Origin of the sequence: Enterococcus hirae ATCC 9790, assembly GCF_000271405.2 — a bacterium.
Taxonomy (GTDB): domain Bacteria; phylum Bacillota; class Bacilli; order Lactobacillales; family Enterococcaceae; genus Enterococcus_B; species Enterococcus_B hirae.
On sequence record NC_018081.1, the window covers coordinates 1,127,501 to 1,185,171 of the forward strand.

The following is a 57,671-nucleotide window of genomic DNA, read 5'->3' on the forward strand; positions in this document are numbered from 1 at the left end:
TAGTTTAGTGGTAAAACCACAGCCTTCCAAGCTGTTGTCGCGAGTTCGATTCTCGTCACCCGCTTTTAGTTTTTTTATGGGCCTATAGCTCAGCTGGTTAGAGCGCACGCCTGATAAGCGTGAGGTCGATGGTTCGAGTCCATTTAGGCCCATTAGTACAAAACTTTATTGGTTTTGGGGAAGTACTCAAGTGGCTGAAGAGGCGCCCCTGCTAAGGGTGTAGGTCGGGAAACCGGCGCGAGGGTTCAAATCCCTCCTTCTCCGTTTCAATATTTTACCTGGCCCGTTGGTCAAGCGGTTAAGACACCGCCCTTTCACGGCGGTAACACGGGTTCGAATCCCGTACGGGTCATGATTATAGTTTTATATTGGAGGATTACCCAAGTCCGGCTGAAGGGAACGGTCTTGAAAACCGTCAGGCGGGTAAAACCGTGCAAGGGTTCGAATCCCTTATCCTCCTTACTTTGTGAGTTACTATAAAGTAGTTGATTCGCAAATTATATTATCGCGGGATGGAGCAGTCTGGTAGCTCGTCGGGCTCATAACCCGAAGGTCGTAGGTTCAAATCCTGCTCCCGCAATTGACTTTGATTTTTCAAAGTCACCAAATAAGAAACTAAATATGGTCTGGTAGTTCAGCTGGTTAGAATGCCTGCCTGTCACGCAGGAGGTCGCGGGTTCGAGTCCCGTCCAGACCGTTTGGCTCGGTAGCTCAGTTGGTAGAGCAATGGATTGAAGCTCCATGTGTCGGCAGTTCGATTCTGTCCCGCGCCATAATGCGGGTGTAGTTTAGTGGTAAAACCACAGCCTTCCAAGCTGTTGTCGCGAGTTCGATTCTCGTCACCCGCTTTTAGTTTTTTTATGGGCCTATAGCTCAGCTGGTTAGAGCGCACGCCTGATAAGCGTGAGGTCGATGGTTCGAGTCCATTTAGGCCCATTAGTTTCACCTGGCCCGTTGGTCAAGCGGTTAAGACACCGCCCTTTCACGGCGGTAACACGGGTTCGAATCCCGTACGGGTCATTAAAGATACTTTAGAAAGTATCTTTTTTTATTTGTAAGAATGATTTCAAAAGACTTAAGATAGTTATCGTAGGCGATGATTGTTTTAGGTCTTTTTATTTGATTCTATAGGTGATCAGAAATAGAATGAAAAAAATTTGATTCTGCTGCAAAGGATTTGTTGTACACTTATGCTCCTAAACTTTGAACCTTTTTTATTGCTATTCTTTAAACATGTAGCATAGTGAAGCGAAATGATTACCTGGGATAAAGGAAATAACTAGCATAATCAGTGAACTATTCAAATTTTTAAGTAATTACGTTAAAAAAACAAGCGTAAATTTCAAATATCTGCTATACTTGGTTCGTTGCAAGTTCCCGAGAGGATCCGTCATCGGCGGAGATGCCTTGTAACCGAATTTAACTAGGGGGAATCACTATGGGAGAAAGACATTTATTTACCTCAGAATCTGTTTCTGAAGGACATCCAGATAAAGTTGCTGATCAAATCAGTGATGCGATCTTGGATGCAATTTTAGCAAAGGATCCAAATGCACGTGTGGCTTGTGAAACATCTGTTACCACTGGTCTTGTATTGGTATTTGGAGAAATCTCAACCACTGCCTACGTGGATATTCAAAAAGTGGTACGTCAAACGATCAAAGAGATTGGCTACACACGAGCAAAATTTGGCTTTGATGGAGATACAGTAGCTGTATTAGCTGCAATTGATGAACAATCACCAGATATCGCTCAAGGTGTTGATGAAGCACTTGAGATTCGTGACGAAGCGAAGAGAGATGTATTGGATGAGATCGGTGCTGGAGACCAAGGATTGATGTTTGGTTTTGCAGTCGATGAAACACCTGAATTAATGCCTTTACCAATTGCATTAAGCCATCGTCTAGTTCGTCGTTTAGCTGATTTACGTAAATCCAATGAATTAACTTATCTACGTCCAGATGCAAAATCACAAGTAACAGTTGAATATGATGACAATGGTCAGCCAGAACGAGTGGATACCATCGTTATTTCAACACAACATGATGATGCAGTGGACAATGAAACAATTCGTCATGACGTCATTGAAAAAGTAATAAAAGAAGTTATTCCAGCTGAATTACTTGATGACAACACAAAATACTACATCAATCCTACTGGTCGCTTTGTTATTGGGGGACCTCAAGGAGATGCTGGGTTGACGGGAAGAAAAATCATCGTTGACACATATGGCGGCTATGCTCGCCATGGTGGTGGAGCATTTTCTGGGAAAGATGCTACTAAGGTTGACCGTTCAGCAAGTTATGCCGCTCGTTACATTGCGAAAAACATTGTAGCAGCTGGTTTGGCAAGAAAAGCTGAAGTTCAGTTAGCCTATGCGATCGGTGTTGCACAACCTGTATCTATTTCAATCAATACTTTTGGTACGTCAACTGTTCCAGAAGAAGACTTGATTGTCGCTGTGAGAGAAAACTTTGATCTACGACCTGCAGGTATTATTGAAATGCTTGATTTACGTCGTCCAATTTATCGTCAAACAGCAGCTTATGGTCATTTCGGTCGTACGGATATCGAATTGCCATGGGAAAAAACAGATAAAGTTGATGCAATTAAAGCAAGCTTAGCAAAATAGCTTTTTGATGGCTGGAATGGTTCTCTTTATGGGATCATTCCAGTTTTTTTTATCCAAACGACTGAAGAGAAATCCATGGTCGTTTTTGATTCGTGTTTTTGATAAATGATAAAGCCTATTTTTTTTGGCTAAAATTTATTTGGCAACAATAAAAAAAGGAGGAATAAGATGAAAAGAGAAACAAACGTCAAATTAGTAACGATCAGTGTGTTTATTGCAACTTTCATGACAGCAATTGAAGGAACGATCGTGACCACTGCGATGCCTACGATCGTCGGCTCTCTTCACGGTATGGAGATCATGAATTGGGTATTTTCGATTTATTTACTAACGAATGCGATGCTGACACCGATCTATGGCAAACTTGCAGATAAAGTGGGGAGAAAACCTATTTTTATCTTTGGAACGCTATTATTTATTATTGGTTCTTTATTTTGTGGACTTTCTCAAACCATGATGGGGTTGATTGCTGCTCGTGCTGTTCAAGGAATGGGCGCTGGAGCAATGATGCCAGTGGCGTTAACGATCATTGGCGATTTATATACGATTGAAAAAAGAGCAAAAGTTTTAGGTTTGAACAGTTCGGCTTGGGGAATTGCTAGTGTTTTTGGACCATTAGCTGGAGGTTTTATTGTAGAAACGATCAGTTGGCATTGGATCTTTTTTATTAATGTACCGATCGGGCTTTTATTGATGGTTTTGATCTGGCTTTATTTGAACGAACCACAGAGAGAACATGAGTCAAAACCGATGGATCTATTCGGGAGCTTTAGTTTGATGGCGATGTTGGTTGCTTTACTTCTTGGATTTCAATTGTTAGGGGATCAAGGATTTACTCCAGTAGTGATCGGGCTTTTGATCGGAAGTCTTCTTCTATTATTTTTATTTATTGCAGCAGAAAGAAGAGCCAAAGACCCTGTGATCATGTTGCATCTTTTTGCTAATCCACTATTTGTGGTCGTGAATCTAGCAGCAGCTTTAGCCAGTGGGTTCTTAATGGGCATCGATGTGTATATCCCGATGTGGATGCAAGGGGTATTGGGGCTAAATGCTGCAGTAGGGGGATTAGTCTTAGCACCGCTTTCTCTCGTTTGGATGGTCGGTTCTTTCTTAGCAAGTAAGTGGATGACTCAAATGGCAACGAATTGGGTATTGCGAATTGGTCTATTGATTGCCTCTCTAGGCGGTGCCTGGCTCTGGTTAATGCCATTTGAAAGTAATTTTTTATGGTTCTTTGCTATTTCAACGGTCATTGGTGTAGGACTAGGAATCACCATGACTACCTCAACTGTTAGTGCCCAAAATAGTGTGTCTCGAGATCAACTAGGGGTAGCTACCTCGTTCAATACATTGGTGCGGACGATTGGACAAACTGTGATGGTGGCAGTCTTTGGCTTATTGATCAATGGAGTAACACAACGGGAGCTGAATGCGACTAATTTGACGAATGATGCAGATATCATGAATAAGCTAGTCAACCCACAAACAGCTAAAAACATTGCGTCAGAGTTGATCACGCCTTTACGGAAGATTTTATATGAAGGATTGCATCAAGTCTATTTTGTGGGGCTATTACTAGTAGTGATCGCTTTTGCATTGACATTTGTCGTTCGTGAAAAAAGTGATAGAATAAGAGAGTATTAGTACAAGAAAGTAGTACTAAATGTTACTTTGTGAGGTCGTTTGACCAATTATTTCACAACGATAACCGGTGTTAGAATAGTTGTTTTATCAAAATTTGTCATTATTGGTCAGGTCAAAAACACTATTTTTCACACCTTAGAGAGGATGTTTCAACGTGGCATTTATTCAAGCAAATATTTATTCGAATGTTTTAGAGATGGAAGTAAACCTGAATGTAATCCTTCCACAAACAACAAATAAAGTGATCGGTACGAGTTCACAACAAGCGACAACAGATGTTCCTGTCTTATACCTTCTGCACGGAATGGGAGGAAATCATAGTGTCTGGGAGCGTCGGACGTCGATTGAAAGATATGTCGCAGACCATGGATTAGCGGTCATTATGCCTTCTACTGATCTAGGTTGGTATACCGACACGGCCTATGATATGAAATACTGGACGTTTATTTCAGAAGAGCTTCCCGAAATCTGTCATGAACTGTTTCCACAATTAACGACAAAAAGAGAAAAGACTTATGCTGCTGGATTATCAATGGGTGGCTATGGTGCTTTGAAACTTGGGCTGGCAAAACCAGAAAATTTTGCTGCAATCATTTCTTTATCAGGAGCCATTTCAGTAGGCAATCGGATGGATGATTTATTGATGATTCGAAAGGCAAAATTCTGGGAGGGCGTATTTGGACCGTTAGATCAGATCAAAGGTTCAGTTAATGATCCTCAGTATTTATTAGAAGAATTAGTAAAGAGTGACAAAACAGCACCTCGTATCTACTTGGCATGTGGGGAATCAGATTTTCTTTATCAAGCAAATCAAGAAATGACTGATTCATTGAAAGCAAATGGGATTGGCGTAACCTTCGAACATGGTCCTGGCGAACATAACTGGGTATTTTGGGACCAGTGGATTCAACGTGCTTTGGAATGGTTATTTGAAGAAAAATAGGTGAAGAATCCTTGATCTTTCTTAGCTTTTGAGACTATTTTTCAGGACGATCGCTAGGGCTAGGACATTGTCTTGGCCTTAGCTTTTTTATAGGACGAATCACAAGGTAATAATTTGAAAGAGGTGTTTTTTTGGAAGAGATAAAGCATTGTAAAGAATCGATAGTCATTCAAACACATCGGATTTTTCCGTTCGATCTTAATCCTTTTGGGTTTTTATTTGGTGGGAAATTGATGACGATGATTGATGATGCTGCGTCGATCTCTGTGACAAGACATTGTCGCAGAGGTGCAGTTACCGCTTCTTTAGACAGCTTGAATTTTTTGAAGCCATTGCATGAAAACCATTCTGTGTGTGTAGAATCTTATGTAAGTGGTACTCATCATAAATCGATGGAAGTATTCGTTAAAATTATTGGGGAAAATCTGACAACTGGGGAGCGTTACTTAGCCGCAACTTGTTTTACAACATTTGTCGCTGTTCCGTCTCATATGAATGAAGAAACGGAATTTACAGTACCTAAAGTCATACCTGACACGGCAGAAGAAAAACTAGTGTGCGCAGGATACGAAAAACGTCGCAAACAGCGCTTACAAGAACGAGAAGACTACCGAGCTTTTGCTGCTCAATTATCAACAGACCTTCCTTGGTTAAAAAATGAAGGAATAGATGATTAGACCGCTTTATCTAGGATAAGTGAAATGGCTAAACTAGTAGCTAAACTGGCTATTACTTGTGGAATAGGAAGTTTTATTCACGTAGTCAACTCAAACAGTAAACAAAAAAATCATGAAGGCAAGTTCGCGAACTTGCCTTCATGTCTTTTTTTGTTTACGATTCTTTTTGTACAGCCAACCCTTGAAGATAGATCGTCACGCTATCAAGAAAGAGTTGTTTTTCATTTTCTTGGTTCTGGTGAGCGGTGATACTAGCCTTTAGTCCAACTAGTGCATTTTCTTCGACATAACTTTTCATAGAAAGAATAGCATCTTTGAGTAAGTGATTACCGGTCATGATTTTGTGCCGAAGATTCTGTTCATGCTGTTGATCCATCAGTTGACCAATCAACAAGTTATGAAGAGCAAACACTGCTTGACGACTACGGTCAATCGAAAAGCCCGCTTGGATAAGAATCTGGATCATCATTTCTAAGTGTTCCAAACGACTCGCATAAGAAGGAACGGTATTGATTTCTAGCTCTGCACCACAAGGAAAGTGGGTGTAAAGGTCATAGTAGTTTTCCATGAATTGAACAAGACGTTCCTGCCAAGGTAAACGAGGCTCGGGAATGATTAGTTCATTTTCCATGAATTCAGCCATTTTTTGGAGCAAGTCTTGCTTATTTTTGAAATACCAGTAAAGCGCAGGGGCTTTTACTTGAACTTTTTGAGCAAGGTTTCGCATAGATAGTTTTGATAGTTCTTGCGTTTCTGCCAGAATCGCAAAAGCAGATTTGATAATCATTTCTTGGGAAAGCTTTGGTTCCAAATTTAATCAACCTCTTGTATTGCAATATTTTTTTAAACATGGTAAATTGTTAGTCGGCCTTATTTTACAGTGTTAAATAAGACCTGTCAATTTTAATAAAAAGGGGTGTAACAACCAATGGGCTTAATTTTAAGACATGCAAAAAAATACAAAGTTGCTGTATTTATTTCATTGTTTTCTGTAGCGATTATGGTAAGTGCCGCATTATGGCAACCGAAGCTTTTACAACAAGTATTAGAAGCTATTATTACAGAAGATAACGACAAGATGAAAACGATCGGTGTATACTTGATCAGTTTAGCTTTATTAGGACTGGCAGCTGGAGTTTCAAATACGATTTTTTCAGCGAAAGTGGCACAAGGGATTAGTGCTGATATTCGGGAAGAAGCATTTCGTAAAATCCAGACTTTTTCATTTGGAAATATCGAAAAATTCTCTGCTGGAAATCTGGTAGTTCGACTAACAAATGATATTACACAAATTCAAAACCTAGTCATGATTTCTTTACAATCGCTCTTTAGAATTCCATTTCTGTTTATCGGGGCTTTTGTTTTGGCAATGATGACGATGCCGCAATTATGGTGGATCATTGTCGCATTGATCGTAGCAGTTTTCTTGATTACAGCTTTATCATTTACCAGAATGGGTAAACATTTTATGATCATCCAAAAACTGATTGATAAAGTCAATAGTATTGCCAAAGAAAATCTTATGGGGATCCGTGTAGTCAAATCTTTTGTCCAAGAAGACAATCAATTGAAAGAGTTTAGTAAAGTCAGCGAAGATCTAACGAAACACAACATCATTGTGGGAACCTTGTTTTCTGTGATGATTCCATCCTTTATGTTGGCTGCTAATTTAGCAGTAGTTGGCGCAATCTTTTTTGTTAGTGATTTAGCAAAAGATGATCCAACCTTAATCGGTGGTTTGGCTTCTTTCATGAACTATTTGATGCAGATCATGATGGCAATCATTATTGGTGGAATGATGATGATGATGACATCAAGAGCTGCAGTTTCATTGAAACGGATCAAAGATATTTTAGACACAGAACCAGATTTAACATACCAAGATGTGCCAGAACAGGATTTAACTGGATCAGTCACTTTTGATCATGTTTCTTTCCGTTATCCTGGCGATGATGCAGACACATTGAAAGACATCAGTTTTTCGATCCAACCAGGGGAAATGGTGGGGATTGTTGGTGCAACAGGAGCTGGTAAATCGACACTCGCTCAGTTGATTCCACGATTGTTTGACCCAACAGAAGGAAAAGTGGAAGTAGGCGGCGTAGATTTAAGACAAGTCAATGAAAAAAGCTTACGTCACACTGTATCCTTTGTTTTACAAAAAGCGATCCTTTTCTCTGGAACGATTGCGCAAAACTTGCGTCAAGGGAAAAAAGATGCTTCTGAAAAAGATATGGAACATGCTTCTGCGATTGCTCAAGCACAAGAATTTATCGAAAAATTAGCGGATCGCTATGAGGCTCCTGTGGAAGAACGTAGTAGTAACTTTTCAGGTGGACAGAAACAGCGGTTGTCTATTACCCGAGGTGTCATTGGTGATCCTAAGATTTTGATCTTAGATGATAGTACCAGTGCATTAGATGCGCGTTCTGAAAAGTTGGTTCGTGAAGCATTAGCAAAAGAATTAAAAGGCACTACTACGATTGTGATCGCTCAAAAAATCGCTTCTGTTGTCAAAGCAGACCGGATTCTTGTGTTAGATGAAGGCAGATTAGTGGGTGAAGGAACACACGAAGAACTAGTAGCAACCAATCGGGTGTACCAAGAAATTTTCGAAACACAAAAAGGAACGGAGGAGTAGCCATGACTGATTTAATAAAAGCCAGTAAGTTTTTCTATCACTATTTAAAACGGTATAAGGTCTCCTTTTTCTTTATTTTTGTTACAGTTATCATTGCCACTTATCTTCAAGTGAAGGCACCACAATATATCGGAGAAGCCTTTCAAGAACTAGCCAACTATGTTGGGGCTTTGATGCAAGGAGTCGATGATAAGAGTCGCTTCGTTTCCATTATTTGGAAACTATTAATGTTTTATGTTTTAGCGAGTGCCGCAAACTTCATTTACAGTATCTTATTTACGCAAGTAGTGGGTAAATCGACGAATCGGATGCGTATTGGTTTATTCAATAAACTAGAAAAATTGACGATCCGCTTCTTTGATTCTCATCAAGATGGGGAAATTCTTAGTCGATTTACGAGTGATTTAGATAATATCCAAAATAGTTTGAACCAAGCTTTGCTCCAAGTAATCACCAATATCGTTTTACTTTTTGGGATATTGATTATGATGTTCCGCCAAAATGTTGAGTTAGCTTGGGCAACAATTGCTTCTACACCAGTGGCAGTTTTGATTGCTGTTTTGATTATCCAAAAGGCAAGAAAATACGTTGATTTACAACAAGACGAAGTTGGGAAATTGAACGGCTATATGGATGAAAAAATCAGTGGTCAACGTGTCATCATCACCAATGGATTACAGGAAGAGACAATTGATGGTTTCTTGGAACACAATGAGACTGTTCGTAAAGCAACGTTTAAAGGACAAGCTTATTCAGGATTGCTTTTCCCAATGATGCAAGGGATGTCTTTAGTGAATACCGCAATCGTCATTTTCTTTGGTGGATGGTTAGCACTGAATGGGGATCTGGAACGCTCGGCTGCTTTAGGATTGGTAGTCACATTCGTTCAGTATTCCCAACAATATTATCAACCATTGATGCAAATTTCATCTGGTTATAGCATGATCCAATTAGCGATCACAGGAGCACGTAGACTGAATGAGATGTTTGCTGAAAAAGATGAAGTGAAACCAGCGAATGGTCAATCCTTTGATGGGATCGATAAAGGCTTATCTTTGGAACACGTTGATTTTGGTTATAACCCTGATAAATTAGTGTTAAATGATGTATCCATTGATGTAAATAAAGGTGAAATGGTTGCGTTAGTTGGACCGACTGGCTCAGGTAAAACAACGATCATGAATCTATTGAATCGTTTTTATGATGTGAATAGTGGTGCAGTAACGATTGATGGGACAGACATCCGTGAGTATGATTTAGATGCTTTACGAAAACATGTAGGAATCGTTTTACAAGAATCCGTCCTATTCTCGGGTACTATTCGCGACAATATTGTCTTTGGGAAACCTGATGCGACAGATGAAGAAGTGATCAATGCCGCTAAGCAGGCGAATATTCATGACTTTATCATGAATCTAGAAAAAGGGTATGAAACAGAAGTATCTGAAGAAAACAACTTGTTCAGTACCGGTCAGAAACAATTGATCAGTATTGCCAGAACGATCATTACGAATCCTTCATTGTTGATTTTAGATGAAGCAACAAGTAACGTGGACACAGTAACAGAAGCTAAAATCCAAAAAGCCATGGACGAAGCAATCAAAGGACGTACCAGCTTTGTGATTGCCCACCGGTTAAAAACGATTTTAAATGCAGATCGTATTGTTGTTTTACGTGATGGAAAAGTAATCGAAGAAGGAAATCATCATCAGTTGTTGGCAGAAGATGGCTTCTATGCTGAACTTTATCATAATCAGTTTGTCTTTGAATAATCTGTTTTTGATGAACAAATAAGCTAACTAATAGACTACTTAGAAGAGGGAATGGCTCTTTTCTAAGTAGTCTTTTTTGCATATAGAGATCTCTTTGACTTTGGCTATTGTGAGATAAGAAACGTTATTTTTCAGACTTGTCTGAAAAAGTTGAAGTAAGCTGTTTCAAGAAACCTGTTATATTTCATGTTAAATAAGGCGCTCCTTAAAAACTATAAAAAGGCAGGTAATGGGTATGAAGGTAAAAATAAGGCAGGTGTGCTTACAATTGATGATGCTCTTGACGATTTTGGTTCCTTTGTCCAACCCGCTCTTTTTGATGGGGCCGCTAGTCCATGCTTCCTCAAATGGTCATTTCCAGGTAACTGGACAACCAACAGGTTTTCAATTAGGTGAGGCTTACGGGAACAATGATAACGGCGTCCAATTGATGATCGATCCTGAAAAAGACGGCACGTATACGAATGATTTGCCCGAAACAGGCGTTCCAAGCGATACGAATGTCCGCCTTCAAATCAATTGGTGGTTGGTCGATGACGATATTTATCCTAGTGGCGATCTAATGGCTAATGAACGCTATACGATCATTGAAAATATTCCTGACACATTATTGATTCCAGCAGGTGGTCTATCGGGTGAATTGATGGATGAAACTGGACGATTTTCTTTTGGTACGTTTTATGTAAATGAGGATCGTAGTATAGCAATCCAATTTAATACCCGTATTTATAATTTTAGTGAGATTCAGGGTTCGTTTTCTATTGATACGAGTTTTGATAATATTACCGAAGAATTGATCGTAGATTTGGGAGAATATGGTGTAGTTGAAGTGCCAATCATTGTTAAAGGAGAAGAGATCGTTGAAAAACAGGGAATTGGTTTTAATCGGGACACTGGAATTGTTGAATGGGAAGCGTTGATCAACGAAGAACATCGGGCGTTGACAAATGTGAAAATCACAGATTTCTTTGGTGATAACCAGGAATTTGTGTCAGTTAGTATCCAAAAGAAAGAAGTTGAAGATGAACAGTTCCATCCTTTGTTAGCAAGTGATTATAGTCAAGCGCAACAAGACAATCAAATAACTTGGACGATCAGAAATAATGAAGCACCTAAACGAACCGCTTATCGATTAATCATCCGTACCAGAGTCAAAGATCTGAGCCAACCAACTGTTCATAATCAACTCATTGTCGAAAGTGATGAATTAGGTCGGACAGAAACGAATGATGTCGAATTTGATATCGTAAAACAAGACTTTTCAAAACGAATAGCTAAAAATCCAAATGGATCAGACAAAATTGATTTTTATCGGGCGACAGATGAGCCTGGTCAACCAACAGGGAATCGCGAAGCGTATGACTATGTACTCGTGACTTGGCAAATCGACACGTATTATTACGTCGATGGTGAAAAAGACCCTATCGTTGATCGATTATCCGTCATTCCAGCAAATGCTGCGAGCCATACCTTTGAACAAAACTCACTGCAGATCACTGGAACGAATGCTGAAGGCTTTACAGTCGGTTTCAATGCAGAAAACACAGAGATGACGCTCACACCACCAGGGGATGCGAATGGCACCTACCGAATCACCTACCAAACGAGGATACAGACGACGGATGGACAGGTTTCAGCGGATACGATCCAGTTTTCCAACCATGCGATCCAAGGAAGTTTTGGTGAAGGTAGCGCTGGCGGAATCATTCCTAACCCAAGCATGCCAGGGATCGTAAAACGTGGAGTTGGGGGTGACCAGACTCAGCAGATCCAACATTGGGAGATTTTGTTCAATCAGGAAAATAAATTAGTTGAACAAGTAGAAATCCGTGATTCTTCCATCATCTTTGAAGAGGATCTCGTGCGATTGTTCGATCCTAATAACTATCACGGCTACTATGAGAACAATGTTCGTCCTTTTAAATGGATCTATTATGCTCGCTCATTACTAGAATCGACATTAGTCATCACAGATGACGTAGGCAACACATTAGAAAAGGATGTTGATTTTGAGTTGGTTTTGCATAATCTTTCTGAACCCGATGAACGATTGATGTTGCCGGATGGGAGTTATTTACATCAAGCGAATAGTGCTTATCAAACAGGGTTTACGATCCGCTTGATTGGAGATTATGAAACAACGGATCGAACCATTAAGATTCATTTTTCAACGAAAGAGCATCAGTTATCTAGTAGAGGTTATTTAAAAATCTGGGATGAAGACCCTTCTCAGTTCAATAGAAGTAATTACTATTCCAGCGATCCAGTAGTCCAAGGGACCTATCCTTGGTTAGGTGGAACGTATATCCATCCAGATATTACGTTCTTCAACTATGCCAAAGCAACTTGGCGACAAGGAGACGTTCAGTATTCTCAAGATTCAGTTGGTTATGGAACATTTGGCAATTGGCACTATAGCCTCATAAACGATGGACATAAAAAAGGGTTATTCCTACAGCCAGGGCAAAAGTATGAAGAAGCAATCGCTGAAGATGCAGAACAAGCTGATGCTGGAAATATCGGAACGTTTGAATATTGGACAGATGAAAGTTTTTCAAATGAGAGTCGACAACCGGTCTACACTGGAATCGTTGATCGCTACCAAACACTGTTTCGTCTAGAATTCAATCCTTCCAGTGGTCCATTACCAGCAGGAACCGTCATTGAAGATGATTTTTCGACCCTTGCTGGTTGGGAGTTTAAGCCAGACTCTGTTCACGTCTTCCAGGGGACCGCCAACCTAGCTGGTCCGATTGATCCTGATACGAACCAACACCGCTGGAAAATAGCGGCAGGAGATTATGCAGGGAATGAACGACTAGTGGAAGGTACGGATTATCGCCTAGAATATGATCCGCAAACACAATTGATGCGGATCGTTCTCTTAAAAGAGAGTCATCGACCAATCGTTATCTTCTTCATTGCCGATTATGTTGCCACTCAAGAACTAGCTGATAATCCATTACTAGCAGGTTCTTATAAAAATATAGCGACACTGACAAGTCCTGGTGGGCGCAAGACAGAAGTAGAAACGCAAGTCACGATACCGACAGAAAGTTTAGTGATCAAGACGGGTGAAGTAGCAGACGACGGCGAACATATCACCTACCGCGTGATCGTGAATCCAGGTGGCGCCAAATACCAGAATTTGTATCTCTTTGATCTCATGGATCATGAAGAAGAAACGACGCTTCTGCTAGATCCCGATACTGGAAAATATCGAATCAACGTTTTTGAAGGAAAATACAATCCCCAGACTCAGCAATTTGAAAAAATACGCCGTTTAATTGATGAACAAGATTTTCTACTGTTGGCACCACAACAACTCTTAGTCCCATATTTGCCAGAGTACATTGGCGTAGATGGGCGAGGTGCTTATCAAATCTTTGAATGGCAAGCAAATCCAGAAAATGATACAAGTGAAGCTCATTGGATCAGTCAGCAAACAGGAAGAGCTTTAAGTGAGCCAGGTGTGAAGGCAGAAACCGCCTTTGACCAGTTAGCTGCGGACGGTTTGATCAATTTATCGCAAAAAACTGCTCATTTCCAATTAGTTGTAGGTGATAATACTGGTCAGTCAGAAGTGACAGATAAAACATTGATCGTAGAATATACTGCCCAAACAACCGCTGATTCTGTCAATAATCGTGCAGGTGTTTTCTTGAATGGGAAACAAAAAGTGACGGAAGAATCCATTACGGACATCACGACGGGCGAAGGTTATGCTTCAGGAATCCACCGAATCGTGGAATTCTATAAAGCCGATCACGAAGGAAATGATCTTACAGGTTCAGAATTCCGTTTAGAGAAAAAATCTAAAGATTTTTTCCAAGAACAATTTCCTGAAAGAGTATTAGGGACATTTACGGTAGATAATCCTACTCAGATCGGTGGTGTTCATGAAGAAGAGGCTTATGGATTGACGAACGGAATCTATCGTCTGACAGAGATTACTCCACCAGCAGGTCCGTTTGCTGTACTACCAGAGCCCATTTATTTCAAGGTACAGGCATCAGGAACGACTAGTAGAGAAGAGGAAATTTTTTTCACCGATGAACAAGGGATTCCAGTGACACAAGAACGAGCAACGATCCAATTAGACAATGGTCAGTTCAAGTTGACTGTTGAAAACCGACCAAAGCCTTTCACGATCGAAAAAAATTGGGATTTTACCACGCCTAATGCGGCAGTACCAGAGGAGATCAAAGAAGATTATGAAATTACGGTCAATTTATTAAGGGAACAACGGCATGAACAAAGCGATGAGTGGCGCTTGGATGCTTCATTCACACCCATGACTTTCACTTTAAATCAGGAGAATGAGTTTAAAGTGTTGGTCGAAGAGTTAGCCGATTTAGGTGAGGATTATCGATATATCGTAAAAGAAACCAGCATCATCAATACCAAAACAGGAAAAAACCTGCAACCATATTTTGATTTAAGTAGTGGGGAAGAAGGCGATCAAGTTGATAATCTCAATAAGATCGTGAAAGATGCTAATCATAATTGGCAAATCACCCTGAAAAATAGCACGACACCTGAAAGTACCCCTGAACGTGTCTATGTGGGATTTGAGAAACAATTTGAATTCAGCGATTTAGATTACTCGAGCATTAACTACATTACCTTTGAGTTATTTAGAAGTGTCGAAGAAGGGGAAAAGCAGAAAATCCAAACGATTCTCTTAACGCCAGGAGATACAGGTGAAGGGTTGAAATGGATCAGTAACCGCTTGGAGAAATTTACTCCAGATGGTCAAGCTTATCATTATTACATTAGAGAAATAAGTATCACGGATCACGAAGGTAGTGACCTTTCTGAACGATTTAGGCTAGCTGATACAGATTACATTTTGTTACAACCACATGAAGCTGTCCAAAACTTGGACGAAATGGAAGTCGTACCAATCATGAATACGGAAACGTCTGGCTTATTGCCAATGACAGGTGGACCTGGACTTCGCTTCTTTCTAATTGCAGCCCTCACTACCATTGTTTTATTACTAGGTTGGTTGTTCTATCGCTTGAGAAGTAAGCGAAATAGCAAATAGTAATTAGGACGGTCTGATGGCATTTCAGCAAATGAGAAAGGAGTAGAGGATATGCAGAAAAAAAGAATGTTTCAATGGCTGTTGCTAGGTCTGCTGTTAGTAACCGGGTTCTTCCCATATAGAGGCTATGCTACTGATCCTGAGACTGTGACGTTTATCTTACACAAGAGAGTCCTTGTAGATGAGTCGATCACAGATCCACAGACCTCTCCATCAAATGGCAGACAATTGACAGAAGATGAATTGGCTAACTTAAATGGCCTTGGTCTGAGTGTTCCTTATAATGGCGCCACGTTTCATGTCTATCATTTGACGGATTACTATCTTCAAGCACAAGAAGATGCGCAAGCTTTAGCTAAACGCTTGGGACAGATGAACCCGATCCAAATCGAACAATTTATTGCAGAGCAGCAATTAGAAGAAGTGACAGGTAGTCCTGTCCTAACGCAGACTCATGCTGAATTTGGCGAAGGAGTGGGTGTGGTCGATGTTCCCAGAAAGCACAACGGTCACTATGGAATTTATCTGATCGTTGAGGATCATTCCCAGCAAACTAGTTATTTCAATGTGACAAATGCTGCACCGATAATGATTGGCTTGCCTCTAATGGACCCATTAAATGAAGTAGAGCTGACTCAGATTCATCTTTATCCTAAAAATGCTGGGTATTTTCGACAACCGTATTTTTACAAATATGGCAAAGAAGAAGACAGTGAGCAGACCGAACCTCTCGAAGGTGTGATTTTTTCCCTGTTTCGTTATAACGAAGCTGGGGAAAAAATCTATTTAGCACAAAATCAGGAGGCGTTAGGGGATGTGTGGAAACAAAGTGATGATCCCTTAAATGATGAAGCAATCGCAACCTTCATCTCTGATGCTGCAGGGCGTGTCAAGATAGCAGACCATTTTTTGATCGGTGGTGAATACTATTTTGAAGAATTGCAAACTCTTCCGGGGTATGAGATCAGTGAAGAAAATCGGCAGATTCCATTATTTATCCCAAATACTTGGAAAAATGAATCAGGTGAGTTTTTATTCATGACCCTTAATGAACAAAAAATGTCGGAACCTTTTTCTGATGAACAGGACGAATCGGTAGAGAAAGGACCTAGAATCTATAATATTTCACGAGCAGGAGAGTCTCAAAAGGACGATGATCTGCCAACAGATGATGGGAGTGGACAAGGAGGGACAGCGACAGGGACGGAACAGCTATTTAATCGTCTGTTACCACGTACTGCAGAAATGAGACAAGCGCTAGCTATTTTAGGCATTGCGTTGTTATTACTGGCTTACTTGTTAAGGAAGTACATGAACAAAACTAGGAGGGAAGAAGATGACTGAAAGTAAAAAGAATAAATTCAGGATATTCGTGATGCTTGCTACGTTGTTGTTTTCGGCATTCAGTCTTTTAGGAATGAGTCTTCCAGTAGCAGCAGCCCCAGAGCATGTGAATGTCACGCTTCATAAACGTGTTTGGCAGGATGAGATCCCGAAAGAAGCTTATCAACAAAATACTGGTGAACTAATGGAAAACTTTGGCGGTGATCCGTTAGACGGAGTGACATTTTCTGTCTATGATGTCACAGAACAATATTTTCGTTCTATCAGAGAGGATGGGAAAACAGCACGAGAAGCCTTGGAAAGAATCCAGTCTGATGCGGCTCTATATAAAAGAGCCCCTGATTATGCCAGTGGCCCTTCGCAGACTCAAGTGACAGCAACAGCAAGTGGCGAGACCGATCCAAACAGACAGGGGATTGCGGTCTTTGACCAATTACCTCGAAAAGATGCCCAAGGTAGAGATGCTGTTTATCTCTTTGTCGAAGAAGAATCACCAGCGAATATATATGAAATGGCATACCCACTACTTTTGGCTTTGCCAGTCTATGCTGGTGATGGAGAACTAACAGAGATCCACCTCTATCCTAAAAATATTTTGAAAGAACATTCGAAAACTTTAGTAGATAGCGGTCGGTTTAATGAAGTAACAATCACTCAAGAGGGGAATCAAGTAACCTACTATGATGTTGGAACAGATGACATCTTAAATTATCTGTTGACGGTTGCTGTTCCCCGTGACTTAGGTAACAAAGCATTTTTCGAAATCACGGATACACCAACTAATGGGTTGCGACTAACGACCCCTGATTCAATCGAAGTATTGATTGATGGTGTAGCGGTACCTAGTAGTTATTTTACGATTGATACAGCTACTCCGAATGGTGGGTTTACGATTACTTTCCACATTGACAATGAGGAAGTGGTTGAATTATTACAAGGAAAAACGCTCACGATTTCTTATGACATGTCGCTCACGGGTGATGCAATCACTCAACTATCTGATAATACCGCCACAATCGATTTTGGCTCGGATCCTACGATCTTAGATGGACCAAAAGTCAAGACGAATGAGCATCAATTTAGAAAGATCAATAGTCATGATGGTAATCCATTAAGTGGGGCGGTCTTTCGGATTTTTAAAGATTCTGATGGTCAAGTATTGTACGCACGTCTGAATGAAGAGAATGTCTTGATTGGTTGGGATGATGTCGGGACAGAAATAACCTCAGGACCAGATGGCTATTTTGATATTCGGGGCTTTAAAGCGGGAACCTACACGTTGGAAGAGGTGACGGCTCCAAGTGGTTACGTCATTTTAGATCCTTATACCACTTTTGAAATTGATTCAACTGCTTCAGAGACACTTTTAGTCACGATTGAAAACCAACCTCAAGGGCTTTTACCGGAAACCGGTGGTATGGGTATCTATATTTTCCTGCTGATCGGGGGACTGATTCTCTTAGCAGCTTATGTGGTGTACCGACAAACGAAAAAAAGCCAATGTAAACAGGTTTTGAAGGAGGGAATATCCAATGTCCCAAAAACAGCGACCAAAAAAGTGGCTTCGGATCGTGATGTATCTCCTTTTTTTAACAGGTGGGTTAATTGCGAGTTATCCTTTTTATGTCAATGCCTTCAACCAACTCGTTGATCATTATCGCATCAATGAGTCTCAAAAAACAAAAGCAGAACAGCAACAGGCACGAGAAAGAGCCAAAAAGTATAATCAAGAACTAGCAGAAAGAGGCATGGGAGCGATCACGCTCCCAACCTATACTGGTCGGAAAGAAGCGGACCTCGCTAATTATTTAGCGAATCACTTGATTGGTTCGATCCAAATCCCTAAGATTAGGGTCAGTGTTCCGTTGTTTGACCATGCAAGCCCGACGATTCTCCAATATGGTGCTGGTGTTTTGGAAGGGACGTCCTACCCTACTGGTGGTAAAAATAACCATAGTGTGATCTCAGCCCATAGTGGGATTCCTGAAAGAAAACTTTTTACGGATCTTGATCAACTGGAGTTGGAAGATATTTTCATTATCACCTATGCAGAAGAAAAGTTGGCCTATGAAGTGAATGACATCACTATTGTGTCACCTGATGATGTTAGCTCTCTAAAAATTTATCCAGAGGAAGATCTCGTGACTTTAGTTACCTGTACACCGTATATGATCAATTCCCATCGATTATTAGTCAGAGGACATCGAGTGCCTTATACAGAAGAACTAGCCCAAAAAGAAGCCGACGCAGAACAAAGACAATGGTGGCTCAATCTCATGATCTTACTCATTTTATTGCTCTTTGTAGGAAGTCTATCCCTGTTCATTCTGCGAGTCATACGTGAAAAACCAATAGAATAGAAAAAGAGATGCTTGTTTACTTGCAGAAACCCAAAATGATAAAAAGTCCATAACCATAGAAAGCTTAGTGAAAACTTTCTAGTTATGGGCTTGTTTATATTCGTCAATTAACAAAACTGTCCAAAAAACATTGATGAGCCATAAAGAAGCGAATGGAGTAATTGAACAAAGCCAATTATTTCAACATTTTTTCTTCTCCACACAATACAAAATCGGTGGATTGTTTTTTTGATTAATAAATTGATAGTTTAAAACATTATACTGATCTTGAGGGAGCCTTTGACAAAACTGTTGTACCATATCCAGTTCTGATTTCCCACCTTCATGACCATAGTAGACGACGATAATCATGCGTCCTCGAGGGGCTAAACGTTTCAGTATCTCTTCCATTGCGATTTTCGTTGTTTCAGGTAAAGTGATGATTGCTTTATCACTCTTAGGAAGATAACCTAGATTGAAAATCCCTGCTTTGATTGGTTGCTCTGGAGCCACAACATTCCCCAGTGTCTCATGACCTTGTAAATAAAGAGAGACTCGATCGGTCAATGCTTGTTCAGCGAGTTTTTCTTTCGTGGATTGCAAGGCAGCAGGTTGGATATCAAAACTGTAAACATGTCCGGTCTTCCCGACCAATTCAGCCATAAAAAGCGTATCGTAGCCATTACCCATGGTGGCATCAATAGCATGGTCACCTGGTTGCAGGATTTCTGTTAATAACGTATGGCTAAAGTGTAAAGCAGTTTGTAACATTAGCAACGCACTCCTTTACGAACATCAAATTTTCCTTGATAACTATTGCGACGAACCAATTCTTCATCTATCGCATTCAAGACTTCCCACTTTTTCAAACTCCACATTGGTCCGATCAACGAATCCCAAGGGGCATCACCGGTAAGCCGATGGATAATGATTTCTTGAGGGATCATTTCCAATTGATCACAAATCACATTGACATAATCAGGACGGGTCATCAGTTGCAAACGACCTTCATGGTAATCACGAAGCATCCTTGTTTTGCGCATCAAGTGCATTAAGTGAAGCTTGATTCCTTGGATATCTGAATCAAGGATCGTACGTCGGACATTTTCACGCATCATTTCTAATGTTTCACCAGGTAAACCGTTGATTAAGTGAGTGCAGACACGAATGCCATGTTTTCGTAATTTATTCACACCATCAAGGTAAGTTTGGTAGTCATGTGCGCGATTGATCAGTGTAGAGGTTTCTTCAAAAGTCGTTTGTAATCCTAATTCGACCCACAGATAAAGCCGTTCATTTAGTTCTGCGAGATAATCCACGACCGCATCTGGTAAGCAGTCTGGGCGAGTACCAATCGACAACCCGACAACACCAGGAAGGTTGATCACTTGTTCAAAACGCTCGCGAATGATTTCTACAGGTGCATGAGTATTCGTGAAATTTTGGAAATAAACGATATATTGGGTTACCCCTGGCCATTTTTGATGCATCATATCGATTTCTTTATGGAACTGAATAGGTAATGGGTCTTCGGGAGCGACGATCATATCACCTGATCCAGAAACACTACAAAAAGTACAGCCCCCGTGAGCCACTGTACCATCACGATTGGGGCAGTCAAATCCTCCATCGATTGGCACTTTGAAAATTTTCCCGCCAAATTCATTTCTTAACGCATAATTCCATGAGTGGTAGCGTTTATTTCCATCTGAATATGTAAATTCCATTGTTATCCTTCTTTCTTAATGGTGCTAAATTCATCACTTTCTTCTACTCGTATTGAACGATTCAGATCATTATACCTGATGAATGACGCAAAATCTAAGCACTTTATAACGAGAATCGTTCTTAGAATCAAGTAAAGAGACAGATTAACTAATCATCAAAGAAAAAAGTTAACTGTCTCTCCACAATTTTTTATTGATTTGGATGATTTGTAACAAAAGTTCTCACTAAAAAATACTTGTGTGAGATCAAGACGTTTTCTGCGTGTTTAGCCATTTTTCTTTTTGGGTTCGATAAATTGGATACGTGAAGCATAACCACGAGAGGCTAAGTAAAAAGCCACCTAGAATATCACTTGGAAAATGAACGCCTAAATAAATACGGCTAATCCCAACACTTACTATAATAAACGCTAGAAGTATTTGAATCAATGGACGAAAGACCTTTTTTTGAATAATGACAGGAATTAGAAAAATCAGTGTACCATATAAAATCATACTACCAGCTGCATGACCACTAGGAAAACTGTAACTGTGCTCTACCACAAGGTGTTCAAGGGTTGGGCGAACGCGCATCACGAATAGTTTGATCACAGGATTGATGATCCCAGCAATGGCAATAAAATTAACCGCTAACCAAATCATTTCAGGTCTTTTTTTCTTCCACCATAACAAAAATGAAACCAGCAAGAAGACTAAGATGACCGTGAGTGGATTGCCAAATTTTGTCATAAACAGCTGATAAGCATTCCAATGGGGGTAGGGAGCGCGGATCATTTCTGTTATTGATTGATCAAATCCCGCCAGTAAAGAAATACGGTATTTGACAATGTAGCCTAAGACTAAAAAGAGCAGTAAAAAACAAGCTCCAGCTACATGAAAAGTTGTACGTTGCTTCATAAATATCCTCCTTTTCAACAATGACTCATTATAGCATTATTCGCTCTATAAATAATATCCATAATTATTTATAGAATCGAGCACTTAATCAAAAAATAAAAAAGGTATTTTATTTGTAAATCACTTTGTAATCTCCTAGACATTTTCAAGTAATATAACTGACATACTTTGACTGGGAAAGTTTAAATCGATTATTTGTTAAAAGTCGTTAAAATCAAGCGGGGAAAGGTGCTATTTTTTTCTCAGTGTTGAACATTACGAAAGGTTACAGTCTGATTACAATAAGCAGTCACACACTTAAATAACTTTTAATAAAGATTAAGAGAAGTTATAATTATTATAATAGTATAGAAATTGTAGATAGAAGTTGGAGGATAGAAGATGGAAAACATTGCAAGAAAAGAACGTAGACGTTTAAATGAAACCAAACGTTTTCGTAAAGTAAAACGTAGTGCTGCACTTGTCGGTACGGCGATGGTCGGCTGTTCTGTGGCAGCGCCATTGATTCAGCCTGTACAAGTAGATGCTGATCAAACCCCCACACAATTCGGTGCCAGAATCAATACAGCAGCGTTTATTGCTGAGATTGCTACGTATGCACAACCAATTGCTCAAGCCAACGATTTATATGCCTCAGTCATGATTGCTCAAGCAGTCGTCGAAAGTGGTTGGGGAAGTAGTGCCTTGTCACAAGCACCTTACTATAATCTATTTGGGATTAAAGGAAGTTATCAAGGTCAAACTGTTTATATGGATACACTCGAATATCTTAACAATAAATGGGTATCTAAAAAAGAACCTTTCCGTCAGTACCCTTCTTTTGCAGAGTCATTTAATGACAATGCCTATGTTTTAAGAAATACCTCTTTTGGTAATGGCTATTATTATGCAGGTACTTGGAAAAGCAATACTAAATCTTATACTGATGCTACTGCTTGTTTGACAGGTCGTTATGCAACTGATCCAGGGTATGCTGGAAAACTAAACAATATTATTACAACCTATGGATTGACCAAATACGATACACCAGCTAGCGGCAACGCTGGAGGCGGTGTAACGATTGGAAATGGCGGGAATACGGGAAATACATCCAATTCTGGAAGTACTAGTGGGAACTCAGGCGGTTCTGCAACTACGACTGGTACGACTTATACCGTCAAATCAGGAGACTCCGTTTGGGGAATCTCTCATTCATTTGGAATCACGATGGCGCAGTTAATCGAATGGAATAATATCAAAAATAATTTTATCTATCCAGGACAAAAATTAACGATCAAAGGTGGCCAATCTGCAGGTTCTTCAACCACTAACACTGGTAATAATGCTTCTTCTGGAAATACTTCTGGCAACACGAATACGTCTGGCAGTACGGGACAAGCAACTGGTGCAAAATATACGGTTAAATCAGGCGATTCTGTTTGGAAAATTGCGAATGATCATGGGATTTCGATGAACCAACTGATCGAATGGAATAACATCAAGAATAACTTTGTTTATCCAGGTCAACAGTTGGTTGTTTCAAAAGGTAGTTCTTCAGCAAGCGGTTCTACTTCTAATACATCGACAGGTAATACATCTAGTAATACGGCAAATACAGGAAGTACTACTTCTGGAAGTACTTATACTGTCAAAGCAGGCGAATCGGTTTGGAGTGTTTCGAATAAATTTGGAATTTCCATGAACCAACTGATTCAATGGAACAATATTAAAAATAATTTTATTTACCCAGGGCAAAAATTGATTGTCAAAGGTGGTTCATCTTCAAGTAATGCGTCCACTTCGACAGCTAATAACAAGAACACCGCATCAAGCAATACCAGCTCAACTGCGACAGGGCAAGCGACTTATACTGTCAAGGCAGGCGAATCAGTATGGGGTGTTGCAAATAAAAATGGGATTTCCATGAACCAGTTGATTGAATGGAACAATATTAAGAATAACTTCATTTATCCAGGACAGAAATTGATCGTCAAAGGTGGAAGCAGTAAAGCAAGCGCAACAGCAACAATCAAACCAACAGCTTCAACGCCAGCTTCTACAACTCCAACGGCTTCTTCAACGGGTGATACGAAGTATACTGTCAAAGCAGGCGAATCGGTGTGGGGCGTTGCCAATAAACACCATATTACGATGGATCAGTTGATTGAATGGAACAACATCAAAAACAATTTTATTTATCCAGGACAAGAAGTCATCGTTAAAAAAGGCACTGCACAATCAACGCCAGCGAAATCAGATGAAAAAACCTATACCGTCAAAGCAGGCGAATCAGTATGGGGCGTTGCCGATAGTCATGGAATCACCATGAATCAATTGATCGAATGGAATAATATCAAGAATAACTTTATTTATCCGGGACAACAGTTGATCGTCAAAAAATAAGTAATGACACATGGCAGGAAATCAGTAAATGTGTGAAATAATATTTGAACTTGTAGCATTTATTTGTTACTATGAATCTACACTTTTGAGTAAATAAAAATCAACGCCTGAAAAGGAAGTAGTAAAAAGTCGAAAGTTTTAGAGAGCACATGGTTGGTGGAAATGTGTACGGACGCTTTTGAACTCGCCTTTGAGTTGCGCCTACTGAAATCACAAACAGAGTAAGTAGGAGCGGTGACGACCGTTACAACGTTTGAGGCCTTTGTGAAAAGGCAAAATTAGGTGGTACCACGTAGATTACGTCCTATAAAAAGAGCAATCTTTTTATAGGACTTTTTTGTTTTCTTCAGATGAAAAAAACAAAAAGGTGAGGCTAGACTTCACTAAACTTCGACAGATTGATGTGGAAGTACAAATAGATCAGGGGGATAGAAAATGAGTTATAACCATAAAGAAATCGAAAAGAAATGGCAAAAATACTGGGCAAAAAACAATACCTTCAATACCCATGATGATCCTGAAAAACCAAAGTTCTATGCGATGGATATGTTTCCATACCCATCAGGTCAAGGATTGCATGTTGGACATCCGGAAGGCTATACAGCAACAGATATCTTATCTCGTTTTAAACGCAGTCAAGGATTCAATGTCTTGCATCCGATGGGATGGGATGCGTTCGGACTACCAGCCGAACAGTACGCATTAGATACAGGAAATGATCCAGCTGAATTTACACAAAAAAACATTGAAACATTTCGTCGTCAAATCAATTCTTTAGGGTTTAGTTATGACTGGAATCGTGAAGTCAACACAACTGATCCAGAATATTACAAATGGACACAATGGATCTTTACAAAATTATACGAAAAAGGTTTGGCATATGAAGCAGAAGTAGCAGTTAACTGGGTACCTGAACTTGGTACGGTGATCTCTAATGAAGAAGTGATCGATGGAAAAAGTGAACGTGGCGGCTACGATGTCGTCCGCAAACCAATGCGTCAGTGGATGCTGAAGATCACTGCATACGCAGATCGTTTACTTGATGATCTTGATTTAGTAGATTGGCCAGATAGCATCAAAGAAATGCAACGCAACTGGATCGGTCGTTCAGTAGGAGCAAATGTTGAATTTAAAGTTGCTGGAACAGATAAAACGTACACGATTTTTACCACACGACCAGATACACTGTTTGGCGCAACGTACTCTGTTTTAGCTCCTGAATTAGACTTGGTGCAAGAAATCACGACGCCAGAACAAAAAGCAGCAGTTGAAGCATACATCGAAGAGACAGCTAAAAAATCAGATTTGAAACGTACAGATCTAGCAAAAGAAAAAACGGGTGTCTTTACTGGAGCTTATGCAATCAATCCAGTTAATGGAAAAGAGATCCCGATCTGGATCGCTGACTATGTGTTAGCTTCTTATGGTACTGGAGCAATCATGGCTGTACCTGCTCACGATGAACGTGATTATGAATTTGCAAAAACCTTTGATTTAGAAATTCTTCCCGTGATCGAAGGAGGAAATATTGAAGAGGCTGCTTATACGGAAGATGGTCCTCATATCAACTCTGAATTTTTGAATGGCATGAATAAAGCAGAAGCCATTGCTAAAATGAATGAATGGTTAGAAGAAAATAGTTGTGGGAAAAAAGAGGTCAGCTATCGTTTACGTGACTGGTTATTCTCACGTCAACGTTACTGGGGGGAACCAATTCCGATCATTCATTGGGAAGATGGTACAGTCACAGCTTTACCAGAAGAAGAGCTGCCATTACGTTTGCCTAAAACGACTAATATCAAACCAAGTGGAACAGGAGAATCGCCACTGGCTAACATCGAAGAATGGGTGAATGTTGTCGATCCTGTGACTGGCAAAAAAGGTCGCCGTGAAACCAATACGATGCCACAATGGGCTGGAAGTTCTTGGTATTATTTACGTTATATCGATCCACATAATAAAACAGAATTAGCGAACTATGAGAAATTAGAACGCTGGTTGCCAGTAGACATCTACATTGGGGGAGCAGAACATGCCGTTCTTCACTTGCTGTACGCTCGTTTCTGGCACAAATTCTTATATGATATCGGTGTTGTACCTACAAAGGAACCATTCCAAAAATTATACAACCAAGGAATGATCTTGGGAGAAAACAACGAAAAAATGTCTAAATCACGTGGCAATGTCGTTAATCCAGATGATGTCGTGGCCAAATATGGCGCAGATACATTACGATTATATGAAATGTTTATGGGACCATTAGACGCATCGATTGCTTGGAGTGAAAATGGACTAGAAGGAAGCCGCAAATTCTTAGATCGTGTTTGGCGTTTGATCGTGGATGAAAACAATAAGATGCGTGATCGAATCACCACTTTAAATGATGGGAAATTAGATAAAGTGTATCATCAAACCGTCAAAAAAGTTACGGAAGATTACGAAAATCTTCACTTCAATACAGCCATCTCTCAATTAATGGTGTTTGTCAATGAAGCGTATAAAGTGGATGCACTACCTTATGAATATATCGAAGGATTTGTTCAATTGTTGGCACCGATCGCACCACACATGGGTGAAGAACTATGGGCAATCTTAGGAAATGAGGAAGGGATTTCTTATGCAGCTTGGCCAACTTATGATGAGTCAGCTTTAGTCGAAGATGAAATCGAAGTTGTCTTCCAAATCAATGGTAAGGTCCGAGGAAAAGCTAATGTTTCACGTGACTTACCAAAAGATGAACTTGAAAAAATAGCGATGAACAATGAAACGATCAAAGAAAACATTGCTGGCAAAACTGTTCGTAAAGTGATCGTTGTACCAAATAAATTAGTAAATATCGTGGCTAATTAAAAGCAGGAACAAGTGAATTATAAGAGATTGTTGAAGGAGCTTTCGATGAAACCCAGAGCCACTTTCAGAATGAAGAACAGATCATTAAAAACAATTTTGGCTGTTTCAGTATTTTAAGATGTTTTATAAGTCGCAATCAGTTCAGCAAGTTTATAACTGAATAAACAAAAAAGAGATTATGACAAAAGTGTCTAGCTCTGAGAAATAAGCCGGAAAAGAGGTTGAGCCATGTGTTGGCTCAACCTCTTTCTTCGGCTTATTTTCCGTTAGAGCTTGAAACACCGTGGATAAGATCGTGAAAGAGGCGGATAGCTCCGAGCAGATGCTTAAATACTATTTATTTGTCTTGGGTCGCTTCCTCTCAAACTCTTTTATAGAAAAATAAAGTGAAGAGAAACTAAAACAAAGAAAATATCAATTGAAGAGTTAGAAACATTCACCGAGTGGAAGTTTGCTGACGTTTTTTTTTGTGAATGACTATCCAAGATGAACAGTTATTTTTTGTTAGTTACAGAAGTGAAAAAAACAAAAAGTGTTTTATTAAAATTGCTTATGTCTCACAATATTTGCATCGTGATAACTTTTGAACGTAAACAAATGACACATTTTTTTAAAACATTGTTATTTTTATTTAGTTGGCATGTTTTCTTTTTTTTAATACCAAGCTATAGTATTACGCTATTTTGTTTTTTTTATTTTAGAAAAATGACAGGCCGATGAAACAACCACAAATCTGTTAAAAATTACCATTCTATCGGTAAAAAAAGGTTTTGTTCTAAGTGGATAATCGTAGATAATTTTAGTGTAGGTGTTTCATATGTTTTTGGAGGTGAGTATACGTAAGATTAAAATGAAAAATTTTTCTTTACATAGTGATTTTTGTTATGTTAATAGTCAAATAAACTATCATCTCATGAGCAAAAAAGTAACCTTTTACAAATATTAGGAACGTTCACACTAGGAATGTTCATAAGAAATAATAAAAATTTTGTTTATTTAATCTTTCCTTTTAGAGAATTTGAGCAAGGAAAAAGAGTGAGTGTATTAGTAAGAGAGGAGGACAGAAAATTTGAAAAGCAAGCATTTGCGAACGATAACAACCTCTTTGTTGTTGTTCCAAAATTGTCTTTATCCATTAACCGTTTTTGCTGAGGAAGCACCACCAGAACTAGATACGGAGTTTGTACAGGATTTACAAAATCAAGGGGAACAACCAGTGATGCAAGAACCTGTTTCACCTGAAACAGCTGCAAACGACTCAACAGAAGAGTCAATCGAGGTAGAAGAGCCAGTAGAAGAAAATACAGAGGAAATCGTAGAAGAAGCACCTGTAGTTGAGGAAGTACCGATCGTTGAAGAACAAGAAGCGGAAGAAGTACCAACTGAAACACCAACTGAACAGCCAACTGAAGTAACGGAACCTGTGATTCCATGGGAAGATCCTGTACCACCAGTCCTTCGACAAAGTGCTGAGTTAAGGAAGAATAGTTTACCAAACCTAGATAAATATCGACCTGATCTGATAGCAAATGGGAAAAAAAGTTATATTGAGAAAACGTTAGCGACACAGATTAATCGCACTATTATGTTGGGAGCTGCCGTTGGTTCGAAGACTTCCTTTACTGTGAATGTGCCTACCTATGAGAAGGTCACTCAAGATAAAGATCATGGTTGGATTTCTTGGATAGCAAGTAATCTAACCACAACGGATGATTATCCATACGATACGATGTATTATGGGAATCATTCATCTTACCGCGGAACGTATACGTTAACGATTCCATCTGATCAAAGTGTCAATGGGTACCAAGTGACGGTTACGAAGCCGAGTATTTCTTCTTATGCCGCATCTTTTACCGTCACGATCACTAGGCTGGCATCGACCAGTGCAAAAGAAGATCGATTAGTACTTAACGGAGACGTGAAACTAGGGACGACGGCTGTAGCCTCCCAATACTCTGTTTTAGACTCGATCCCGATCGAAGATGTTTCGTATGTCAATGCTTTGCTGGGAACGATTACAGTGAAGAAAGAGCAACCTGAATTTGAGATCAAAAATGAAGTGACCGTTGAAGCACAAAGAGGAAAAGAACTATCTACGAGCATCCTAAAATCGTGGTTTTCTACGATATCGGAGAATTCAGGGAATTATGACTATAGTCTGTCTTCCGGACCGGCAGAATGGGCACCTGGAGCAACTGGAAAAGCTACAGTTATTGTCAAAAATAAAACAACGAATAACACGCAAGAATTTACGACTAACTATACTGTTGTAGATACTACTGCACCAAAATACACAGTAATCAGGGATGCACCATTGGAGGCTAGACGAAAAGGGAGTCTCACTGATGAAGAACTAAGGAGTATATTTGAAAAACTAGAAGATAACTGGAGTAAACCGGAGGATCTCCAGATTGAGTTATTTGATTATAACGGTTCCAACGTTCCTTGGGAGATTGCTGGGACTCAACCAGATGTTGAAATTGTCAAGGTACGTGTGACCGACCAAGCAGGGAATGCTGCTACGGGAAGTGGTTATCGTATCCAAGTGGTTGATACTACGCCTCCTGATGGGAAACTAAAAGACAAAATCGTGATTGAACAAGGAATGGAACTGAAAGATTTAAGAGATTTACTAGAGGGTGATCCAACCGACAATTGGTCCTTGCCAGAAAAAATCAGTCTTTCGTTGGCTGTTGATGGCGGCAAGCAAGTCTCGGAATTACCTAGGGGAGAGCATAAATTTACGCTAACCTTGACGGATGAGGCTGGAAATACTAAAGAGCTCAAAGGTACGTTACACGTCGGTGATGCGTTTAAAATCAAATCGGAAGTGGTTGTCCAAGCACAAAGAGCCAAAGAGCTATCAACTGAAATTCTCAAAAGCTGGTTTGAACAATTACCAAACAATCCTGACAGTTATGACTATCGTCTGTATTCCGGACCGGCAGAATGGGCACCAGACACTAACGGACAAGCAACAGTCGCTGTCACAAATAAAGCAACGAATGAAACAAAAGAATATGAAACGAAATACTCCGTCGTAGACACTAAAGCACCCACCGCAACACTTAAAAAAGAGATCGTGTTTGAAGCAAGGCGTACAGGTGCGCTCACGCAAGCAGAACTACGAGAACTGTTGATTGAGAGTGATCTGCAAGATAATTGGAGTTTACCAGAAAAGATTACGATCGGATTGACTAACATCGGATCCGCAAATGAACCGTTTGAACTTGTTGGAAAGGCACCAAGTATGTACAGTAATATTTTTATTACCTTAACAGATGAAGCAGGAAATACGAGTCGATACATGAAAAATATTTCAGTCGTTGACACGCAAGCACCAGAGGGCAAGCTTAAGGAGTCACTGTTTTTTGAAAAAGGCAGTAAAGAGCCAGATTTACGAGAGTTATTAGATGGCGAACCCACCGACAACTGGTCGCTACCAGAAAATATCAAACTTGCGTTAAGCTTCAAGGACGGCAAGCAGTTTTCAGAATTACCTGAAGGGGCGCACGAGTTTACGTTAACCTTGACGGATGAAAGAGGAAATGCTAGAGAACTTAAGGGTAAGTTGTACATCGGTGAACGGTTTGAAATAAAGTCTGAAGTGGTTGTTGAAGCACAACGAAGCCAAGAATTATCTCGGACGATTCTAGAATCATGGTTTGATAAACGACCAAAAGATACCGATGATTATGAGTATCGTCTGACTAATGGACCGAAAGAATGGGCACCTGGAGCAACTGGAGAAGTAACAGTTGCTGTCAAAAACAAAACAACGAATCACACGCAAGAACTTACTACTAAATATACAGTAGTAGATACGAAGGCACCGACAGCAGAGTTTGAACGGAGTGTTTCATTTGAAGCAAGACGTACAGGCAGTCTTAGCCGAGAAGAGTTAATGAGTGTGATTAAAGAAGGGACTTTACAAGATAATTGGAGTTTACCAGAAAAGATTACGATTGGGCTGGAGGATCTTCAAGGAGGAAAGTTTGAAATTGCTGGGAAAGTGCCTTCAGCTACTGCGTATGTTGTAGCCTCTGTTCTAACAGACGAAGCAGGAAACCAACAACACTTTTCACCTATAAATCTATTGATCGAGGATACAACACCTCCAGAAGGAAAGCTAAGAGATTCACTTGTCTATGAGCAAGGAAGTGAAATGCCGGATTTACGAGAGTTGTTAGATGGCGATCCAACTGACAATTGGTCCTTACCAGAAAATATCCGACTTGAGTTAACTTTCGAGAACGGCTTAGAATTTTCTGAGTTGCCTGCAGACGATCATCGATTTACGCTGAAATTGATTGATGAATTTGGCAATAAAACAGAACTAGACGGAATATTGACGATTACATCTAACGCACAATACATCGATGTCACCATTCCTGCACGTATGAGTTTTGTACAGGAGGATATTCTAGCTGGTATCGCTTCACCAAATTATGAGATCAAAAATAATTCCAACCGTCCGGTATCCGTTTATGTGGATGCCATGACTAGTCTTGAAGAAACCGAACGATTAACTGAACTGACATTAGGTTTGCAAAATACGGATCATGAACAAGAGGTAGTTTTAGTATCAAATGGTCAAAATCTATCAGAAACCGTCGAACTTGTCACTTTAACAAGTGAACAGAATGCTTATGAGTTCTCTTTCTTTGGAACAGCAGGTGATAACATCTTGTCGGAAACATTAGATGCTCCAATCAGACCTAGTTACTTGATGCAGTTGCATTTTAAAACACCATGAGATATAGACCTATTCAAAAGAGATCGTGAAAGCATCGGATAGTTCCGAAAACAAACAGAAAGAATTTTTTAACCAACTAAAAAAGAAACTGAGGCAAGTTTTAGCTCAGTTTCTTTTTTTGTATGTTTTTTCTTCCTAATCGATACGGAAGTATTTCTTTTGTAAAGAAAACGTTTACAATCTATACTTTAAATAGAACGAAAAGGAAGGAGCAAATAAAATGAAAAAAGCATTGATTATTTGTGCAGCAGGGATGTCATCTTCTATGATGGCTTCTAAGACCACGGATCTATTCAAACAAAAGGGGGAAGAAATCGAAGTCGATGCGGTATCTGCGACAGAAGGCGATAAAATGATCAAGTCAAGCGACTTTGATTTATTTCTCATTAGTCCTCAAACCACGATGTTTTTAGATAAGTTTGTTAAACTAGGAAAAACGGTTGATAAACCTGTGGTTAGTATCCCCTTTCAAGCGTATGTTCCGATTCCCACAGGTATTCAGAAATTAGCGGAATTGATTGAAGAAAATATCTAACTAGGAGTGGATAAAGATGAAACAGATCGAAAAAGCATTGTTAGGGCTATTGATCAACTATCAAAAAAAATATATCACTAGTCATGAGCTTGCTTCTGAATTGTCTTTATCTGATCGAACAATCCGTAAATACATGGTTGATGTCAAAGAGAAAATTGAAAAAAACGGAGCAAAAATTATTGCCAAACAAGGACAAGGATATCAGTTGGCGATCTTAAAGCCTTTGGCATTTGCATTTTTTTTAAAACATCAAAATATCGCAGCTGATCAAGGCATGTCTGAAATGGAATTTTTTGAAACTGAAGATCGTCAAAAATATCTGTTAAATAAGTTATTGCTAGAAGATGAAGCCATTTTTATGGATGAATTAGAGTCGGAACTCTTTATCAGCCGTTCTAGTTTATCCAATGATCTAAATGAGATAAAGGCAAAAATTGAGCCCTATGCGTTAAAAATTTGTTCTAAACCACGACAAGGAATGTGGATCGAAGGATCAGAGCAAAACAAGCGCCATTTTATTATGGACACGTTTTTTGGTGATCAAGCAGCTAATTCTTTAAAAGATTATTTAGTGAACAGTCACTTTTTCAATGAATTCAATTTTGAAGAGGTTTTAATCATTATTTTAGATGAGATCCGAGAAGCAAATTTAAAAGTTTCTGATTTTATCATGCAAAATCTAGCATTACACCTAGCATTGACGATCAAGCGAATCAACGAAGGATTCCCCATTGAAGCTTTAGATTTTAGTGAAGAGTTAGTGGATCGCCGTGAATATCAAGTAGCAAAAAAGATCGTTCAACGAATGAATCGTGTGACAAAAGTACCTTTTCCAGAAGCGGAAATTCATTATCTGACATTGCATTTGGTTGCTAAGTCTAATCCCATCGAAAAAATAAATGATGAGCTGCTTTACGAGGAATTAGCAAGAGTGATTGAGCAGCTTGCCGACTTTTTTGGCGATTCACTGATTGAGGATCAACAATTAAAAAATGGTCTGCTTAATCATTTGACGCCAATGGTGGTTCGTCTACGGCAAGGGATTACTTTAGAGAATCCGTTGACTGAGGATATAAAAAAAGAAAATATGGTCGCCTTTGAACAGACGAAAAGAATATTTAGTCAAATGCCTATGTTACGACAATTCACGATCAATGAAGATGAATGGGCGTATCTTACCTTACACATCATGGCAGCTTTAGAAAAAGTCAGAACAGCGAAAAAAATACGGGTATTGATCATTTGTGCAACTGGTTATGGAAGTGCGCAATTGTTGAAGAATCGTGTGCTTGCTGAGTTTGGCGAAATGCTCTTAGTGACCAATGTCAAAGGTTATTACGAGATCAATGAAATGACTTTGATGGGCGTAGATATGATTATTTCATCAATCGATTTATCAACGATGATTTTTAAGATCCCCGTATTACATGTGAGTGTCTTTTTGAATCCACTAGATAGCCAAAAAATTCGACAGACGATTGCGGACTTACAACCTTGTCCGTCAAAAAGAATAAAAACTATTTGCACAGATTCTCCGAAAAAAAGACAGGATTATCATGGCCAGCTTTCTGAAAGATGGTACAAAGTCTATTCTGAAAGACCAACTAAAGAGACGGTGATTTTAGACCTACTCTCGCTTTTAGAAAAAGACGAAGTAAAAGATTATACCCTTGAAATGATGGCACAAATCAGCAAGCGAGAGAAAATGGGACAGATTGTCTTCAGTGAAACCGTTGCAGTCCCACATCCAGCTATTCCAGTAGGGGTCACGACAAAAATTGCAGTCGCAGTGATTCCGGAGGGGATGTTTTGGGATGATTACCAACAGATCAAATTTGTTTTTCTCGTGTCACCATCTTTTATTGAAAACGAAGAAATTACTATAGTGACAAAAGCAATTGTGCAATTAATTGATCGCACAGATTTGCAACAACAAATTTTAATTGAACCAACGTTTGAAAATTTTAGCAATCATTTTGACGAGGTGATTGAATAAGGAGGAATACGTGTGACTGGAAATATGACGAGTGAAGAATTACAAGTCATCGCTTTTGATATTATTTTGCATAGTGGAAATGCCCGAACATTGATTCATGAAGCCTTCAAACTTCTACGGCAAGGAGAAAAAGCGGAAGCAAGTCAACAATTAGATAAAGCAAATGAAGCTATTTTAGAAGCGCATAAAGCCCAGACAAACTTGCTAAAAGAATATGCAAGTGGGCAAAAAATCGAGATGGAGATCATCATGGTCCATGCCCAAGATCATTTAATGACAACAATGACCCTTTTAGAAGTCGCAAATGAAATGAGTTATTTGTATCAACAAAAAGCTTGAAAGAGGAGATTAAGGTGGATGAAACTAAGAAGCAACAATTAGCTTTAGAAAAGAAACAATTTAGTTTGAAAATCATGTACTTCAATCGTTATCTTGTGATTCGTTATTTGACAGCCTTTTTCTTTTTCATCAATCTTAATTGGCTAGTACTACTATTAATCGCAAGAAGCAGTGCCTGGCTACTGCCGCTTAGCTTGCTGGCTTTGATCGTTCCTGCTATCGGTGAACAAGTCATACTTTATCGTACGCACACGAACCGAGCACCTTGGACGAGCAATTATTTTAAGATTCAAGGAATGATGAACGTAGGAATCAGTGGCTTACTACTTACCCCATGGTATCGCTCATTTTTTCCATTTATGTCTAATGATCATAGCACCAAGCTATTTTTACTCGCATTATTTGTAAGCGGTATCTTTGTTTGTGGCTTTTGCTGGTTCCGCTTAGAAAAAATTGAACGTAATCAAGACCGTCAATATCAACGTGTTAAACAATATGAAAAGATTTCACAATTAGGGAAGGGGAGTAACTAATGTTTAAATTTTTGGAAAAGTATTTGATGGGACCGATGGGAAAAATTGCACAAATGAAAATCGTTCGGGCGGTAATGGCAGCAGGGATGGCTTCGATTCCATTTACGATTGTCGGGTCGATGTTTTTGGTTTTGAATATCTTACCTTTACCATTTCCATTTCTTGAAGGGTTTTTCAACGCTACATTTTTTAAAGTCAGTGATTTGTACATGATCATCAACACGATGACCATGGGGATTTTATCCATTTATTTTGCTATTGTTTTTGCTTATGAACTGACTTCAATCGAACGAGATGAACAAGGGTTGAATGTCAATCCTTTAACTGGTTCGCTGCTTGCGGTATTTGCTTTCTTCATGTGTATTCCGGAATTAGTGTTATCCGATGGGAAAGTAAGCTTGATCGCTAGTATCTCAGATACGGAAACTGTTGTGAACGGGATTCGGATGGGCTCATTTGTCGAGCGGCTAGGCACTTCCGGTATCTTTACAGCAATCATCATGTCATATATAGCTGTTGAATTATATTGCATCTGTGTCAAACGGAATTGGGTCATCAAGATGCCTGATGTAGTACCTCCAGGTGTTTCTCGTTCCTTTACAGCTTTGATCCCTACATTTGTGATTGGCTTCGTCGTGATGCTTGTTAATGGTCTGTTGGTTGTATTAGGAACAGATATCTTCAAAATGATTGCGATCCCATTCGGGTTTGTTACTCAATTAACGAACACATGGTTAGGGATCATGGTGATCTATTTCTTGATCCATGCACTATGGATCGTGGGTATCCACGGCGCCAATATCATTACTTCTTTCTTGACACCGATCGTATTAGCGAACATGGCAGCAAATGCACAGGGAGCGAATTTCCCGCTTGCTGGCGAATTTAATAATTCCTATGTAACAGTAGGAGGATCAGGGGCCACATTAGGATTGATCTTCTTCATTGCCTTTTTGGCTAAATCCGATCAATTAAAAGTACTAGGGAAAGCTTCACTAGTTCCAGGTATCTTTAATATCAATGAGCCAATTATTTTTGGGATGCCAATTGTTTATAATCCGTATCTGGCTGTTCCATTTTTCCTAGCACCGATGGCATCGGCTTCACTAGCTTATTTTGCCATTCGCTTCGAGATCGTTAAGCCAATGCTGGCGCAAATGCCTTGGCCTTCGCCAGTTGGTGTGGGCGCATTTGTCGGTAGTGGGGGAGACTGGAAGGCGGCTGTTTTAGCAGTATTATGTGCAATTTTAGCGTTCTTCATTTGGTTACCATTCATCAAATACTATGACAATAAACTATTGACTGAAGAAAGAGAAAAAGCAGCCGAATTAGCTGCGGAATAAAGCCATGTGATTTGCTTCAATTAATTCAATAAAAACAAAGATAGAAAACTACGATAAATGTGAAGCGACCTTCAAAAAATCTAATTTTTGGAGGTCGCTTCAATACGTTTCGCATCTCGTATTTTTTATTGTAAATAAGTGGTATTCATTGAAATACTCAGTCTTCAATCAGTTCTTTGACGACTTCATAATCGCCTTTATAAGGAACATCTATCCCATTGATTTTTTGATAAGGATCGACTCCTTTTCCAGCGACTACAACGGAATCTTCAGGATTGCTGATCGCTAATGCTTGTCTGATCGCTTCTGGACGATCCATTTCATAGTGAACCTCAAGCTCAGCATTAGTGATAGCTGCATTGATTTCTTCAGCGATTTTTTGTGGATCTTCAAACGCTGGATCATCCGCTGTTAAAAAGACGACGTCAGCCGTTTCTGATAATACTTTTCCGAAATCCTGACGGCGAGAAACTGCTTTGTTTCCGGGGCTACCTAGAACAACGATGACCCGACCCTTCGGATGTTCTTTTTTGGCAAATTCTAATAATGTTTTTAAACTGAGATAATTATGTGCATAATCGACATAAACATGACTGCCATTTTTTTGGATCAACTGATCCATCCGTCCAGGCACACGTGCTGCTTTGAGTCCTTTTTGGGCATCCTCGATGGAAGCGCCAGTCAACGCAGCCGCAATGATAGCACTTGCTGCATTTTCTTGGTTGAAATCACCGGCTAATTGGATCTCATAGTCTGCTTCGATATCAAGTTTTCCGTTGTGTTTGATCAAGTGAAAGGCATGGTTCCCTGAAGTTAAACTTTTTACTTCATAATCAGATTCGGCAGAACGTCCATAAGTGATGTAAGGGACGTTTGCTAACTCAGCCGTTTCCTGTAAAAGATCGAAATGATCACTTTCATGATCTAAAATCACAGTTTTAGAATTTAAAATCAGTTGACGTTTGCAATAGAAATAATCATCAAAAGTTGGATGTTCAATGGGGCTGATATGATCAGGAGAGATGTTCAGGAAGATTCCTACATCTAGCGTTAAACCATATACCCGTTGTGTTTTGTAAGCCTGTGAGGAAACTTCCATCACTAAGTGTGTCATACCGTTTTTTACCGCTTCCGCCATCATGCGATACAAGTCTAACGATTCAGGCGTTGTTAAATGGGATTTAAAAAAAGTTTGTCCATCTAAAGTCGTGTTCATTGTTGAAAGCAACGCTGTTTTGTTGTTTGTCGCATGATCTAAAATGGCTTTGGTAAAATAGGATGCTGTCGTTTTTCCCTTAGTTCCAGTGTAGCCGATCACTTGCAATTGTTTTTGGGGATACTGATAAAAAGCCATGGAAAGGATCGCCATCGCTTTGCGAATATCAGTCACGATGATACCAGTTGCTGTATTTTCGTAAGGCTGTTCAGCGACGTAGTAGCTCAAACCATTCGAGATCGCACTTGTTAAATACTCTTCTTTGAAATTCAGACCTTTACAAAAAAACAACGTCTCATGATCTACTTGGCGTGAGTCATAACTTAACTTTTTGAATACAAATTGCTCAGGAGCATCTAAATGCCAACCTTGAACAGAAACAAATTCTTTTAATAAATTTTCTTTGATCAATAATTTACGGATATCTTCTAAAGAGAAGCTCATTGAATCATCCCTCACTTTATTATTCATTGGGTTCTGATTTATTATAGCATACTTCAAAAGAGTTGCTAAAAAGGGAATCAGCTTTCTCAAAAGAGAATAGGAAAGAGAAAAAAACTCAAAACGACCGAACGTGTTGAGCTTTTTCTCTTTTTTATATAAAAATTGCTTGTTACTTGTCTAGCATTACTGACCTATCCGAAACGAATGCATAACACATTGTTCCAACAGAACAGTTCTTGATTTTTTTGCACGTAATTCTTGAATCAACAGTGAGAGCATCACGCCTCTAGATCATTTGTGATCGGATAGATCCGTCCCAATAGCTTTAAGAATAGTGAACTTAAAACGATAGAAAATAAGACATAGAGGGTTTCCCGTAATCCAAACACAAGATAATTCAACCAAACAATGATTAGATTCGTTAAGAGTAATCCTTTAGAAACCGGGATACGGAAGAACTTTTGGAGGATGATTGGTGGGATTGTCACGCCACCGTTTGATGCACCAACTGTATAAAGCGTATAGACACCCGTACTAAAAAGTAGACTTCCCATGATCAACGAAAGAAGATGAGAATAAAAAATCGGTGTTTTAGGAATCACATCTAACACAAGTGGAAAGAGCAAACTACCAAATACTGCTTTAATGAAGATCATTTTTCCTAATAAGAGTATAGCTAATAGCAGCATGATGACATTCACTGACCAAACCGTGATGGATCGTGGAATCAAAAAGGCAGTCTCAACTAAATGTCCGATCGCTCCGACTCCTGCTGAAGCAATGTCATGTGGCAGTAAAAACCAATTCAAACCAATGGCAATAAAAACGACACCTAGTAAAATGATCGGTGTTTTTTTCAATTCTTTCAGCATAAGCGCATCCTCCGTTCGCTAATTATAGAACTAGTATAGCATAAGAAAAAAACAACTCGTTAGTAATTATAAATGTTAAATAATAACGAACATTATTGAGGAGGAACTTTATGATAGCTAGAAAGAAAACGTTATCTTAAAAATGTTGAATTTACAGAAAAATCACACAAAAAAGATTGCCAGTTTCCCTTTTTACTATTAAACTGTTAGTAATGTTTTGAAGAAAGTTGGAATCTGATCGATGACTAATCAACGAAAACCAGCAATGGAAAATTTAACACCTCAAGAAAAAATGGCTCGTGGCTCTGCTTGGATGACAGCTAGTAATATCATTTCCCGGTTACTCGGTGCGATCTACATTATCCCTTGGTACGCTTGGATGGGGGAGAATGCGAAAGCTGCTAATGGATTATTCAATATGGGCTACAATATTTATGCTTTGTTCCTACTGATTTCGACAGCTGGGATTCCGGCGGCGATCGCCAAGCAAACCGCTCGCTACAATTCATTAAATGAATATGGGACTTCTCGGCGTTTATTTATTCGAGCATTACAGATGATGGGTGTACTAGGACTCTTATTTTCATTATTTATGTATGTGGCTTCGCCTTGGCTCGCACATGCTTCTGGTGGCGGAGCAGAATTGATTCCAACGATGCGATCACTCAGTATCGCGGTACTTGTTTTTCCTTGTATGAGTGTTATACGAGGGTATTTCCAAGGAAACCAAGAAATGATGCCGTATGCACTTTCCCAAATCGTGGAACAAGTCGCACGGATCTTTTACATGTTGCTTGCGACCTTTATTATTATGAAAGTCATGAAAGGCGATTATGTCACAGCAGTTACTCAGTCGACTTTTGCTGCATTTATCGGAATGTTAGCAAGTATTTTGGTTTTGTTGTATTTTTTGAAAAAACAACAGGCGTATTCAGCGGCACGTGTCCAGTATAGTCATAACCAAGTCAACGTAGCGACAAAAGAATTGTTACTAGATACGATCAAAGAAGCGATTCCGTTTATTATTGTTGGGTCAGGAGTGACGATCTTTAAATTAGTAGATCAGTTTACCTTTATTAAAATCATGTCAGCAACGACTGAATATTCCAAAGATCAGTTATTGGATCTCTTTTCAATTTTCAGTGCAAACCCAGATAAATTGACGATGGTCGTGATTGCGCTTGCTACTTCCATCGCTTCTACTGGGTTGCCGTTGATCACCGAAGCAGTGACGATCAAAGATCACCGTGGTTTAGCGAAACTGACAAGTGGCAATTTACAATTGTTTTCGTTCTTTATGTTTCCTGCTACCTTTGGCGTGATCTTGCTAGCCTATCCTTTAAATACGTTGTTTTATGCACCTGATAAACTAGGAAGTCACGTGTTGATCCAAGCCAGTTTTGTGGGGCTGTTCCTTGGTCTATATATGTTAGTTTCCAATATGCTTCAAGGGATGTTTGAAAATGCCGCAGCGATCCGTTATCTTGCAATCGGTTTTGTCGTGAAGGTGATCTTGCAATATCCAGCGATCCGTCTGTTTGAAGTCTATGGTCCATTATTTGCGACGATGATCGGTTTTGCTGTTTCTTGCACGTTGATTTTAAAAAAGATGCGTCAAGTGGCACGTTTCAAACCAAGTTTTGTTTGGCGGAGAACACTATTGATTTTTATTTTGACACTGATCATGCTGGCAGCAGCTGGGGTCACGAAATCTGTTTTCGGTTTATTCCTCAATCAAGATAGTAAAATTCAGTCATTGTTCTTGATTTTATTTGTAGCTGGTGTTGGCGGTACGGTGTACGCATACTTAGCGTTAAAAATTCGATTAGCTGAACGTCTTTTAGGACCAAGTATGGTTCGATTACGCCATCGATTAAGAATCAAGTAGTAAATAAAATTTGAAAAAAGAAGTTAGGAATAATGTTCCCTATTATCCCTTAACTTCTTTTTTCAATCAAATGGAGGAAAAGCATGCGATTAGACAAATTTTTAGCGGATGTCGGATTAGGCAGTCGCAAAGAAGTCAAGGCACTGATCAAAAAAGGGCACATCAAAGTGAACGATCAAACCATTAAAAGTGACAAATTCCAAGTAGATGAATGGAAGGATCAAGTGACTTATGAAGGCGAACAGTTCATTTACCAAAAAGATTTTTATTATATCCTCAATAAACCAGCTGGAGTAATTTCAGCCACTCAAGACAACTACGATCAAACAGTGCTTGATCTATTCGATGATACTTCTTATCGGGAAGACCTTTTTCCAGTCGGGCGTTTAGATAAAGATACAGAAGGCTTATTGGTTGTGACAAATGATGGCGGCTTGGCGCACCGTTTACTTTCCCCAAAAAAACACGTCGAAAAAGAGTACTTCGCTGAAGTTAACGGTATCATGACCGAAGCTGATGTACAGGCATTTAGTCAAGGATTGACGATTGATGGTGGCGAAGAAACCAGACCTGCTCAGTTATCGATTGTTTCAGTCAATTCGGAAGATGAAACATCAGTGATTCACTTGATCCTACATGAAGGAAAATTCCATCAAGTCAAACGGATGGTCAAAGCCGTAGGAAAAGAAGTCACTTATCTTAAAAGAATCCGAATGGGGAACTTCCTGCTCCCAGAAGACTTAGCACTCGGCGAGTATCGACCAATGACAGCTGAAGAAGTCAAGCAGTTAGAGGGGAAGGAAATGTAATCAAACAAAATACAATGAAGAAACAAAAGCCAGCTAGCCTGTTTTTAGGCTCATTGTCAAATGATAAAATGATAGTTAGGGTATCTTTGATAAGCTAAGTAAAAGACATCTTGAAACCTCCTATGAATTAGTTCGCGAAATTAATTCTAAAGGAGTTCAAGGTGTCTTTTCTATATTTTTCCATCATATAAAAGATGTTGGCGATCTGCACTTTCATTAAAAAGTATAGAACCAATAAAGTTAATAGCTTTTGTATTAGTTTTTTTATTATTATTTAATGTTATTGAATCGATGGATTAAGAGAGAAATTTGATTATTGTACTAGTAAAATAGAATTTTAACGGCTGTTCTTTTTGGAATAAAAAATCTTATTTTTTATAAAAATGTTGAAATAAAAATTCGTAGGATGTATGATTAGCTATGTAATTATGATTCTATGTTTAATTGGTCGTCTAGTATTTGTGATTAGAATTATAATTTTTTTTTACCGCTAAAAGAAAGGGGTTACAAAAGTGATCATGTGGGGAGGAGCTACTGCGGCAAGTCAATATGAAGGAGGTTTTGACAAAAAAAAAGGAATCGATACTCAAGATTGTAGACCATATTTGCCAAGAAATAGTAATGCAACTATGCAGACGAGATTATTAACCAAACAAGTGATTCAAGAATCGAAAGATGAAGAAAGTAAGCTGTATTATCCATTTAGAGTTGGAACGAAAGGTTATGAGTATGTAGAAGAAGATTTAAACTTATTGAAAGAATTAGGTATTCAAATTTATCGTTTTTCATTAAGTTGGGCAAGGCTATTTCCAAAAGGAATTGAAGAAAAACCAGATATGGAGGGCGTTCAGTACTACGATCAGATTTTTGAATTTTGTAAACAGAACAATATTAAAATTTTTCTAACAATGAATCATTATGCTGTACCTTTGTATCTGGTCGAAAATTATGGTGGATGGACGAATAGAAATATGATTCGCTACTATTTGAATTTTGCGAATTTTGTATTTGAGCGTTGGGGGAGTTATGTTGATTATTGGTTACCTTTTAATGAGATAAATGCTGGTTACTTTAGCCCATATAATGGAACCGGTTTAATTAAGCCGGAAAGTGAAGGCTATGATATGCAAAAAGTTTTTGAATCTTTGCATCATCAGTTTGTTGCGAATGCGAAAACGATCCAGTTAGCAAAAAAATTGAAGGTATCTGGGGAGTTTGGTGCAATGATTTCATGTTTTTGTTATTACCCATTTACGCCAAAACCAGAAGATAATTTCAAATTAGTGAAGGAAGAACAAGTTAATCAATGGTTTTGTAGTGATGTGCTAATGAAAGGGAAATATCCTTATTACATGGACGATTTTTTTGAAAAAAATAAGGTTAACTTGAATATAACTAAAGACGATAAAAAAGTATTGAGTGAATTTCCTTGTGAGTTTATTTCATTTTCTTATTATTCTTCAAGTGTTGTCACTACAGAAGAAGTGGAGAAAACTGCTGGTAATTTAGTTATTACAACTAAAAATCCTTATCTTCAAGCTAGTGAGTGGGGATGGCAGATTGATGCAATAGGGTTACGTACAACCTTGAATAAAGTTTATGATCGCTATAATTGTCCTGTCATTATTGCTGAAAATGGTTTTGGCGCGAAGGATGTATTGGAAAAAGAACAAGTTCATGATTTATATCGAATCAATTATTTTGATTCTCATTTTAACGAGATCATTAAGGCAGAAAAAGAAGACAAAGTGGATATTCGTGCATATATTGCTTGGGGCATCATTGATATTGTTTCTGCTGGTAGTTGTGAAATGGATAAGCGGTATGGGGTAATTTATGTTGATGGGGATAATGAAGGAAACGGAACATACCGTCGATACAAGAAAGACAGTTTTTATTGGTATCAAGATTTTATAAAGAAACAAACAAATAAAATTTAAGTTGGAGGTAATTGTTATGAAACACGTTTTATTTATTTGCTCTGGTGGAATGTCTAGTGCGATTGTAGAAAAAGCTTTAGAAAAGGAAGCAGAAAAAAATAATGTTGAATTAGAAAGTTCCGCAGTTGGAAGTGGCGAAGCAGAGCATGCAATGAAATCAAAGAAATGGGACATCATTTTAGTTGCCCCGCAAGTGAAACACCGATTTAAATTATTTAAAGAGGTAGCAGATGAAATGAATTTGCCAATTGAATTGATTCAACCTAGAGATTATAGTCCACTGGGAGGAAAACATTTATTAGCTTTAATTGAACAAAACTAATTAAAAGAAAGGTTGTAGACAGAATATGAACCGTTTTTTTGAAGTTTTAGAGGAAAAAGTGGCATTGCCTATGTCAAAAATTTCAGAGCAACGTCATTTACGAGCTTTGCGGGATGGCGTTGTCTCGGCGATACCATTCATTATCGTAGGAAGTTTCTTTTTAATTATTGCTTTTCCGCCAGTTCCAGAAACCTGGGGAATTCATCAATGGGCAGCCGAACACATTAGTGAAATATTAATTCCTTATCGAATGACTTTTTGGATTATGTCTTTATATATCTGTTTTGGTATAGGTTATAATTTGGCTAAAAGTTATGACTTGGATCCATTGACAGGGGGGCAATTATCAGTAGCTGCTTTTTTATTAAGCATTATGCCAGTTCAATTTGATGAAGGGCTAATGTTACCCATGGAATCTTTAGGTTCAGTTGGAATTTTTCCATGTATGATTTTAGCAATTTTTGCAGTGGAAGTTTTACGTTTTTGTAAAGAAAAAAATGTGATGTTTAAGATGCCTGAACAAGTTCCTAGTTCGGTGGCGCATTCTTTTGAAGCAGTTATTCCAGCTGCCATTGTAATTGCTGTCATTGGTACAATTAATGTAGTGTTTAAAATCAACTTGGAACAAGTAATACAAGTTTTATTTTCTCCTTTAGTTAAAGCAGGGGATACCTTTTTAGGTGTGTTAGTTCCAGTCTTGTTAGTAACATTTTTGTGGCTGTTTGGGATTCATGGAGATTCAATCGTTGGTTCTGTGGCGCGTCCAATTTGGTTACAATATTTTACTGAAAATGCTGAAAAAGTGGCGAACCATCAGACACCTACACATATTGCTCCAGAAACATTTTTTCAATGGTTTATTTGGATTGGCGGATCGGGAGCTACTTTAGGATTGATTATTTGCGCTATTATATTTGGCCGTGCCAAATATACGAAGTCAATTAGTCGAGCATGCTTGATCCCAAGTATTTTTAATATCAATGAACCAGTTATATTTGGATTCCCGATCATGCTTAATCCACTATTCTTTATTCCGTTTGTTTTATCACCAGTAATTATGACTATTGTAACGTGGTTTGCGTTTAAATTAGAATTTATTCATTTGATGTACGTACAACCACCATGGACATTACCTGCACCAATTGGCGCTTTTTTAGCAACTGGCGGAGATTGGCGTGCGATTGTGTTAGTGATTATAAATATTTTGATATCAACTTTTATTTATTATCCGTTCTTTAAAATTTATGACAAAAAACAATTACAACTTGAGTTGGAAGAAGAATGAGAGATAAATCCCGTTTTTTAAATGCTTTTGTTTATGTTTTGTGTTTATTAATCATAAACATCATTCTTATTTATTTTAGTACTATTTATAATTCAAAAAAACTTTTATTTTGGGGAAATATTTTAGCAATAAGCTTTGTATTTCCAATGATCATTTTATACTTTGAAAAAAAAGAACCGTTTAAATGGAAGCGGTATATTTATTTTACTTTTCTTACATTTGTAGTAATGTTTATGATTTGTAATCTATTTATTTATCGTCTTTATTAACAGAATTAAATATTAATGGATGTGAAAAATATGGAAGAATTAGAAACAATCATTTTTGATTTGATTGTTCATAGTGGGAATGCACGCGGATCGTTATTTGAAGCGTTAGAATGTGCAGAGAATAAAAAATATGACGAAATAGATAATTTGTTAAACAAGGCAAAAGAGGAGATGAATATAGCACATAATATTCAAACTCAATTGATTCAAGATAATCTGGCGGGTAAAGGCGAAATTAGTTTACTATTGATTCATGCCCAAGATCAATTAATGACGGTTATGAGTGAACAAGCATTGATTGAGCGATTAATCAAAATGCAAAAGCAAATTAATGAAAATAATTAATACGTTAAAAGAGGGCTTAGTTATAAAGTCCTCTTTTTATGAGGAGTGTAGGTATGGAATATCTCATTGGGGTAGATGCTGGCGGAACAAAAACAAAATTTAGTATGTACGATGTAAATGGTGTTTTGGTTAAAGATTTTAACTTGGATGCAGCAAATATTGTTGTCCAAAAAGAGTATGCGTGGTCGATTATTCAACAAGGGTTAAATTTTTTATTAACTAAATATCATAATGAAGTTAAAATGATTCTTGTGGGGATTGCAGGAATAGAAACAAGTGGGCTTCAAAATGATATTGAAAACAAATTAAAAGCATTATATAACTGTCCATTCATTGTAATGAGTGATGCGAAATTGGCACTAATTAATAAACTAAAAGGAAATGATGGCGGACTGATCATTTCAGGAACGGGATCAGTTGGCTATGGTTTGCAGCATGCTACTTTTTATCGAGTAGGTGGGTGGGGGCATCTTTTAGGAGATGAGGGAAGTGCTTATTCTATTGGTTTGGCTTGTTACAAACAATTAGTAAATGAATTAGATGCTGGATTGGAACTAACTGATTTTTCTTTAGAATTTTTGGAATATATTGGTGAAAAAGATTCAATGAAAGCTATTAGTCGATTTTATGAAAAAAGCAAAAAAGAAATTGCAGACGCAGCCTTGTTTGTTGCCATGTATGCGAAAGATGGGGATGTAAAATCCAAAATTTTGACAGATTCTATAGAAGCATTAAATTTATTGTTAGATAGTTTGATTCATAAAATGAAAGCGAAACAAGAAAATATGGAAATTGCTTTTGCCGGTTCTGTGTTAGAAAAAAATGAATTCATTAGAGAATCATTGATAGGAAGACTAGCACAAAAAAATATTAGAGTGTTGCCTATATCCCAAGATTTTAATACGAAGGCTGTGTATTATTACTATAGAAGAAACAAAGGAGAAAAAAATGAGTCTTATAAAAAACATTGAGAATGTTCAAAATGAGTTGTCCATGACTGAAGAGAAATTAGCTAGTTACATATTAGCTAATCTTGGTGATATTCCACACATGACTGCTCAAAAATTAGCAGATCTATCAGAAACAAGCCCAGCTACTGTTATTCGTTTTTCAAGAAAAATAGGTTATAAAAAATATTCTGATTTTAAATTAGCTGTTTCTCGTTCAATTGAAAAACAAGTTAGAAATGAATACAATTATATTTCGTTTGATGAATCATTTGAAGTTACTAAAAATAAAATATTAATTAATGACAAGTTGGTTGTGGATTCTATAGGGGAACTATTAGATGAAAAAACTATTAACAGAATTGTCAAAGAAATTTATGATGCAGACAAGATTTATGTATTTGGCGTAGGAACTTCTGGAATAGCTGCAGAAGATATACGACAAAAGTGGTTGAAAATTGGGAAAATGGTTATCTTTGAAAAAGACAAATCATTGATTTTGGAACAAATAAAAAATGATTTAGAGTATAACAAGATCGTTTTTTGGGGGATTTCTCATTCAGGGAAAAACAGAGAAGTCTTACAATTGATTAGAGAAGCCAGAAAGAATGATATAACAACAATTGGAATGACTCAGTTGGGTGGGTCAGATTTAGAGAAGGCAGTGCAATATGTGCTTCAAACTTCTCGTACAGACAATATAGAAAATGGCCATTATGGAAGTGGCGCTACGCATTCGTTATTACTACAACTGTTGACCATTGATATCGTCTATTTCTTCTATTTGAAATATTCTAGAAGTGTAAATACTATATGAAGATAATCAAAAGCTTCATATTTCAAAAAAACATAAGCAGTGCATTGTTTTCCTTCATTCGGTAGTTTAAAAAAGTACTTCCCATATGTTGGAGAATGTGGCTATTCTTCTGGCTTGTACTGAAGAACATCTTTATAAATCAAGCAAATATGTCCTTTATATTTTTCTTTGGTTAAACAATTTTTCTAGAAATGGATAGTTGGGTCTGGGGTATTTAGCTATCTTTGATAAACTTAGTATAAGACATCTTGAATCCTCTTATGAATTGGTTCGCGAAATTAATTCTAAAGGAGTTCAAGGTGTCTTTTCTATTTTTTGAATCTTAAAAAAGATGTTGCGAATTGCACGAATATCAAAAAGTATAGCCTATATTAATAATAGAGATACTTATAGAGAGAACAGTCAATAATTTTTTAAACAAGTGGTCGATAATTACTCTCTATTCATTAAGAATCATGTACTTAACAAAAAATGGTACCGTCATCATAGTCGATTTCCTAGTTAAGATCCAAAAAGGTATTGAATGTGATTAAACAAACGACCATAAAAACCATTATTCGATAAAAATGAAGAGAAATAAAATACCGCAGAAGACTTGATTAAATCAATTGAATAAGTATGTTTTATAGATTACTCCCTTTATTTAAATAGAATTTTCTATTGTGGTTTTTATTTTTAGTTTTTTTTTTGCTTAATATTTGAAAAACAAAACAAACAAAAAAACTGTTTATTTACTTTTTTTGGGGGAAAAGAGGGCGTTCACCTAAGGTTTGTTTTGTATTTTTTCGATTGATTTGTAGAAAAAAACTTATAAAATCAACATGCGAGTGATTTTACAGGTGTCACAATTAAAGGTACCAACGGCACTGTTCAAGAAAATGATGGTAAAGGAAACCTTTCTACTATTGCTAACGATGTAGTTACTACCACTGCAAAGGATTTAACAATTAGTAACACAGCTACAACTATTATGGAAACTAAAGAAGGTAGTATGAAAGATGGAATATATGATTACTCTGTAGAGAACTTTAAAATTAATATTCCAAATGCCAGTGTAGTACCGGCTGGTAGCTATACAGGAACAATTGATTGGAACTTAACTATTGCTCCAAATCCTTAATTTAGCTTATTAGGAATAAAACGATATGGTTTTATTCCTAAGGAAACAAGGTTTTATACTAAAACCTTGTTTCTTTAGGATATAAGCCAATGAATAAGGAGAGGATAAATGAAGAAACAAGTAGCATGTTCAACTTCTCGTTTTATACGCTCTGGGACTATAGTTAGTGCTATTAATCAAATGATCGACCTTAGTTGGAAAGTGAGAAAAATACATTAAACACACGTAATGAAAAGAGCAACTTTAATTGGGAAAATTTTTTAGGTATTTAAGTATATAGAAAAATAAATAGAAAGGATAGAGTAGATAGATGAAAAAAAGTAAGATTATTTTTTTCACGTTATTGGTTTGTGTAAGTAGTTGGCTAGGTATAAACGTAAAAGCAGATGAGACAGCGCAAGCAAATGGTGGATATACGATTGAAGGTGTTGCGAATGAACACCAAATCGATCCTAATGTTAGTTATTTCTATTTGAGAGAAGAACCTGGGGCAGTTGATCAATTAAAAGTGAAATTGATCAACCAATCGGATGCTGAAAAAACACTACATGTGAAAGTAACCAATGGAAATACGAATGCGAATGGTTTGATTGATTACACAGGAAAGTTAGCTGACCATAAGACGTTAAACACTCCTTTGACGTCTCTTTTGAAACCACAAGAAGAGGAAGTGAAGGTACCAGCTAATGGGGAAGCAATTGCGACATTAGATTTAAAAATGCCGGAAAAAGAACAAGAAGGGATCATTCTTGGTGGAATTGTAGTATCAGACTTAACTAATAAAGATACTTCAAATAAACAATTGTCAGTGGAAAATACTTATAGTTACACACTAGGTGTGGTATTAACCAACCAAGAAGCAGATCCGGTTATGAGTGTCAATGAGGGAGTGGATTTAACATTAGAAAACGTAGAGGCTAAATTAGTTGCAGGAAAAAAAGTGGTTCAAGCAGATATTGTGAATCCAAATCCTTATATTCTTGAAAAATCAACAGTAGAAGGAGAAATTCTTCAAGCAGAGGGCGAAAAAGTTGTACAAACACACAAAACAGAAAATGTTCGAATGGCTCCTTACTCTGTCTACCCTTTCCAATTTGATTGGAAAAAGGAAGAGCTCAAGCCTGGAGACTATATTTTTAAAGGTCGTGTGATTTCAGAGAAAAATACTTGGGAATTTACACAAAAATTTACTATTTCAGAGGAGCAAACAAAAATAATCAACAAGGAATCTACCTTTAAGGTTCAAATTCCGTCCTAGTTAATATGGAGTTTGTGGATCATGGTGATCACCTCATTGATTAGTACTTTATATATTTTATTTGTTAAAGGAGGAAAAGAATGAAAAAGAAATGTATATTGACTGGTTTAATGTGTAGCTTATTTCTCGGCTCAATGCTAATTCCTGGTACTTCAACAGGAGTAGAAGCAGAGGCACAAGAGCAAACAGAGACAGATCTTAAGATTACTTTATACAAAAAAATCATGCCAGATAAATTATCTGGAGAAACAGTGAGTGACGAAACAAATAATACAACGAATGATACAACAAATAATACAACCAATGATCCGAGTAATGATAGAAGCGAGAATACAGCAGATTCTTCACTCACTATAGCAGGCAAAGGCACTAGTTCACTCGACCAAGGAAAAGGAGAAAATCATTTTTTAAAAACATCATTTTTACCGGAAACTGGAGCCGTTAAAAATAATTGGTTGCTCTGCGGTGGTATAGGACTGATTGTGTCAATCTTCTTGTTTTATATTTGTAAACCAAAACGAAGAAAGGAGAAGGAAGAATAATGTATGTATTGCCTATTTGTTTGCTAATTATGGCTGTTGTCTTTTTAATGATTCAGATTCGTTATTTCTTGATTCATTATAAACAAGCAAGTGAAGTAGAACCATCTAAGTTAAATGTATATATATATATAAACTATTGTGGTTTGATCAGTTCATTGAGTGTAGCGGTTTTATCTATCATATATGTATTTATCCTTAATAACCAATTATAAGAAAGAAGGGAGTCTGTATTACATGAAAGCAACAAAAGTTGTTGGACTATGTTCTGCAATTTTAGCTAGTAACCTATGTTTGATCACAACAAATGTGTGTGCACAAGCAACAAACCCATCGGATACTCAAGTAACTCAGAATTACTCAGAAGAAAAGGATTTAGTCCTAAATCCATTGGATCCACTGAAAACAGTTCAAAGTGAGGAAAATGGTCTGGAGGAAGACCAAGAAATATCCCCAGAAGGAGCATCTTCCCAAACTACTTCTGAAAATCTGACTGCTTCTTCTGAGAATGAAGAAACGGAGCAAAAGGAAGCAGAAACGATTGAGACAAGTGAAACAGAATCTAGCTCGTCTTCAGAAACGAGTGATACAACAGAGAAACAAGCAGAAGAAAAGGCGCAAACCGATTCTTCTAAAACTAAAGAAACGGGAAATGAAAAAGCAACAGCAACAGCAACAGGAACAGCTGATCCAGAAATTGTATTAGCGGATTGGGATGTTACAGTAACAGGGTCTACAGCTACAATTAATAAATATGTAGGACCAGTAAACATAACTAGAGCTAAGAGAGTAATTCCTACTTTGGAAGATCTACAAGCATTAGATCCAATGAAGTATGCTCAATGTACAGAGGTGTTTATTGAGAAGATTGCTATTAACAGAGCAGCAGCATTTACTGATAACAGTACTAATATCTTAAGAGTTAGTTCAAATGGTTCTAAAGTAAAATATGCAGGAGATTCAATGGAAAAGATCTGCAGTAACAGGAGATATCTTAAGGTTTTAGATTTAAATAATTTAGATGTATCGAATGTTACAAATATGAATAATGCTTTTTCAGACTTAAACTATATAAAAGAAATTGGAATATCGACTTGGGATACATCATCCGTAAAGGACATGTCTAACATGTTCGCTGGTTCGAGCTTAGAAGTTCTATATATTCCGAATCTCAGAACAAATGGAGCAAATACTACACATATGTTTTCTGGTACTACCTATGCAGGCGGCAGATTCTTGGTTGTTACAGATGATCCACATTTACTTAATGAGTATAAATTTACTCAAACGCCAGCGTTATTAAATATAAGTAGTGGCGACGGGCAATATCCTGATGGAACAACAGGAATTAAAAAATATTTCAATACAGTTGCAGTTGATTCTAAGCAAGGATCACTGGATGCGATAAATAGATGGATGCAAGAAAATCAACCCCTACGAGCTGGCTATGAATTTGCTGGCTGGGAAGTCAACTTCACTAACCCATGGACTATAGCCCCAGGAAAAGATTTATTTGCAATTACTAATTCGACCTATAAACCAACATGGAAAAAAGTAACAGAGCCGAATGTACCAGGGGAAAGTATCAAACCAAATCCTGATAGCAAAGAAAATTTAGCTTTAGCTTATCTTCCAAAGTCCTTTAATATACCTACCACGCAACTCCAAGAAAGTGGACAACAAAGTATTCCATTAGAAAATGGTTCCGGATTTCATATTGGAGTCAAGGATCAAAACTCTGGTTCAACTTGGCAGTTGAATGCGCAGTTGGTTTGGAATACACCAGGAATTGAAGGGAGTTATATTCAATCAAAAAATACCAATGGGCAAGTATATAAGAATAATAATAATGGCCAATCACCCGTACAAGAGTCAGATTTCACACCAATTTCAGAGGTTACTGGTACAGCCAACCTTCAGATTGGAACGGGTGCTGAAGTTTGCGTCATGCAAGTGAACCAAAACGTACCATCTGGTGTTTACGATTTTGCTTTAGGGGATGCCGAATTAGTGATCCCAGAAGTGGCACAGGTACAAGCGAATCAGTATGCAGGACAAGTTAATTGGAATTTAGTGAAAGCACCATAATTGTAATACCTACAAGCAAAGTAAGTAATTACTTTGCTTGTTTCATCTAGTAAGTGAGGTGATAGCTTATGGACAAATGGATGGATATAAAAGAAATTGAACAGTTAATTCTAGCACTAAGAAAACGAGAATATAACGACGAAAATAATAAAGAAGTAAAACAAAATATTACACTAGCATTGGAAAAAATTGATTCCTTAAAGCAAGAATGTCTACAGAAGATCCAATATTCGAAATCGAAAGGCATCGAAAGTATTTTATATCTTTTAAAAACAGAAGCCGAAATCATTAATGTTATTGGGGTGGTGACGTATAGTGATTTTTCCGATCAACAGACATTGGCTGCCTATTTAGAGCGAGAATCAGAATATACTTATAGAGAGTATATCGAGGATATTCAATATTATGCAAAAGATTTTCAAAATATAGGGATTTTACCACAATTTTATATTAAAACAGTTTCAAATACGGAAAATTGATTTCTTTTGGAGAAGAGAAAGGCAGTTTAATGCTATTCTTTGAGAAAAAAACTTATAATGAAAGTAGTGATTGGGGGCAGGATTGGTATGATCGAAAATTATATTGAGAAAGAAATTATGCGGCAGGTGAAATTAACAGAATACCTATACGAGTGTAAAAAATTAGTGATTTCAGATGTAGCAAAACGCTTGGATGTTAGTTTCAATACGATAAAAAGAGATTTTGATAGATTGGTCTTCCAGTTAGAAGATTACATTGTAAGCTACGAAATCACTAAAACACACATGACCGTCTGGTTTGATACCATCTATACAAGATATGATTTAATCAAACAAATTTATAGTTATTCGAAATTTTGAAATGTATGTCTACTTTATTTGACTGATGAAACTAATTATTTAACTATAGTAGAAAATGAATTTGTTTCAGTGACAAAGGCTTTTCAGCTAAAAAAAAATGTTGAACAATATTTTATAGAGATAGGTCTTTTAGATGAAAATAAAGCTTGGTTAAATGATGAAATAACCTTTAGACTAGTGACATTAACGGTATTGGCTAGAAAACCTCTTAATTGTCATACATTAGATAAAGAAAAAATGAAGCAATCACAAGAATTTGTAGAAAAGTTATTTTTTGATTTAGCGAATTGTTATGAGAAAAATGATCGTGAATACACGTTTTTGACGTTAGCTGTTTATCTAACCATCACAAGATACGAAGACCATCCAGTACAGAAAAGTTCAATAAAATACAAATTAGAAGAAAGCTTAACGTTTAAGAAAATTCAAACAAATGTAAAATTGTTTTTTAAAGAATATGATTTAGATAACAATGAATTGCTTTTTTTGACTACTATTTATAAAAACATCTCACTAAATTCTGATAGCTTTATGACAATTCAACTCAATTACCAGTATGAATGAGAACATGTCATTGAAAATATTCGTGAAGTCCAAAGTTTGGTCTTTCATTTTGAAGAGGAATTCAAAAATAACTTATTTTCACAAATTATTTTTGAACGTCCACTCATTACTTTTTGTTATTCCACTTGGAATAGCTTACAACATTTTTTGTTGTATCGTCATCATTATCTAAGTGAAGAACAATTGCAACTTTTACCAAGAATAAAAAAAATTTTTATTCAATGGAAAGAAGAGGTATGGCCAGAACCGCCTTTTATTTTTAGTGATGTAGCAATTGAGTGGTTCACTGCACAAGTGTCTTCGAGTCTTATTTTTAGAGAGAAACAAAAGAGAGTGTACTTTGTTGTGGCAGAAAGTGAAGAGGCACATATCATTTATCGGGAATTACTTATTCACTGGCTTAATCTGGATTACAATATGATCGATTCGTATCTATATTATTCTGTGGATCAATTACCAGAATATATAAAAAGAAATCCTCATATAATTATCTGTGATCGCTCGGTATTGGCCGAAACTGAATTAGATCTTCCCAATCTTTTTCCTATCTCCCGTTATTCCGTTGGAGAGGATTTAAAAGTAATATTGACAGAAAGTTTAAATCTAATCCGTTAAATTAATTTATGATTTCCCCACCATTGGTTTATAGAAACTGAGTACTAAGAAATCACACGGTCTTATATACTGCGAGTTGCTTCTACTTTTTAAATCTAATAATAGTAGCATTTATTTTATTCACAGGTATAATTGTACCGTTTACATTGGGGAATCTAATCATGGATTTATGGTATCTAGTCATAGGAGTTATGATATTTCCAACATTTTCTTTACTTGTTCGAATAGTAAGGGTCGTATGAATTTATTAAGAAAAGGTTGATGGATTTTATAAACAAAATGGTGTACGCAACAATGTCAAGGGTCAAAAACTTTTAAGTTTTTGACCCTTCTTATTTATATTACAGCCACATCACTTTAGTTTATATAAAGCAACATAGTTGCTGTTAACAAAAGAGTGAATAGAAGCAGTATAGGATTGATCGTCTGTTCAAAACTCCTGTTCAACTAATCGTGAGTATTGTCTATCTCAAAACGAATATAACTTGTACAGTAGCAACTTAAGTACCTACTAGAATATCAGTGATTTTCATTCTAATGAGCGGCTGTTTTTTCTGCATGTTCGACTTATTTATCGGTTTTTCTATACCTAACACCCTTTTTTATGCTCATTTCATCCGTGTTTATTTAGAAATTACTGCCATTAGCCAACGATTTTTTGAAAAAATTGATCGCTAAAATTGAACCTCTGCCTAATTTTGTTATCTATATTTTGTATCATTTTATCTATAATTTGTTTATTTATTCCTTTTGTTGTAAGCGCTATAATTGGCTTGTGAATGACACGAAAGGAGTTTTACGATGAAAAAAAGAAAGGGGTTAAATCATTTTTTTGCTAATCTATGGCGCTACAAAGCTTTAGTACTAATGGCTGTGCCGGGGATGCTATGGATGATTTTTTTCTTTTATATCCCAGTATTAGCAAACGTAGTAGCATTTAAAAACTTCCATATTTCTGCTGACGGGTTTTTAGCTAGTTTAAGAGAAAGCCCTTGGGTTGGTTGGGAAAATTTCCGCTTCTTATTTACTTCTGATCAAGCTTTCTTGATCACTAAAAACACCATTTTATATAATGTTACTTTTATTCTTTTGAATTTATTGATTTCCGTTGTTTTTGCCATCATTATGAGTGAATTACGGAATAAACGACTGGTAAAAGTTTACCAAACAATGTCGTTACTTCCTTACTTTCTATCATGGGTCATCATTGGGTATTTTGTTTATGCCTTCTTGAGTCCTGACAAAGGAATCTTTAATCAGTGGATCACTGGGCATGGTGGAGAAGCGATCAACTGGTATAACGAACCGAAGTATTGGCCGTTTATTCTTGTCTTTATCGGTACGTGGAAAGGGATTGGCTATAACAGTATCATTTATTTTGCTTCTGTTATGGGGATCGATCCTACTTATTATGAAGCAGCGATGGTGGATGGTGCCAGCAAATGGCAACAAATCAAACATGTGACGATTCCACAATTGATTCCGTTGATGACGATCTTAACGATTCTAGCTGTCGGGAATATTTTCCGAGCAGACTTTGGTTTATTCTACAATATCCCGAGAAATTCCGGGGCACTTTATGATGTCACACAAGTATTGGATACTTACATTTATAATGGCTTGACCTCTACTGGTGACTTTGGAATGACAGCTGCAGCGGGATTGTATCAATCCGTTGTCGGGTTTGTTCTATTGATGATCACAAATACGATTGCTCGTCGTTTCGACAGCGAATCAGCATTGTTCTAGGGAGGAGAAAGAAATGAAAAAAAGAAAGTCGAACGAGTACAAATTCGTTCATTTAACAAAACAACCAATTTTTTCTCTAACTTGTTGATCGCATTGTTTGCTCTTTCTTGCATCTTACCGTTTCTATTCGTGATTGCGATTTCTTTTACGAAAGAATCCGCTTTGACACAATATGGCTACAGTTTTTGGCCAAAAGAATTTAGTACATTTGGGTATACTTACTTATTCGGTCAAATGCAAGACAAGATTTTCCAAGCTTTATTTGTGACGATCCTTGTCACTGTTCTAGGGACTTTGATCAATAGTACAGCGACTTCTTTATACGCTTATGCGATTTCACGATCAAACTTCCCATTTCGGCGCTTCTTTACCGTATTTTGTTTGATCACGATGTTGTTCTCACCAGGGATGGTTGCGAACTATTTAGTAATGACGAATCTCTTGCAGTTAAAAGATACGATCTGGGCATTGATTTTGCCAATGGCGGTCAGCCCGTTCAATATCATCGTGATGCGAACGTTCTTCAAACGCTCGGTTTCAGATTCGATCATTGAATCTGCAAGAATTGATGGGGCTAGTGAGCTGCGAATCTTTGTGCAAATCGTTTTACCGCTGGCAATTCCAGGGATTGCAACGATCAGTTTGTTTGCTGCCTTAGGGTATTGGAATGATTGGTTTAATGCGTTGCTTTACATTCAAGATGATAAACTGGTTCCTTTGCAATATTTATTGATGAAGATCCAAAGCAATATTCAATATTTGACACAAAATTCAGGAGCGGGCAGTCAATTGACAGGCGGACTTGCTTCTGTTCCGGGAGAATCAGCTCGAATGGCGATCGTCGTGATTTCTACTTTACCGATTGCGATCAGCTATCCATTCTTCCAGAAACATTTTGTTAAAGGATTAACGATTGGTGGAGTAAAAGAGTAATGCAATAAAAATATAAAACAATTTAGGAGGAAGAAAAATGAAGTTATGGAAGAAATTAGCCTTTACTGGCGTTTCTGCAATGATGGTTGGAACATTGGCAGCCTGCGGATCGGGGACAAAAGAAAAAGCTGAAGCAAGTGATTCAACAACCCTTCAAATGTATCAAATCGGTGATAAACCAGAGAATTTCGATCAGTTAATGGACATTGCAAATAAACGGATCGAAGATAAAATCGGAGTCAAAGTCAATATCAACTACATCGGTTGGGGCGATTACGAGAAGAAAATGAATGTCATTATCTCTTCTGGTGAAAACTACGATATTGCCTTTGCCAACAACTATGTATCAAATGCGCAAAAGGGTGCATTTACTGATTTGACAGAATTAGCACCAAAATATGCGAAAGAA

At 37.8% G+C, this 57,671-nt stretch carries 43 protein-coding genes, 11 tRNA genes, 1 pseudogene, 1 riboswitch and 1 other annotated feature (2 of these 57 running past the window's edge); of the genes and pseudogenes, 48 read left to right on the plus strand and 7 right to left on the minus strand.

The features are described from left to right. The 15 genes from EHR_RS05450 to EHR_RS05520 all read left to right on the plus strand — a co-directional run. Positions 1-64 (plus strand) — tRNA-Gly (locus EHR_RS05450); it begins 7 nt to the left of the window's first position. 14 nt (positions 65-78) lie between these two features. After that, positions 79-152 (plus strand) — tRNA-Ile (locus EHR_RS05455). A gap of 24 nt (positions 153-176) precedes the next feature. After that, positions 177-264, plus strand: a tRNA-Ser gene (locus EHR_RS05460). A 16-nt stretch (positions 265-280) separates the two neighbouring features. Beyond that, a tRNA-Glu gene (locus EHR_RS05465) sits at positions 281-352 on the plus strand. Between the two features lie 18 nt (positions 353-370). Beyond that, positions 371-460 (plus strand) — tRNA-Ser (locus EHR_RS05470). Positions 461-506: 46 nt separating this feature from the next. Further along, positions 507-580, plus strand: a tRNA-Met gene (locus EHR_RS05475). A 43-nt stretch (positions 581-623) separates the two neighbouring features. Further along, positions 624-697, plus strand: a tRNA-Asp gene (locus EHR_RS05480). 3 nt (positions 698-700) lie between these two features. Then, positions 701-773, plus strand: a tRNA-Phe gene (locus EHR_RS05485). A gap of 4 nt (positions 774-777) precedes the next feature. After that, positions 778-848 (plus strand) — tRNA-Gly (locus EHR_RS05490). A gap of 14 nt (positions 849-862) precedes the next feature. Continuing rightward, positions 863-936: transfer RNA gene (locus EHR_RS05495), tRNA-Ile, on the plus strand. A gap of 12 nt (positions 937-948) precedes the next feature. Then, positions 949-1,020: transfer RNA gene (locus EHR_RS05500), tRNA-Glu, on the plus strand. A 342-nt stretch (positions 1,021-1,362) separates the two neighbouring features. Beyond that, positions 1,363-1,441, plus strand: a riboswitch (SMK box riboswitch). Further along, the gene (gene metK / locus EHR_RS05505; protein WP_010736955.1) at positions 1,439-2,632 is read left to right on the plus strand and encodes a methionine adenosyltransferase; all 1,194 of its coding nucleotides are present in this window, start codon (positions 1,439-1,441) and stop codon (positions 2,630-2,632) included. It overlaps the preceding riboswitch by 3 nt. Positions 2,633-2,800: 168 nt before the next feature. Next, positions 2,801-4,276, plus strand: coding sequence for an MDR family MFS transporter (locus EHR_RS05510; protein WP_010736956.1), 1,476 nt, complete (start codon positions 2,801-2,803; stop codon positions 4,274-4,276). A gap of 154 nt (positions 4,277-4,430) precedes the next feature. After that, entirely contained in the window at positions 4,431-5,219 is a 789-nt protein-coding gene (locus EHR_RS05515) for an alpha/beta hydrolase (protein WP_010736957.1), read from the plus strand. 131 nt (positions 5,220-5,350) lie between these two features. Next, positions 5,351-5,896: an acyl-CoA thioesterase gene (locus tag EHR_RS05520; RefSeq protein WP_010736958.1), complete on the plus strand. Its 546-nt coding sequence runs from the start codon at positions 5,351-5,353 to the stop codon at positions 5,894-5,896. 154 nt (positions 5,897-6,050) lie between these two features. Here EHR_RS05520 and EHR_RS05525 read toward each other — a convergent pair whose 3' ends face one another. After that, positions 6,051-6,707, minus strand: a complete 657-nt coding sequence (locus EHR_RS05525) for a TetR family transcriptional regulator (protein ID WP_010736960.1) — start codon at positions 6,705-6,707, stop codon at positions 6,051-6,053. Positions 6,708-6,824: 117 nt separating this feature from the next. Here EHR_RS05525 and EHR_RS05530 point away from each other — a divergent pair, with 117 nt between their 5' ends. From EHR_RS05530 to EHR_RS05555, 6 genes are all read left to right on the plus strand, one after another. Beyond that, a complete protein-coding gene (locus tag EHR_RS05530; RefSeq protein WP_010736961.1) occupies positions 6,825-8,537 on the plus strand; it encodes an ABC transporter ATP-binding protein in 1,713 nt (570 codons plus the stop codon). A gap of 2 nt (positions 8,538-8,539) precedes the next feature. Then, entirely contained in the window at positions 8,540-10,309 is a 1,770-nt protein-coding gene (locus EHR_RS05535) for an ABC transporter ATP-binding protein (protein ID WP_010736962.1), read from the plus strand. 229 nt (positions 10,310-10,538) lie between these two features. Continuing rightward, the gene (locus tag EHR_RS05540; protein WP_010736963.1) at positions 10,539-15,359 is read left to right on the plus strand and encodes a prealbumin-like fold domain-containing protein; all 4,821 of its coding nucleotides are present in this window, start codon (positions 10,539-10,541) and stop codon (positions 15,357-15,359) included. A 51-nt stretch (positions 15,360-15,410) separates the two neighbouring features. Continuing rightward, a complete protein-coding gene (locus EHR_RS05545) occupies positions 15,411-16,703 on the plus strand; it encodes a pilin N-terminal domain-containing protein (protein WP_010736964.1) in 1,293 nt (430 codons plus the stop codon). Beyond that, positions 16,696-18,354 carry a SpaH/EbpB family LPXTG-anchored major pilin gene (locus EHR_RS05550; protein ID WP_014834419.1) on the plus strand — a complete coding sequence of 553 codons (1,659 nt, stop codon included), beginning with the start codon at positions 16,696-16,698 and terminating at the stop codon, positions 18,352-18,354. Before EHR_RS05545 ends, EHR_RS05550 begins: the two co-directional genes overlap by 8 nt. After that, a complete protein-coding gene (locus EHR_RS05555; RefSeq protein WP_010736966.1) occupies positions 18,236-19,063 on the plus strand; it encodes a class C sortase in 828 nt (275 codons plus the stop codon). The genes EHR_RS05550 and EHR_RS05555 overlap by 119 nt, the downstream gene beginning before the upstream one ends. 180 nt (positions 19,064-19,243) lie before the next feature. On the opposite strand, the gene mnmM is transcribed toward EHR_RS05555, so the two are convergent. The 3 genes from mnmM to EHR_RS05570 form a co-directional block, all read right to left on the minus strand. Further along, on the minus strand, positions 19,244-19,813 hold the full coding sequence (gene mnmM, locus EHR_RS05560; protein ID WP_010736967.1) for a tRNA 5-(aminomethyl)-2-thiouridylate-methyltransferase MnmM: 570 nt from the start codon (positions 19,811-19,813) through the stop codon (positions 19,244-19,246). Continuing rightward, the gene (mnmL, locus tag EHR_RS05565; RefSeq protein ID WP_010736968.1) at positions 19,813-20,769 is read right to left on the minus strand and encodes a tRNA modification radical SAM protein MnmL/YtqA; all 957 of its coding nucleotides are present in this window, start codon (positions 20,767-20,769) and stop codon (positions 19,813-19,815) included. Before mnmL ends, mnmM begins: the two co-directional genes overlap by 1 nt. A gap of 246 nt (positions 20,770-21,015) precedes the next feature. After that, positions 21,016-21,666 (minus strand): phosphatase PAP2 family protein, encoded by a 651-nt coding sequence (locus EHR_RS05570; protein ID WP_010721028.1) that lies wholly within the window; start codon positions 21,664-21,666, stop codon positions 21,016-21,018. A 381-nt stretch (positions 21,667-22,047) separates the two neighbouring features. On the opposite strand from EHR_RS05570, the gene EHR_RS05575 reads away from it, so the two are divergent. The 8 genes from EHR_RS05575 (at position 22,048) to celB (ending at position 36,403) form a co-directional block, all read left to right on the plus strand. Further along, positions 22,048-24,048: a muramidase-2 gene (locus EHR_RS05575; protein WP_010736969.1), complete on the plus strand. Its 2,001-nt coding sequence runs from the start codon at positions 22,048-22,050 to the stop codon at positions 24,046-24,048. 99 nt (positions 24,049-24,147) lie between these two features. Continuing rightward, positions 24,148-24,358, plus strand: a binding site (T-box leader). Between the two features lie 125 nt (positions 24,359-24,483). Continuing rightward, on the plus strand, positions 24,484-26,898 hold the full coding sequence (gene leuS, locus EHR_RS05580; protein WP_010736970.1) for a leucine--tRNA ligase: 2,415 nt from the start codon (positions 24,484-24,486) through the stop codon (positions 26,896-26,898). A gap of 1,069 nt (positions 26,899-27,967) precedes the next feature. Beyond that, the gene (locus tag EHR_RS05585; RefSeq protein ID WP_010736971.1) at positions 27,968-31,657 is read left to right on the plus strand and encodes a hypothetical protein; all 3,690 of its coding nucleotides are present in this window, start codon (positions 27,968-27,970) and stop codon (positions 31,655-31,657) included. Positions 31,658-31,877: 220 nt separating this feature from the next. Continuing rightward, the gene (locus EHR_RS05590; protein WP_010736972.1) at positions 31,878-32,192 is read left to right on the plus strand and encodes a PTS cellobiose transporter subunit IIB; all 315 of its coding nucleotides are present in this window, start codon (positions 31,878-31,880) and stop codon (positions 32,190-32,192) included. A gap of 16 nt (positions 32,193-32,208) precedes the next feature. Beyond that, positions 32,209-34,188, plus strand: a complete 1,980-nt coding sequence (locus tag EHR_RS05595; protein WP_010736973.1) for a BglG family transcription antiterminator — start codon at positions 32,209-32,211, stop codon at positions 34,186-34,188. Positions 34,189-34,212: 24 nt separating this feature from the next. Continuing rightward, positions 34,213-34,527: a PTS cellobiose transporter subunit IIA gene (locus EHR_RS05600; protein WP_014834421.1), complete on the plus strand. Its 315-nt coding sequence runs from the start codon at positions 34,213-34,215 to the stop codon at positions 34,525-34,527. Between the two features lie 14 nt (positions 34,528-34,541). Next, a complete protein-coding gene (locus tag EHR_RS05605) occupies positions 34,542-35,060 on the plus strand; it encodes a hypothetical protein (RefSeq protein ID WP_010736974.1) in 519 nt (172 codons plus the stop codon). Continuing rightward, entirely contained in the window at positions 35,060-36,403 is a 1,344-nt protein-coding gene (gene celB, locus EHR_RS05610) for a PTS cellobiose transporter subunit IIC (RefSeq protein ID WP_010721020.1), read from the plus strand. The genes EHR_RS05605 and celB overlap by 1 nt, the downstream gene beginning before the upstream one ends. 157 nt (positions 36,404-36,560) lie before the next feature. Here the strand turns inward: celB and EHR_RS05615 are convergent, their stop codons facing one another. Next, entirely contained in the window at positions 36,561-38,063 is a 1,503-nt protein-coding gene (locus tag EHR_RS05615) for a UDP-N-acetylmuramoyl-L-alanyl-D-glutamate--L-lysine ligase (protein ID WP_010736975.1), read from the minus strand. Positions 38,064-38,341: 278 nt separating this feature from the next. Next, positions 38,342-38,935 (minus strand): YitT family protein, encoded by a 594-nt coding sequence (locus EHR_RS05620; protein ID WP_010736976.1) that lies wholly within the window; start codon positions 38,933-38,935, stop codon positions 38,342-38,344. Between the two features lie 241 nt (positions 38,936-39,176). Between EHR_RS05620 and EHR_RS05625 the strand changes: the two genes are divergently transcribed. From EHR_RS05625 to EHR_RS05665, 8 genes are all read left to right on the plus strand, one after another. Further along, positions 39,177-40,823: a putative polysaccharide biosynthesis protein gene (locus EHR_RS05625; protein ID WP_010736977.1), complete on the plus strand. Its 1,647-nt coding sequence runs from the start codon at positions 39,177-39,179 to the stop codon at positions 40,821-40,823. Between the two features lie 83 nt (positions 40,824-40,906). After that, complete coding sequence (locus EHR_RS05630; protein ID WP_010736978.1) at positions 40,907-41,632, plus strand: pseudouridine synthase; 726 nt, start codon at positions 40,907-40,909, stop codon at positions 41,630-41,632. 518 nt (positions 41,633-42,150) lie between these two features. After that, the gene (locus EHR_RS05635) at positions 42,151-43,572 is read left to right on the plus strand and encodes a glycoside hydrolase family 1 protein (protein WP_034686410.1); all 1,422 of its coding nucleotides are present in this window, start codon (positions 42,151-42,153) and stop codon (positions 43,570-43,572) included. 16 nt (positions 43,573-43,588) lie between these two features. Next, entirely contained in the window at positions 43,589-43,894 is a 306-nt protein-coding gene (locus EHR_RS05640; RefSeq protein WP_010736980.1) for a PTS sugar transporter subunit IIB, read from the plus strand. Between the two features lie 25 nt (positions 43,895-43,919). Beyond that, on the plus strand, positions 43,920-45,179 hold the full coding sequence (locus EHR_RS05645) for a PTS sugar transporter subunit IIC (protein WP_010736981.1): 1,260 nt from the start codon (positions 43,920-43,922) through the stop codon (positions 45,177-45,179). A 284-nt stretch (positions 45,180-45,463) separates the two neighbouring features. Then, positions 45,464-45,793, plus strand: a complete 330-nt coding sequence (locus tag EHR_RS05655) for a PTS sugar transporter subunit IIA (protein WP_223603559.1) — start codon at positions 45,464-45,466, stop codon at positions 45,791-45,793. A 53-nt stretch (positions 45,794-45,846) separates the two neighbouring features. Beyond that, positions 45,847-46,764, plus strand: coding sequence for an N-acetylglucosamine kinase (locus EHR_RS05660; protein ID WP_010736984.1), 918 nt, complete (start codon positions 45,847-45,849; stop codon positions 46,762-46,764). Next, entirely contained in the window at positions 46,742-47,557 is an 816-nt protein-coding gene (locus EHR_RS05665; RefSeq protein ID WP_010736985.1) for a MurR/RpiR family transcriptional regulator, read from the plus strand. The genes EHR_RS05660 and EHR_RS05665 overlap by 23 nt, the downstream gene beginning before the upstream one ends. Before the next feature lie 104 nt (positions 47,558-47,661). Here EHR_RS05665 and EHR_RS14685 read toward each other — a convergent pair. Next, a pseudogene (locus tag EHR_RS14685) lies at positions 47,662-47,804 on the minus strand (ISL3 family transposase); the annotation flags it as partial. Positions 47,805-48,548: 744 nt separating this feature from the next. Here EHR_RS14685 and EHR_RS14600 point away from each other — a divergent pair. The 11 genes from EHR_RS14600 to EHR_RS05720 form a co-directional block, all read left to right on the plus strand. Then, on the plus strand, positions 48,549-48,677 hold the full coding sequence (locus EHR_RS14600; RefSeq protein ID WP_014834422.1) for a hypothetical protein: 129 nt from the start codon (positions 48,549-48,551) through the stop codon (positions 48,675-48,677). Between the two features lie 310 nt (positions 48,678-48,987). After that, on the plus strand, positions 48,988-49,935 hold the full coding sequence (locus EHR_RS05670; protein ID WP_010736986.1) for a WxLIP family cell surface protein: 948 nt from the start codon (positions 48,988-48,990) through the stop codon (positions 49,933-49,935). An 80-nt stretch (positions 49,936-50,015) separates the two neighbouring features. Further along, positions 50,016-50,477 (plus strand): LPXTG cell wall anchor domain-containing protein, encoded by a 462-nt coding sequence (locus EHR_RS05675; RefSeq protein WP_010736987.1) that lies wholly within the window; start codon positions 50,016-50,018, stop codon positions 50,475-50,477. Positions 50,478-50,711: 234 nt separating this feature from the next. Next, positions 50,712-52,562 (plus strand): BspA family leucine-rich repeat surface protein, encoded by a 1,851-nt coding sequence (locus EHR_RS05685; RefSeq protein WP_010736989.1) that lies wholly within the window; start codon positions 50,712-50,714, stop codon positions 52,560-52,562. Positions 52,563-52,630: 68 nt separating this feature from the next. Continuing rightward, positions 52,631-53,041 (plus strand): hypothetical protein, encoded by a 411-nt coding sequence (locus EHR_RS05690; RefSeq protein WP_010736990.1) that lies wholly within the window; start codon positions 52,631-52,633, stop codon positions 53,039-53,041. A gap of 57 nt (positions 53,042-53,098) precedes the next feature. Continuing rightward, a complete protein-coding gene (locus EHR_RS05695; protein ID WP_014834424.1) occupies positions 53,099-53,401 on the plus strand; it encodes a DeoR family transcriptional regulator in 303 nt (100 codons plus the stop codon). 18 nt (positions 53,402-53,419) lie between these two features. After that, complete coding sequence (locus EHR_RS05700; RefSeq protein WP_010736992.1) at positions 53,420-53,965, plus strand: hypothetical protein; 546 nt, start codon at positions 53,420-53,422, stop codon at positions 53,963-53,965. A gap of 36 nt (positions 53,966-54,001) precedes the next feature. Next, positions 54,002-54,580, plus strand: a complete 579-nt coding sequence (locus tag EHR_RS05705; protein ID WP_010736993.1) for a hypothetical protein — start codon at positions 54,002-54,004, stop codon at positions 54,578-54,580. A gap of 801 nt (positions 54,581-55,381) precedes the next feature. Next, positions 55,382-56,329 carry an ABC transporter permease gene (locus EHR_RS05710; protein ID WP_010721015.1) on the plus strand — a complete coding sequence of 316 codons (948 nt, stop codon included), beginning with the start codon at positions 55,382-55,384 and terminating at the stop codon, positions 56,327-56,329. Positions 56,330-56,371: 42 nt separating this feature from the next. Beyond that, positions 56,372-57,262, plus strand: coding sequence for a carbohydrate ABC transporter permease (locus EHR_RS05715; protein WP_042969881.1), 891 nt, complete (start codon positions 56,372-56,374; stop codon positions 57,260-57,262). 37 nt (positions 57,263-57,299) lie between these two features. Then, a protein-coding gene (locus tag EHR_RS05720; RefSeq protein WP_010721013.1) for an ABC transporter substrate-binding protein crosses the window boundary here: on the plus strand, positions 57,300-57,671 show its 5' portion. The gene runs 1,083 nt beyond the window's last position; the window shows 372 of its 1,455 coding nt (coding positions 1-372); its start codon is at positions 57,300-57,302; its stop codon lies beyond the right edge, outside the window.

Excerpts from the sequence above, each read along its gene's own strand:
- EHR_RS05690 (WP_010736990.1), top strand. The coding sequence starts at position 52,631 with ATGGACAAATGGATGGATATAAAAGAAATTGAACAGTTAATTCTAGCA.
- EHR_RS05685 (WP_010736989.1), top strand. The coding sequence starts at position 50,712 with ATGAAAGCAACAAAAGTTGTTGGACTATGTTCTGCAATTTTAGCTAGT.
- celB (WP_010721020.1), top strand. The coding sequence starts at position 35,060 with ATGTTTAAATTTTTGGAAAAGTATTTGATGGGACCGATGGGAAAAATT.
- EHR_RS05635 (WP_034686410.1), top strand. The coding sequence starts at position 42,151 with ATGTGGGGAGGAGCTACTGCGGCAAGTCAATATGAAGGAGGTTTTGAC.
- EHR_RS05550 (WP_014834419.1), top strand. The coding sequence starts at position 16,696 with ATGACTGAAAGTAAAAAGAATAAATTCAGGATATTCGTGATGCTTGCT.
- EHR_RS05545 (WP_010736964.1), top strand. The coding sequence starts at position 15,411 with ATGCAGAAAAAAAGAATGTTTCAATGGCTGTTGCTAGGTCTGCTGTTA.
- EHR_RS05660 (WP_010736984.1), top strand. The coding sequence starts at position 45,847 with ATGGAATATCTCATTGGGGTAGATGCTGGCGGAACAAAAACAAAATTT.
- mnmM (WP_010736967.1), bottom strand. The coding sequence starts at position 19,813 with ATGTTACAAACTGCTTTACACTTTAGCCATACGTTATTAACAGAAATC.
- EHR_RS14600 (WP_014834422.1), top strand. The coding sequence starts at position 48,549 with ATGAAAGATGGAATATATGATTACTCTGTAGAGAACTTTAAAATTAAT.
- EHR_RS05655 (WP_223603559.1), top strand. The coding sequence starts at position 45,464 with ATGGATGTGAAAAATATGGAAGAATTAGAAACAATCATTTTTGATTTG.
- EHR_RS05645 (WP_010736981.1), top strand. The coding sequence starts at position 43,920 with ATGAACCGTTTTTTTGAAGTTTTAGAGGAAAAAGTGGCATTGCCTATG.
- EHR_RS05615 (WP_010736975.1), bottom strand. The coding sequence starts at position 38,063 with ATGAGCTTCTCTTTAGAAGATATCCGTAAATTATTGATCAAAGAAAAT.
- EHR_RS05570 (WP_010721028.1), bottom strand. The coding sequence starts at position 21,666 with ATGAAGCAACGTACAACTTTTCATGTAGCTGGAGCTTGTTTTTTACTG.
- EHR_RS05670 (WP_010736986.1), top strand. The coding sequence starts at position 48,988 with ATGAAAAAAAGTAAGATTATTTTTTTCACGTTATTGGTTTGTGTAAGT.
- EHR_RS05600 (WP_014834421.1), top strand. The coding sequence starts at position 34,213 with ATGACGAGTGAAGAATTACAAGTCATCGCTTTTGATATTATTTTGCAT.
- EHR_RS05710 (WP_010721015.1), top strand. The coding sequence starts at position 55,382 with ATGAAAAAAAGAAAGGGGTTAAATCATTTTTTTGCTAATCTATGGCGC.
- EHR_RS05640 (WP_010736980.1), top strand. The coding sequence starts at position 43,589 with ATGAAACACGTTTTATTTATTTGCTCTGGTGGAATGTCTAGTGCGATT.
- EHR_RS05540 (WP_010736963.1), top strand. The coding sequence starts at position 10,539 with ATGGGTATGAAGGTAAAAATAAGGCAGGTGTGCTTACAATTGATGATG.
- EHR_RS05665 (WP_010736985.1), top strand. The coding sequence starts at position 46,742 with ATGAGTCTTATAAAAAACATTGAGAATGTTCAAAATGAGTTGTCCATG.
- EHR_RS05575 (WP_010736969.1), top strand. The coding sequence starts at position 22,048 with ATGGAAAACATTGCAAGAAAAGAACGTAGACGTTTAAATGAAACCAAA.
- EHR_RS05590 (WP_010736972.1), top strand. The coding sequence starts at position 31,878 with ATGAAAAAAGCATTGATTATTTGTGCAGCAGGGATGTCATCTTCTATG.
- EHR_RS05595 (WP_010736973.1), top strand. The coding sequence starts at position 32,209 with ATGAAACAGATCGAAAAAGCATTGTTAGGGCTATTGATCAACTATCAA.
- EHR_RS05620 (WP_010736976.1), bottom strand. The coding sequence starts at position 38,935 with ATGCTGAAAGAATTGAAAAAAACACCGATCATTTTACTAGGTGTCGTT.
- EHR_RS05675 (WP_010736987.1), top strand. The coding sequence starts at position 50,016 with ATGAAAAAGAAATGTATATTGACTGGTTTAATGTGTAGCTTATTTCTC.
- mnmL (WP_010736968.1), bottom strand. The coding sequence starts at position 20,769 with ATGGAATTTACATATTCAGATGGAAATAAACGCTACCACTCATGGAAT.
- EHR_RS05555 (WP_010736966.1), top strand. The coding sequence starts at position 18,236 with ATGTCCCAAAAACAGCGACCAAAAAAGTGGCTTCGGATCGTGATGTAT.
- EHR_RS05695 (WP_014834424.1), top strand. The coding sequence starts at position 53,099 with ATGAAAGTAGTGATTGGGGGCAGGATTGGTATGATCGAAAATTATATT.
- EHR_RS05510 (WP_010736956.1), top strand. The coding sequence starts at position 2,801 with ATGAAAAGAGAAACAAACGTCAAATTAGTAACGATCAGTGTGTTTATT.
- EHR_RS05530 (WP_010736961.1), top strand. The coding sequence starts at position 6,825 with ATGGGCTTAATTTTAAGACATGCAAAAAAATACAAAGTTGCTGTATTT.
- leuS (WP_010736970.1), top strand. The coding sequence starts at position 24,484 with ATGAGTTATAACCATAAAGAAATCGAAAAGAAATGGCAAAAATACTGG.
- EHR_RS05535 (WP_010736962.1), top strand. The coding sequence starts at position 8,540 with ATGACTGATTTAATAAAAGCCAGTAAGTTTTTCTATCACTATTTAAAA.
- metK (WP_010736955.1), top strand. The coding sequence starts at position 1,439 with ATGGGAGAAAGACATTTATTTACCTCAGAATCTGTTTCTGAAGGACAT.
- EHR_RS05630 (WP_010736978.1), top strand. The coding sequence starts at position 40,907 with ATGCGATTAGACAAATTTTTAGCGGATGTCGGATTAGGCAGTCGCAAA.
- EHR_RS05625 (WP_010736977.1), top strand. The coding sequence starts at position 39,177 with ATGACTAATCAACGAAAACCAGCAATGGAAAATTTAACACCTCAAGAA.